Origin of the sequence: Flavobacterium tegetincola DSM 22377, assembly GCF_000425485.1 — a bacterium.
In the GTDB taxonomy this organism is placed as follows: Bacteria; Bacteroidota; Bacteroidia; order Flavobacteriales; family Flavobacteriaceae; genus Flavobacterium; species Flavobacterium tegetincola.
The window spans coordinates 172,482-230,152 of the sequence record NZ_KE384384.1 but is presented as its reverse complement, the minus strand read 5'-3'; the positions used below and the strand labels follow the sequence as shown (position 1 = coordinate 230,152).

55 protein-coding genes and 1 tRNA gene (2 of these 56 cut by a window edge) are annotated in these 57,671 nt (G+C 35.0%); 24 read left to right on the top strand and 32 right to left on the bottom strand.

Annotation, left to right across the window (positions count from 1 at the left end):
• Positions 1-409: the final stretch of a bifunctional aconitate hydratase 2/2-methylisocitrate dehydratase gene (locus H602_RS0112570; RefSeq protein ID WP_026978314.1), read on the top strand. It extends 2,369 nt beyond the left edge of the window; the window shows 409 of its 2,778 coding nt (coding positions 2,370-2,778); the start codon falls outside the window, past its left edge; its stop codon occupies positions 407-409.
• Positions 410-530: 121 nt separating this feature from the next.
• Complete coding sequence (locus tag H602_RS0112565; protein WP_026978313.1) at positions 531-2,795, top strand: aconitate hydratase; 2,265 nt, start codon at positions 531-533, stop codon at positions 2,793-2,795.
• A gap of 633 nt (positions 2,796-3,428) precedes the next feature.
• On the opposite strand, the gene H602_RS0112550 is transcribed toward H602_RS0112565, so the two are convergent.
• The 3 genes from H602_RS0112550 to H602_RS0112540 all read right to left on the bottom strand — a co-directional run bounded on the left by H602_RS0112550 (position 3,429) and on the right by H602_RS0112540 (position 7,043).
• Positions 3,429-4,877 carry a glyceraldehyde-3-phosphate dehydrogenase gene (locus H602_RS0112550; RefSeq protein ID WP_026978312.1) on the bottom strand — a complete coding sequence of 483 codons (1,449 nt, stop codon included), beginning with the start codon at positions 4,875-4,877 and terminating at the stop codon, positions 3,429-3,431.
• Between the two features lie 216 nt (positions 4,878-5,093).
• A complete protein-coding gene (locus H602_RS0112545; protein ID WP_026978311.1) occupies positions 5,094-5,558 on the bottom strand; it encodes a MepB family protein in 465 nt (154 codons plus the stop codon).
• Positions 5,559-5,645: 87 nt separating this feature from the next.
• On the bottom strand, positions 5,646-7,043 hold the full coding sequence (locus tag H602_RS0112540) for a trypsin-like peptidase domain-containing protein (RefSeq protein ID WP_026978310.1): 1,398 nt from the start codon (positions 7,041-7,043) through the stop codon (positions 5,646-5,648).
• 133 nt (positions 7,044-7,176) lie between these two features.
• Here H602_RS0112540 and dapF point away from each other — a divergent pair, with 133 nt between their 5' ends.
• The 5 genes from dapF (at position 7,177) to H602_RS0112515 (ending at position 11,223) form a co-directional block, all read left to right on the top strand.
• The gene (gene dapF, locus H602_RS0112535; RefSeq protein ID WP_026978309.1) at positions 7,177-7,956 is read left to right on the top strand and encodes a diaminopimelate epimerase; all 780 of its coding nucleotides are present in this window, start codon (positions 7,177-7,179) and stop codon (positions 7,954-7,956) included.
• A 10-nt stretch (positions 7,957-7,966) separates the two neighbouring features.
• Positions 7,967-8,500, top strand: coding sequence for a GNAT family N-acetyltransferase (locus tag H602_RS0112530; protein ID WP_026978308.1), 534 nt, complete (start codon positions 7,967-7,969; stop codon positions 8,498-8,500).
• 10 nt (positions 8,501-8,510) lie between these two features.
• Positions 8,511-9,557 (top strand): endolytic transglycosylase MltG, encoded by a 1,047-nt coding sequence (mltG, locus tag H602_RS0112525; protein ID WP_026978307.1) that lies wholly within the window; start codon positions 8,511-8,513, stop codon positions 9,555-9,557.
• A 2-nt stretch (positions 9,558-9,559) separates the two neighbouring features.
• Entirely contained in the window at positions 9,560-10,477 is a 918-nt protein-coding gene (locus tag H602_RS0112520; protein ID WP_026978306.1) for a DUF2279 domain-containing protein, read from the top strand.
• Positions 10,478-10,575: 98 nt separating this feature from the next.
• Complete coding sequence (locus tag H602_RS0112515; protein WP_026978305.1) at positions 10,576-11,223, top strand: hypothetical protein; 648 nt, start codon at positions 10,576-10,578, stop codon at positions 11,221-11,223.
• Between the two features lie 54 nt (positions 11,224-11,277).
• Here the strand turns inward: H602_RS0112515 and H602_RS0112510 are convergent, their stop codons facing one another.
• From H602_RS0112510 to dnaA, 3 genes are read right to left on the bottom strand one after another with little or no spacing between them, the layout of a single operon-like run.
• On the bottom strand, positions 11,278-11,991 hold the full coding sequence (locus tag H602_RS0112510) for an SAM-dependent methyltransferase (RefSeq protein ID WP_026978304.1): 714 nt from the start codon (positions 11,989-11,991) through the stop codon (positions 11,278-11,280).
• Entirely contained in the window at positions 11,991-12,458 is a 468-nt protein-coding gene (locus H602_RS0112505) for a low molecular weight protein-tyrosine-phosphatase (RefSeq protein ID WP_026978303.1), read from the bottom strand. The genes H602_RS0112510 and H602_RS0112505 overlap by 1 nt, the downstream gene beginning before the upstream one ends.
• A 1-nt stretch (position 12,459) precedes the next feature.
• Positions 12,460-13,887: a chromosomal replication initiator protein DnaA gene (gene dnaA / locus H602_RS0112500; protein WP_026978302.1), complete on the bottom strand. Its 1,428-nt coding sequence runs from the start codon at positions 13,885-13,887 to the stop codon at positions 12,460-12,462.
• Between the two features lie 198 nt (positions 13,888-14,085).
• Here dnaA and H602_RS0112495 point away from each other — a divergent pair, with 198 nt between their 5' ends.
• Entirely contained in the window at positions 14,086-14,493 is a 408-nt protein-coding gene (locus tag H602_RS0112495; RefSeq protein WP_026978301.1) for an acyl-CoA thioesterase, read from the top strand.
• Between the two features lie 16 nt (positions 14,494-14,509).
• Here the strand turns inward: H602_RS0112495 and H602_RS0112490 are convergent, their stop codons facing one another.
• Together H602_RS0112490 and ribD are read right to left on the bottom strand one after the other, a co-directional pair.
• Entirely contained in the window at positions 14,510-15,121 is a 612-nt protein-coding gene (locus H602_RS0112490; RefSeq protein WP_026978300.1) for an IMPACT family protein, read from the bottom strand.
• 154 nt (positions 15,122-15,275) lie between these two features.
• Positions 15,276-16,340: a bifunctional diaminohydroxyphosphoribosylaminopyrimidine deaminase/5-amino-6-(5-phosphoribosylamino)uracil reductase RibD gene (ribD, locus tag H602_RS0112485; protein ID WP_026978299.1), complete on the bottom strand. Its 1,065-nt coding sequence runs from the start codon at positions 16,338-16,340 to the stop codon at positions 15,276-15,278.
• Positions 16,341-16,367: 27 nt separating this feature from the next.
• On the opposite strand from ribD, the gene H602_RS0112480 reads away from it, so the two are divergent.
• The 3 genes from H602_RS0112480 to hisS all read left to right on the top strand — a co-directional run bounded on the left by H602_RS0112480 (position 16,368) and on the right by hisS (position 19,446).
• Positions 16,368-16,853: a GNAT family N-acetyltransferase gene (locus H602_RS0112480; RefSeq protein WP_026978298.1), complete on the top strand. Its 486-nt coding sequence runs from the start codon at positions 16,368-16,370 to the stop codon at positions 16,851-16,853.
• Between the two features lie 108 nt (positions 16,854-16,961).
• Entirely contained in the window at positions 16,962-17,849 is an 888-nt protein-coding gene (gene prmC / locus H602_RS0112475) for a peptide chain release factor N(5)-glutamine methyltransferase (protein WP_026978297.1), read from the top strand.
• Positions 17,850-18,075: 226 nt separating this feature from the next.
• Positions 18,076-19,446, top strand: a complete 1,371-nt coding sequence (gene hisS / locus H602_RS0112470; RefSeq protein ID WP_026978296.1) for a histidine--tRNA ligase — start codon at positions 18,076-18,078, stop codon at positions 19,444-19,446.
• A gap of 35 nt (positions 19,447-19,481) precedes the next feature.
• On the opposite strand, the gene H602_RS18835 is transcribed toward hisS, so the two are convergent.
• From H602_RS18835 to H602_RS0112455, 3 genes are all read right to left on the bottom strand, one after another.
• Positions 19,482-20,735: a hypothetical protein gene (locus tag H602_RS18835; protein WP_051224486.1), complete on the bottom strand. Its 1,254-nt coding sequence runs from the start codon at positions 20,733-20,735 to the stop codon at positions 19,482-19,484.
• A 550-nt stretch (positions 20,736-21,285) separates the two neighbouring features.
• Complete coding sequence (gene azu / locus H602_RS0112460) at positions 21,286-21,792, bottom strand: azurin (protein ID WP_026978295.1); 507 nt, start codon at positions 21,790-21,792, stop codon at positions 21,286-21,288.
• Positions 21,793-22,122: 330 nt separating this feature from the next.
• Positions 22,123-23,361, bottom strand: a complete 1,239-nt coding sequence (locus H602_RS0112455; RefSeq protein ID WP_026978294.1) for a pyridoxal phosphate-dependent decarboxylase family protein — start codon at positions 23,359-23,361, stop codon at positions 22,123-22,125.
• Positions 23,362-23,819: 458 nt separating this feature from the next.
• On the opposite strand from H602_RS0112455, the gene H602_RS0112450 reads away from it, so the two are divergent.
• Entirely contained in the window at positions 23,820-25,262 is a 1,443-nt protein-coding gene (locus tag H602_RS0112450; RefSeq protein WP_026978293.1) for an FAD-dependent oxidoreductase, read from the top strand.
• Between the two features lie 87 nt (positions 25,263-25,349).
• On the opposite strand, the gene H602_RS0112445 is transcribed toward H602_RS0112450, so the two are convergent.
• Positions 25,350-25,423, bottom strand: a tRNA-Met gene (locus H602_RS0112445).
• 165 nt (positions 25,424-25,588) lie between these two features.
• Between H602_RS0112445 and H602_RS0112440 the strand changes: the two genes are divergently transcribed.
• Together H602_RS0112440 and H602_RS0112435 are read left to right on the top strand one after the other, a co-directional pair.
• On the top strand, positions 25,589-25,981 hold the full coding sequence (locus H602_RS0112440; RefSeq protein WP_026978292.1) for an START-like domain-containing protein: 393 nt from the start codon (positions 25,589-25,591) through the stop codon (positions 25,979-25,981).
• A 48-nt stretch (positions 25,982-26,029) separates the two neighbouring features.
• Positions 26,030-26,866: an aminotransferase class IV gene (locus tag H602_RS0112435; RefSeq protein ID WP_026978291.1), complete on the top strand. Its 837-nt coding sequence runs from the start codon at positions 26,030-26,032 to the stop codon at positions 26,864-26,866.
• On the opposite strand, the gene H602_RS0112430 is transcribed toward H602_RS0112435, so the two are convergent.
• The 5 genes from H602_RS0112430 to H602_RS0112410 form a co-directional block, all read right to left on the bottom strand.
• Positions 26,858-27,418, bottom strand: a complete 561-nt coding sequence (locus H602_RS0112430) for a YqgE/AlgH family protein (protein WP_026978290.1) — start codon at positions 27,416-27,418, stop codon at positions 26,858-26,860. The genes H602_RS0112435 and H602_RS0112430 overlap by 9 nt on opposite strands.
• A gap of 120 nt (positions 27,419-27,538) precedes the next feature.
• Entirely contained in the window at positions 27,539-27,811 is a 273-nt protein-coding gene (locus H602_RS0112425; protein ID WP_026978289.1) for an HU family DNA-binding protein, read from the bottom strand.
• Positions 27,812-27,987: 176 nt separating this feature from the next.
• The gene (gene fmt, locus H602_RS0112420) at positions 27,988-28,935 is read right to left on the bottom strand and encodes a methionyl-tRNA formyltransferase (protein ID WP_026978288.1); all 948 of its coding nucleotides are present in this window, start codon (positions 28,933-28,935) and stop codon (positions 27,988-27,990) included.
• A complete protein-coding gene (locus H602_RS0112415) occupies positions 28,935-30,830 on the bottom strand; it encodes a RecQ family ATP-dependent DNA helicase (protein WP_026978287.1) in 1,896 nt (631 codons plus the stop codon). Before H602_RS0112415 ends, fmt begins: the two co-directional genes overlap by 1 nt.
• A gap of 59 nt (positions 30,831-30,889) precedes the next feature.
• Positions 30,890-31,441, bottom strand: coding sequence for an AAA family ATPase (locus tag H602_RS0112410; RefSeq protein WP_026978286.1), 552 nt, complete (start codon positions 31,439-31,441; stop codon positions 30,890-30,892).
• A gap of 213 nt (positions 31,442-31,654) precedes the next feature.
• Here H602_RS0112410 and H602_RS0112405 point away from each other — a divergent pair, with 213 nt between their 5' ends.
• The 3 genes from H602_RS0112405 to murA are packed head-to-tail and all read left to right on the top strand — an operon-like array spanning position 31,655 to position 34,035.
• A complete protein-coding gene (locus H602_RS0112405; RefSeq protein ID WP_026978285.1) occupies positions 31,655-31,939 on the top strand; it encodes a DUF493 family protein in 285 nt (94 codons plus the stop codon).
• Complete coding sequence (locus H602_RS0112400; RefSeq protein WP_026978284.1) at positions 31,939-32,664, top strand: DUF4290 domain-containing protein; 726 nt, start codon at positions 31,939-31,941, stop codon at positions 32,662-32,664. The genes H602_RS0112405 and H602_RS0112400 overlap by 1 nt, the downstream gene beginning before the upstream one ends.
• Positions 32,665-32,718: 54 nt before the next feature.
• A complete protein-coding gene (gene murA, locus H602_RS0112395; protein WP_026978283.1) occupies positions 32,719-34,035 on the top strand; it encodes a UDP-N-acetylglucosamine 1-carboxyvinyltransferase in 1,317 nt (438 codons plus the stop codon).
• Between the two features lie 75 nt (positions 34,036-34,110).
• Here the strand turns inward: murA and H602_RS0112390 are convergent, their stop codons facing one another.
• From H602_RS0112390 to H602_RS0112380, 3 genes are all read right to left on the bottom strand, one after another.
• Positions 34,111-36,591: a DUF5686 and carboxypeptidase regulatory-like domain-containing protein gene (locus H602_RS0112390; RefSeq protein WP_026978282.1), complete on the bottom strand. Its 2,481-nt coding sequence runs from the start codon at positions 36,589-36,591 to the stop codon at positions 34,111-34,113.
• Positions 36,592-36,655: 64 nt separating this feature from the next.
• Complete coding sequence (gene aroQ / locus H602_RS0112385; RefSeq protein WP_026978281.1) at positions 36,656-37,069, bottom strand: type II 3-dehydroquinate dehydratase; 414 nt, start codon at positions 37,067-37,069, stop codon at positions 36,656-36,658.
• A 77-nt stretch (positions 37,070-37,146) separates the two neighbouring features.
• The gene (locus H602_RS0112380; RefSeq protein WP_026978280.1) at positions 37,147-37,677 is read right to left on the bottom strand and encodes a porin family protein; all 531 of its coding nucleotides are present in this window, start codon (positions 37,675-37,677) and stop codon (positions 37,147-37,149) included.
• A gap of 203 nt (positions 37,678-37,880) precedes the next feature.
• On the opposite strand from H602_RS0112380, the gene H602_RS18830 reads away from it, so the two are divergent.
• Positions 37,881-38,420, top strand: a complete 540-nt coding sequence (locus H602_RS18830) for a porin family protein (RefSeq protein ID WP_051224483.1) — start codon at positions 37,881-37,883, stop codon at positions 38,418-38,420.
• Between the two features lie 76 nt (positions 38,421-38,496).
• Positions 38,497-39,399: a site-specific tyrosine recombinase XerD gene (gene xerD / locus H602_RS0112370; protein WP_026978279.1), complete on the top strand. Its 903-nt coding sequence runs from the start codon at positions 38,497-38,499 to the stop codon at positions 39,397-39,399.
• A 109-nt stretch (positions 39,400-39,508) separates the two neighbouring features.
• On the opposite strand, the gene rny is transcribed toward xerD, so the two are convergent.
• The 3 genes from rny to H602_RS0112355 all read right to left on the bottom strand — a co-directional run bounded on the left by rny (position 39,509) and on the right by H602_RS0112355 (position 41,875).
• Entirely contained in the window at positions 39,509-41,077 is a 1,569-nt protein-coding gene (gene rny / locus H602_RS0112365) for a ribonuclease Y (protein WP_026978278.1), read from the bottom strand.
• A 208-nt stretch (positions 41,078-41,285) separates the two neighbouring features.
• Entirely contained in the window at positions 41,286-41,579 is a 294-nt protein-coding gene (locus H602_RS0112360; protein ID WP_026978277.1) for a cell division protein ZapA, read from the bottom strand.
• A 5-nt stretch (positions 41,580-41,584) separates the two neighbouring features.
• A complete protein-coding gene (locus H602_RS0112355; protein WP_026978276.1) occupies positions 41,585-41,875 on the bottom strand; it encodes a hypothetical protein in 291 nt (96 codons plus the stop codon).
• Between the two features lie 187 nt (positions 41,876-42,062).
• On the opposite strand from H602_RS0112355, the gene H602_RS0112350 reads away from it, so the two are divergent.
• The 3 genes from H602_RS0112350 to H602_RS0112340 are packed head-to-tail and all read left to right on the top strand — an operon-like array spanning position 42,063 to position 47,010.
• Entirely contained in the window at positions 42,063-43,757 is a 1,695-nt protein-coding gene (locus H602_RS0112350; RefSeq protein ID WP_157505055.1) for a M23 family metallopeptidase, read from the top strand.
• A gap of 12 nt (positions 43,758-43,769) precedes the next feature.
• Complete coding sequence (locus tag H602_RS0112345) at positions 43,770-46,235, top strand: TonB-dependent receptor (protein WP_051224479.1); 2,466 nt, start codon at positions 43,770-43,772, stop codon at positions 46,233-46,235.
• Between the two features lie 49 nt (positions 46,236-46,284).
• Positions 46,285-47,010 carry a hypothetical protein gene (locus H602_RS0112340; RefSeq protein ID WP_026978273.1) on the top strand — a complete coding sequence of 242 codons (726 nt, stop codon included), beginning with the start codon at positions 46,285-46,287 and terminating at the stop codon, positions 47,008-47,010.
• Between the two features lie 168 nt (positions 47,011-47,178).
• On the opposite strand, the gene H602_RS0112335 is transcribed toward H602_RS0112340, so the two are convergent.
• From H602_RS0112335 to H602_RS0112305, 7 genes are all read right to left on the bottom strand, one after another.
• Positions 47,179-47,880, bottom strand: a complete 702-nt coding sequence (locus tag H602_RS0112335; protein ID WP_026978272.1) for a hypothetical protein — start codon at positions 47,878-47,880, stop codon at positions 47,179-47,181.
• Positions 47,881-48,060, bottom strand: a complete 180-nt coding sequence (locus H602_RS0112330; protein ID WP_026978271.1) for a hypothetical protein — start codon at positions 48,058-48,060, stop codon at positions 47,881-47,883.
• A 20-nt stretch (positions 48,061-48,080) separates the two neighbouring features.
• Positions 48,081-49,907, bottom strand: coding sequence for an ABC transporter ATP-binding protein (locus tag H602_RS0112325; protein ID WP_026978270.1), 1,827 nt, complete (start codon positions 49,905-49,907; stop codon positions 48,081-48,083).
• A complete protein-coding gene (locus tag H602_RS0112320; protein WP_026978269.1) occupies positions 49,907-51,634 on the bottom strand; it encodes a phospho-sugar mutase in 1,728 nt (575 codons plus the stop codon). Before H602_RS0112320 ends, H602_RS0112325 begins: the two co-directional genes overlap by 1 nt.
• Positions 51,635-51,637: 3 nt before the next feature.
• Positions 51,638-52,135 (bottom strand): ORF6N domain-containing protein, encoded by a 498-nt coding sequence (locus H602_RS0112315; protein ID WP_026978268.1) that lies wholly within the window; start codon positions 52,133-52,135, stop codon positions 51,638-51,640.
• 125 nt (positions 52,136-52,260) lie between these two features.
• The gene (locus tag H602_RS0112310; protein ID WP_026978267.1) at positions 52,261-53,211 is read right to left on the bottom strand and encodes a glycosyltransferase family 2 protein; all 951 of its coding nucleotides are present in this window, start codon (positions 53,209-53,211) and stop codon (positions 52,261-52,263) included.
• 3 nt (positions 53,212-53,214) lie between these two features.
• A complete protein-coding gene (locus H602_RS0112305) occupies positions 53,215-53,742 on the bottom strand; it encodes a DUF4199 family protein (RefSeq protein WP_026978266.1) in 528 nt (175 codons plus the stop codon).
• A 243-nt stretch (positions 53,743-53,985) separates the two neighbouring features.
• Between H602_RS0112305 and H602_RS0112300 the strand changes: the two genes are divergently transcribed.
• Both H602_RS0112300 and H602_RS0112295 read left to right on the top strand, forming a co-directional pair.
• On the top strand, positions 53,986-54,237 hold the full coding sequence (locus H602_RS0112300; protein WP_026978265.1) for a type B 50S ribosomal protein L31: 252 nt from the start codon (positions 53,986-53,988) through the stop codon (positions 54,235-54,237).
• 151 nt (positions 54,238-54,388) lie between these two features.
• Positions 54,389-55,567: a GlmU family protein gene (locus H602_RS0112295; protein WP_026978264.1), complete on the top strand. Its 1,179-nt coding sequence runs from the start codon at positions 54,389-54,391 to the stop codon at positions 55,565-55,567.
• A gap of 49 nt (positions 55,568-55,616) precedes the next feature.
• Here the strand turns inward: H602_RS0112295 and H602_RS0112290 are convergent, their stop codons facing one another.
• Together H602_RS0112290 and H602_RS0112285 are read right to left on the bottom strand one after the other, a co-directional pair.
• Complete coding sequence (locus H602_RS0112290) at positions 55,617-56,048, bottom strand: PepSY-like domain-containing protein (protein ID WP_026978263.1); 432 nt, start codon at positions 56,046-56,048, stop codon at positions 55,617-55,619.
• A gap of 76 nt (positions 56,049-56,124) precedes the next feature.
• On the bottom strand, positions 56,125-57,671 hold the 3' portion of the coding sequence (locus tag H602_RS0112285; protein WP_026978262.1) for an ABC transporter substrate-binding protein. 64 nt of this gene lie beyond the right edge of the window; 1,547 of the gene's 1,611 nt are visible here — the last part of the coding sequence; the start codon falls outside the window, past its right edge; the stop codon is at positions 56,125-56,127.

The following is a 57,671-nucleotide window of genomic DNA, read 5'->3' as shown; positions in this document are numbered from 1 at the left end:
ACCAACCTATAATATTGTTGACGAATTAAAAGCCGAAGGCGATTGGGAGGTTTTACGTAAATATTCTGGTTTTGAATTTAATGATGAAGCTCCAAAAGGTTTAGCACGTACATCGTATGAAAACATGTTGTATTTAGAGCGGCCGGGTTGTAATCTTTGCATGGGAAATCAAGAAAAAGCCGCAAAAGGAGATACGGTAATGGCGACATCAACTCGTTTATTCCAAGGACGTGTGGTAGAAGATACAGAAGGTAAAAAAGGAGAATCCTTACTTTCGTCAACACCGGTGGTAGTTTTGTCTACAATTCTTGGTAGAACGCCAACTATGGCAGAATATGTAAAAGCTGTAGAAGGAATTAATTTGACAAAATTTGCCCCTTCACACAAACTATTGGTACAGCAATCTTAAGATTAGGTTAAATCCAATTAAAAAGCTTGAGTCTCTGATTCAAGCTTTTTTTTGTACCAATTTTTTTTCGTAAATTGTGGTGTTAAAAAAATAGTAGAACAAAACAATAATACAGATACTTATGGCTTTTGATATTGAAATGATTAAAAAGGTGTACGAAAACATGCCGTCTCGTGTGGATAAAGCACGTGAACTTGTTGGGCATCCACTTACTTTGACAGAGAAAATTTTATACAATCACTTATGGGAAGGGAATCCGAACACGGTTTTTACTAGAGGTAAAGATTATGTAGATTTCGCACCAGACCGTGTAGCGTGTCAAGATGCAACGGCACAAATGGCTTTGTTGCAATTTATGCATGCTGGAAAAGCAAAAGTAGCAGTTCCAACAACCGTACACTGTGATCACTTGATTCAAGCGAAAGTAGATGCAAAAACGGATTTGGCTCGTGCCAAAACACAGAGTAATGAAGTGTTTGATTTTCTATCTTCAGTATCCAATAAATATGGAATTGGTTTTTGGAAGCCGGGAGCTGGAATTATTCACCAAGTTGTTTTGGAGAATTATGCCTTTCCAGGTGGAATGATGATTGGAACAGATTCACATACGGTAAATGCCGGTGGTTTAGGTATGGTTGCCATTGGAGTAGGTGGTGCCGATGCTGTTGACGTAATGTCAGGAATGGCGTGGGAATTAAAATTCCCTAAATTAATTGGAATAAAATTGACTGGTAAATTATCAGGATGGACGGCTCCAAAAGATGTAATTTTAAAAGTAGCCGGTATCTTAACTGTAAAAGGTGGAACAGGTGCTATAGTTGAATATTTTGGTGAAGGTGCAACAGCAATGTCGTGTACTGGTAAAGGAACTATTTGTAATATGGGTGCTGAAATTGGTGCTACAACATCTACATTTGGCTATGATGATTCTATGAGTCGGTACTTACGTTCTACAGACCGAGCGGATGTAGCCGATGAAGCCGATAAAATTGCTCCTTACTTAACCGGTGATGCGGAAGTATATGCTGATCCAGAGAAATACTTTGACCAAGTTATTGAAATCAATCTTTCAGAATTAGAGCCTTATTTGAACGGTCCTTTTACACCAGATTTGGCTACGCCAATTTCAAAGATGAAAGAGGAAGCAATAAAAAATAATTGGCCTCTAAATATTCAAGTAGGATTGATTGGTTCTTGTACCAACTCATCTTACGAAGATATTTCACGTGCTGCATCTTTAGCAAAACAAGTGGCTGAGAAAAACTTAAAAACAAAATCCAAATTCACGATAACACCAGGTTCTGAGATGGTACGTTATACTATTGAGCGTGATGGTTTTATTGATACTTTTGAAAAAATTGGCGCTACTGTGTTTGCAAATGCATGTGGGCCTTGTATCGGAATGTGGGACAGAGATGGATCTGAAAAAGAAGAACGAAACACAATCGTTCACTCATTTAATAGAAACTTTTCTAAACGTGCTGATGGGAATCCAAATACATTGGCTTTTGTAGGTTCGCCTGAGATCGTAACTGCATTAGCAATTGCGGGAGATTTAGGTTTCAATCCTCTAACCGATACATTGATCAATGAGAACGGAGAAGAAGTTCGTTTGGAAGAGCCAACAGGTTATGAATTGCCTCCAAACGGTTTTGACGTAGACGATCCTGGTTTTCAAGCTCCAGCAGAGGACGGGTCAGGTATTGTAGTTTCTGTAAGCGAAGATTCAGAACGCTTGCAATTACTAGAGCCTTTTCTACCGTGGGATGGTAAAAATATTACAGGTGCTAAATTGTTAATCAAAGCATTTGGAAAATGTACAACGGATCACATTTCTATGGCGGGACCATGGTTGCGTTTCCGTGGACATTTAGATAATATTTCAAACAATATGTTGATTGGCGCTATTAACGCTTACAATCAAAAAACAAATTCTGTTAAGAATCAGTTGACGGGTGTTTACGACGCGGTTCCTGCTGTTGCAAGAGCTTACAAAGCGGCTGGAATTCCTTCAATTGTTGTGGGTGACCATAATTATGGTGAAGGTTCTTCACGTGAACATGCTGCTATGGAACCTCGTTTCTTAGGTGTAATGGCGGTATTAGTGAAATCTTTTGCAAGAATCCACGAAACTAACTTGAAAAAACAAGGAATGTTAGGTTTGACTTTCGCAACGGAAAGTGACTACGATAAAATTCAAGAAAATGACACGATTAATTTCGTAGACTTAACCGAATTTGCTCCAGGGAAACCATTGACATTAGAGTTTGTTCACGAAGATGGTTCGAAAGACATCATCATAGCGAATCACACTTATAATGAAGGACAAATTGGGTGGTTTGTTGCAGGTTCTGCATTAAACTTGATTGCTGCTGGAAAAGCGTAAGTAAAGTAAATTCCTTTTTATATATAGAAACTCCCGATGATTCGGGAGTTTTTTTATGGGTGAAAGTGTACTATGGAATTTATTATTTGGATTTCTGTAAATATCTTCTCGGCTATTTGTCATTGCGTAGCAATCTATTATTACATTGAGCAACTATTAATAGACTCCTACGGAGTGACAAATTTACACGAAAATTTTAAAGACATTGCTTGATAGTTATCGTAGTCAATAATTTTTACCAACATCATCACTGCTATTTGTCATTGCGTAGCAATCTAATATTACATTGAGCAACTATTAATAGACTCCTACGGAGTGACAAATTTATACGAAAATTATAAAGACATTGCTTGATAGTTATCGTAGTCAATAATTTTTACCAACATCATCACTGCTATTTGTCATTGCGTAGGAATCTACTGTTTCATTAGTATTGTGGTAGTAGGCTCTTCTCTGGTCACGAATTGAACAAAGAGTTTTACGTTTATTTTCGTAAACAATCTGCATAAAAATCCACCAAAAAAAAATCCGTTTCAATTAAGAAACGGACTTTAATATAAGTTTTATAATGTTAAACTTAGGAAACAACTATTGTCCTCATAAATCATAAATCAAAATTCATAAATCAATCTACTAGTAGTAATTGTATCTTCTTACTTTAGCAATATATTTTGCCAAACGAATTACTTGGTGGCTGTAACCGTACTCGTTATCATACCAAATGTACAATACGATGTTCTTGCCATCTGCCGAAACGATGGTCGCGTTGCTGTCGTAAATCGCTGGAGCCGAAGTTCCAATGATGTCAGAAGAAACCAATTCGTTGTTTACAGAATATTTAATTTGCTCTACAAGTTCACCTTCCAAAGCATATTTTCTCATGATGGCATTGATGTCTTCAACCGAAGTTTCTTTCGTTACTTCTAAGTTTAGCACCACTAATGAACCGTTAGGAACAGGAACACGAATCGCGTTAGACGTTAATTTTCCTGCTAATGAAGGCAATGCTTTTGCAACTGCACTTCCGGCACCTGTTTCTGTAATAACCATATTTAAACCTGCAGCTCTACCACGACGGTATTTTTTGTGCATGTTATCCGTTAAATTCTGGTCGTTTGTATAGGCGTGAATCGTTTCTAAATGTCCTTTTACAACACCTAAAGTATCTTCAATTGCTTTCAAAATTGGCGTAATTGCATTTGTAGTACAAGATGCTGCAGAGAAAATATCAACTGTATCTGGATTGTATTCGTTTTGGTTTACACCGTGAACGATATTTGGAACTCCTTTTCCTGGAGCGGTCAATAACACTTTATGAGCACCTTTTGAAGTCAAGTGTCTTGCCAATGCTTTTTCGTCTGTAAAAGCACCTGTATTGTCAATGATTAAAGCATCTTCAATTCCGTAAGTCGTGTAATCAATATCTTCTGGAGCGTTTGCTGTAATGATGTGAACGGTAGTTCCATTGATGATTAACGCGTTGTTTTCCACATCTGCAACTACAGAACCTTGGAAATCTCCGTGAATTGAATCGTGACGTAATAACGAAGCTCTTTTCTCCAAAGTTGTAGCGTCATTTTTATCTCTTGTCACGATCGCTCTCAAACGCAACTGACTTCCTTTTCCTGTTTTAGACATTAATTCACGTGCCAAAAGACGTCCAATTCTACCAAAACCGTATAAAACTACGTTCTTAGGTTGGATTTCTTTGCTTTCTTTAGCATCTTTCAATTTAGCGATTACAAATGATTTTGCATCGTTATAATTGTCGTGTTCTACGTGAAATTCGTAAGCTAGTTTACCAATATCCAATTTAGAAGGTGGTAAATCTAACGAAGCAATCGCTCCAGCAATTTCAACAGAATCAAACACAGAAATTGGTTTGCCCACAAAAGCATTTGCATATTCGTGCAAATTAATGATGTCGCTTACATTTCGGTCAATCAACTGATTTCTGAAGAAAACCAATTCAATTGATTTGTCGTACCATAAATCGCTAATGATGTTGATGAATTTTACTCCAGCACGTCTTCGGTCAGCTTGAAAGGAAAGTTCCTTTTCGTAGGTCATGTTTTTGTCCATGTTTGTAATTGTAAAAAAGTTAGTGTTGTTTTTTAAAATTTGGTGCAAAAGTACTTAATTCAAACGTTTTCGTAAAGGATTTTAAGAACAATTTGCCAAAACAAATCAAAATTGCTACCAATGCTAGTGTTTGCTATCCGAAACTTCTTTTTTGTCTTCCTAAAAAACTGATTATGTAGTTTTTATGATGTCTTTTTAGATTTGACATTTGCCATTTCAGCTGAGAAGAACGCTTTTTTCTAATTCCTCTGAAAAGTGCAATAATTGCCACTTTTGAGATGTAATTGCTTGCTTGTTTTTGGGAATACTCCATGGAGGATATATTCTAAATGCTCTTTTTCCTTCTTTTAAATTCGAAGAAATAATGTTCTGTTTCAATAATGTATTTTTAGAAAAGATAAAATATCCAGAATCGGTTTCATTTGCCACAGCAATTACCAGATAAGATAATGGATCTTTTACCTCAAATGGAGCGATGATTCCGCTCGGCACTCTTTTCCAGAAAGTAACAAAGAGGCCTGCTTTTTTAGGTGTGATTTTCGCCTTTCGATAGTGAATGTATTGTCCGTTGATTTTGAATTGGCAAGCATCATATTCTTTACTTTCCAGTTCGATTTTAAAATCGGTACATTGAAAAGGAGTATTTTTGAACAGGTCATTTATTTCTTCCTGATGAATCATGGGATCTTTTCAGGCTAAAATACCTTTTTTTAAACAAAAAAAGAGCCAATCTTACAATTGACTCTCTCTTACTATTTATTTTACATGTTAGATAATGATACGGAAAAGTTGTCCGTTTACAGTCATGATTTCCAATTGAACGCCTACGTTTTCATCTTTGCCACTCAATAACTTATTGACTTGTTCCATATCCGTCACCGGAATATTGTTAATTCTCAAGATTACAGATCCTGTCAATTCTTTCTCAAATTGAGCCAAACGAGGATTTTCAATTTTGGAAATTTTCACACCTGAGTTTACTTTGAATTTTGATTTATCTGCCGAACTTAGATTTTCTAATTCCAATCCTTTAAAATTCGAAATTACAATATCATTTTTAGATAGCGTAACAGGAGTAACCATGCGTTTCTCATCACGGAGAAAAGTTACTTGTACTTTGTCATTTGGTCGTTTTGTATTGATATAACCATTTAGATCAGCAAAAGTATTGATCGTTTTATGGTCTAATTTTACTATAATATCGCCTTTTCTTAATCCCGCTTCGGCTGCGCCAGAATTCTTAACCACATCACCAACGTAAAATCCTTCTGAAATTTTTAGGCCCAGTTCTTTAGAAATACTAGCATTTAAATCAGAACCCTGAACGCCTAACATGCCGCGTTGAACCATTCCGTATTCCAAAATATCTTCAATAATTTTACGCGTAATGTTGGATGGAACGGCAAATGAATATCCTACATAAGATCCTGTTGTAGATGAAATCATGGTGTTAATTCCAATTAATTCTCCACGTGTATTTACCAAAGCACCACCGCTGTTTCCTGGGTTCACGGCTGCATCGGTTTGAATAAATGATTGCAATCCTGAAGTGTCTAAATTTCTGGCTTTCGCCGAAACAATTCCGGCCGTTACGGTCGAGTTTAAATTATAGGGATTTCCAACGGCTAAGACCCATTCACCGACCTTTACGTTGTCAGAATCGGCAAAGGTAGAATACGGAAGTTTTTCGTCAGCATCAATTTTAATTAATGAAATATCCATTTTTTCGTCCGTTCCAATTAATTTCGCTTTGTACGATTTTCCATTATTTAATGTGATTTCTAAATTTTGAGCGTCCTTAATCACATGATTATTAGTTACGATATATCCATCTTCAGAAATGATAACACCCGAACCTGTTCCAACCTGCTCCTGTTGTTGGCCGCCTCGGTATCCGTAATAATATTCTAAAATTGGATTACAGACCGTACGGTAAGACACATTTTTTACGTGAACTACAGAATGAACTGCTTTATCTGCCGCATCTACAAAGTCAATATTCTCAGCGCCAAGTCCCACGGTTTTTGAATAGTTGGGAGTGGCGACACTCACAATATTTTGCGATTTTGAAAATACGGTATTTTCATCAAAAATCAGCTTGTAAGCACCAAGTGTGGTTGCACCACTTAACAATGCTACTACGAAAAGACCACTTATTTTTTTCATAATCAATTAAATGTTTAGTTATTTAACTACAAAATTAAAGGTTACATTTCTAAACAAAAATTGGTTTAACGGTCGGTTAACAATGATTAACTTTTCATTAATATATGTAACTTTGTAAAACTAAATAGCACAAATGGAACTTCACTTTTTTAAATACCAGGGAACAGGAAATGATTTTGTAATGATCGACAACCGATTAGAAACTTTTCCTAAAAGTACAGAACTGATCAAAATGTTGTGCGACAGACGTTTTGGTATTGGTGGTGATGGACTTATTTTATTAGAAACGGATTCAGAAACCGATTTTAAGATGGTTTATTACAATTCTGACGGTAATGAAAGTTCAATGTGTGGAAATGGTGGTCGTTGTTTAGTGGCTTTCGCCAAAAAGCTGCAGGTTTTTGAAACAAAAACAACGTTTATAGCAGTGGATGGGTTGCATCATGCTACCGTTAATGAGGATGCATCGGTTTCATTACAAATGAAAAATGTGGATGAAATTAAAATAGAAGCAGGTTATGTCTTCATGAATACAGGTTCTCCGCATCATGTCCAAATTGTACCCGATGTGCAAAATGTCAACGTAAAAGATATGGGTGCTCAAATTCGCTACAGTGATTTATACGGGAAAGAAGGAGCTAATGTAAATTTTGTAGCGCAAATCGATCCAAACACGTTTGCCGTTCGAACGTACGAACGCGGTGTAGAAGATGAAACTTTATCGTGCGGAACGGGCGTTACTGCTGTTGCCATTGCAATGTTTGCCACTGGGAAAACGCATTGCAAGGAAGTGCATTTAAATGTGGAAGGCGGAACGCTACATGTCAGTTTTGAGCAAGAAAATGAAAATTTTACAAATATATTTCTTACAGGACCAGCAACGATGGTGTTTTCTGGAAGTATAGAACTATAATTATTACGATATGATTACATTAAAAGGACCTCATCTCTATTTAAGAGCCTTAGAACCAGAAGATTTGGAATTCGTTCATGGAATTGAGAATGATGAATCCATTTGGAATGTAAGCAACACGCAAACACCTTATAGCAAATTTTTAATTCGCCAATATTTGGAAAACGCGCACCAAGATATTTACGAAGCAAAACAGTTGCGATTGGCAATTTGCAAAAACAATTCAGATGTAGCCATCGGATTAATTGATTTATTTGACTTTGACCCAAGAAATAAAAGAGCGGGAATTGGCATCGTAATTCAAAATTTTACCGAAAGAGGTCATGGATATGGCGCTGAAAGTTTGCAACTTTTAATAGAATACAGTTTTAAGCAACTGAACTTGCATCAATTGTATGCAAATATTGGGACTGAAAATGAAACAAGTTTAAAGCTTTTTACTACTTTTGGTTTTCAAAAGTGCGGCGTCAAAAAAGATTGGAATTTAATTGATAATTCTTTTCAAGACGAAGCGCTATTTCAACTCATTAACCCCTTTATCTAAATTTAGACCCGTGAATTTCAAAAAAATCTTTACCTATATTTCTATAATAGTCGTAATCGTTGCTTCTGTTTATGGATACATGATTTATAAAAATATCTTTTCACCCAACACTAATTTTGACGAAAAAGAAGTATTTGTATACATTCCAACAGATGCGGATTATAACGAAGCACTACAGATTATTACACCTTATGTAAAGGATATCGAGCTTTTTAAAATGACTGCAACTAAAAAATCCTATCCGTCAAACGTAAAGCCAGGGCGGTTTTTGTTAAAAAGGGATATGAATAATAATGACTTGGTGAATACTTTACGCCAAAATCAAAATGTGCCATTAAATTTAGCGTTCAACAATCAAGAACGATTGGAAGATTTTGCAGGTAGAATAGGATCTCAAATTGAAGCAGATAGTACAAGTTTAATGCAAAGCTTTACGGATGAAACTTTTTTGAAGGAGCAAAATATGACTCGGGAAAATGTATTGTCATTGTTCATTCCAAATTCATATGAGTTTTTCTGGAATACTTCCGCAGATAAATTCCGGGAGCGTATGGCGAAGGAGTACCGTAAATTTTGGACTCCTGAACGCTTAGAAAAAGCAAAAGCGCAAAATTTAACGCCTTTAGAAGTTTCGGCTTTAGCATCCATTGTGCATAAGGAAACCGTTAAATCGGATGAACGGCCACGTGTTGCCGGTGTTTATTTAAATCGTCTAGAACGCGGAATAAAATTAGAAGCAGATCCGACGGTTATCTATGCAGTTAAGAAAAATGCAGATGATTTTACAATTGAAATCAAACGTGTTTTGTACAAAGATTTAGAGACTGACTCTCCTTATAATATGTACAAATATGGAGGATTGCCTCCGGGACCAATTGCAATGCCTGACGTGACTGCATTGGATGCGGTTTTAAATCCTGAAAAGCACAACTATATTTTCTTCTGTGCGAGTGTTACTAATTTTGGATATCATGAATTTGCAGTGACTGCTGCTCAACACGAAGCCAACCGACAAAAATATGTAGCATGGATCAATAAGCAAGGTGTAAAAAGATAAGTTTGAATTTGAGATCAGCTATTACTATAATTGCTCTATGCGCTGGAATTCATTCGATTTTTGCGCAAAGCAAAGTAGATGCTTTTTTGAAACCTGCTGATACATTAAATCTAAAAAGGCAGAATACTGTTGTTGTAATTGAAGCTGTTGCGGCTTCGGCAATATTAGTAGCACTAAATGAATTGTGGTATAAAACGTATCCTAAAAGCGATTTTCATTTTATAAACGACAATGCCCAGTGGTTGCAAATGGACAAAGCGGGACACGTTTTTTCTGCTTATCATGTTGGCCGTGCTGGTGCAGAACTGTTGGAATGGAGCGGAAGTAGCAAAAAGAACCAGCGCTTGTATGGCGCCACTTTTGGTTTTGTATTCTTTACTGCGGTGGAAGTCATGGACGGATTTTCTGCCGAATGGGGTGCTTCTTATGGCGATGTTTTGGCTAATGCCTCGGGTACTGCATTATTCATCGGTCAAGATTTATTGTGGAATGATCAACGCATTGTACCTAAATTTTCTTTTCATCAAACCGTTTATCCAAGTGCACGTCCTGAAGTTTTAGGAAAAAGTTTAACGGAACAAATTCTCAAAGATTATAATGGTCAAACCTATTGGTTGTCTGCAAATGTAAACTCATTTCTCCCCAATTCAAAGGTACCAAAATGGCTGAATTTAGCAGTTGGTTACGGTGCTGAAGGAATGAGTACTGGTGAAGATCGTTTAGTGAACGCAATATTTTTTCCAGAATCAGAGCGTGTGCGTCAATTTTACTTCAGTTTAGATGTTGATTTGACTCGAATTAAAACCAAAAATCATGCGTTGAAAACAATTTTCTCTCTATTTAATACAATTAAAATTCCTGCTCCAACGCTCGAAGTCCTTGCTAACGGTAGGTTTAAATGGCATGCTGTTTATTTTTAGAGTTTATTAACATGCTGAAAATCAGATTTATATTTTTTGTTGTATATTTGCGGGCTGAAATTTCTCAAAGTGACAGGGTTTGAGAAGAAATTCAAGTTATGATAAAAAAATGGATATACTATACTAGTATTGGACTTATTACTGCTTTTATTACTTTAAGTTTTAAAGCAACTACACACAGAAATCGAAACGTTGTGACGCCGGACGAAGCGTCTTTTTACAGTCTTCCTTCCCTTGAAGAAATTGACAACGAAACCGAAGAATTTTTAAATTTTAATTTTCCGTACACTGGAAAAACATTTACCGGATTTAAAGAAGCGCTTGCTTGGAAAGAATCGCAAGGAAAGTACACATTGATTAATTCTCTTGGATACATGGGGAAATATCAATTTGGACGTGCGGCTTTAAGTGCAATCGGTATCCAAGACCGTTCAGAATTTTTAAAAAACCCTCGAATGCAAGAAAAAGCTTTTAAAGTTTTGCTTGCTATAAACAAATGGGAATTGCGCAAAGAGATTGAAGCCTACGATGGTAAGGTTATTAATGGCGTAGCAATTACGGAATCTGGACTTTTGGCTGCGGCTCATTTGGGTGGTGCAGGTTCGGTTAAAAAGTTTCTTAAAAGCAAAGGAACACGTGCAATTAAAGATGGCTACGGTACTTCATTGCAAAGCTACATGAAAAAATTTGGTGGATACGATACCTCGTCTATTGTTGCAAACAACAAGGCTAAGGTTAAAAACTAATTTAAATATGGATCAATAAAAAAGCGACTTCAAGAAGTCGCTTTTTTTGTGGGTTTACATTTTATGGATAATGAAAATACAAGGCCGATTATGTAAATCCACTTTTATCTTTTTCCATTCATTAACGCGCATGGTTTTAATGTACTCTGTGGGCAAAGTGATATCAGCAGCGACACAAATATGGGTAGAAGGTTGAAGAATTTGTAATAAATCTTCCAACATTTTATTATTACGGTAAGGTGTTTCAATAAATAATTGCGACTGGTTTTTATCGCCTGATAATTTTTCAAGACTTTTTAACGTGGCTTTCTTTTCGTCTTTGTCAATGGGTAAGTAACCGTTGAATGCAAAGCTCTGTCCATTCATTCCCGACGCCATTACGGCAAGCAAAATGGAAGAAGGACCAACAAGCGGAATCACTTGAATGCCGTTTTCATGTGCTAATTTTACAATTGCAGCACCAGGATCAGCTACTCCAGGACATCCTGCATCTGACATGAGTCCGATATTTTGACCTTCCAAACAAGGTTTAATCATTGCAAAATGCTCTGATTTTTCTGTACGTTTATTTAATGCACTCAACTTTAAAGTCGATTGCACTTTTTCAGGGCAAATACTTTTGATGAATTTCCGAGCATCTTTTTCATTTTCCACAACAAAGGTATCCATCATTTCAATGGCTCTTTGTACGGTTTGTGGTAATACGTCCATCGGATTGGTATCGCCTAATGTGTTGGGAATTAAATAAAGTTTTCCTTTTGATTGCATTATTTAGGATTGTTTTTAAGCTTTTTAGCAATGACTTCACAAGCTTCGTCTAGCATATTGTATACAATTTCAAAACCGTTTTCCAAACCAAAATAAGGATCTGGAACATCTACGTTCTCATTTTCAAAAAGTTCGTTCAAGATAAGTGTTACTTTTTCTTTGGCTTTTAAATTGGGAGCTAAAGCTAAAATATTCTGTAAGTTGGAACCGTCCATTGCAAAGATATAATCATAATCGTCAAAATCTTGCGCGGTAAACTGCCTTGCTTTTTGTTTAGAAATATCAATTCCGTTCAACTGTGCCACTTGAATGGAACGTGAATCTGGTTTTTTGCCAATGTGGTAATTTCCAGTTCCAGCAGAATCTACTGTAAAATGATCCGATGAAAGTTTTGAAGCTAAAATTCCTTCAGCTAAAGGTGATCGGCAAATATTGCCCAAGCAAACCATCAAAATCTTCGTTTTCATTTTAGAGCGAAAGTTTCTTATGAATGTCTTCTACGTACTTTTTAAATTGTTTGTCTGTTGAAACCAAATTATCTACAGTTTTGCACGCGTGTAAAACGGTAGCGTGATCACGATCGCCAATTTGGGAACCAATATTAGCAAGTGAAGCTTTTGTAAATTTCTTTGCAAAAAACATAGCCAACTGACGCGCTTGAACCACGTGTCTTTTTCTAGTTTTGGATTGCAATGTGTCCAGGTCCAACTGAAAATAATCAGAAACTACTTTCTGAATGTAGTCAATAGAAATTTCTCTTTTTACGTTTTTGACAAATTTTTCAACAACTTGTTTCGCTAAATCAAGGGTTACTTCTTTCTTGTTGAAAGAAGATTGTGCAATTAAAGAAATAATGGCACCTTCCAATTCACGAACGTTTGATTTAATATTTCTGGCAACGTACTCAATGATTTCTTCTGGGATTTCAACACCGTCACGGTACAGAATATTTTTTACAATAGAAACCCTAGTTTCGTAATCAGGTTGATGTAATTCTGCCGAAAGTCCCCATTTAAAACGAGATAACAAGCGTTGCTCAATATCTTGCATGTCAACAGGTGCTTTGTCTGAAGTCAAAATTACTTGCTTTCCGTTTTGGTGCAAATAATTAAAAATGTGGAAAAACACATCTTGTGTTCCTGTTTTACCAGAAAGAAATTGCACGTCGTCAATGATTAAAACGTCAATCAGTTGATAGAAATGTATAAAGTCGTTACGGTTGTTTTTCTTAACCGAATCAATATATTGTTGTGTAAAAATTTCAGCTGAAATATATAAAACCGTTTTTTCAGGATATTTATCTTTGATTTCAACACCAATTGCATGAGCCAAATGGGTTTTTCCTAATCCAACACCACCAAAAATAAGTAGCGGATTAAACGAAGTTCCACCCGGTTTATTGGCAACAGCCATACCTGCAGAACGCGCCAATCGATTTGAATCACCTTCTAAAAAGTTGTCAAAACTGTAATTAGCATTTAATTGCGATTCGATTTTCAAATTACGAATGCCCGGAATTACAAAAGGATTTTTTAATTCTGGATCTAAATTTTTAAATGGCGAATCTACTTCTTGCGTTTTCATCGGTCCTCGATGTGCACTTGGCAATTGTTCCGTAAACGGTTGTTTATTGCCATAAGTATTCTCCATTTTAATTTTATAGAGTAACTTTGCGTTTTTCCCGAGTTCTTTGGTAAGCGCCACTTTTAACAATTTCACATAATGTTCTTCAAGCCATTCGTAGAAAAATTTACTTGGAACTTGGATGTACAAAGCGTTGTCTGTTAACTCTACTGACTTAATCGGTTCAAACCAAGTTTTGTAAGCTTGATCTTGGATATTGTCTTTGATAAAAAGAAGACAGTTTTCCCATACTGATTGAGCAGTTTTGTTCATAATTCGGCTTTAAAATATGTTATTTATTAGTGGTTGATTTTGATAAAAAAGAGAGGCTCTTTTGTACTTCTTTCGGGACAACAAATATGTGAACAATTTTCTGTAAAAAAAAATTTTTACCGATTGAATTTGTAGAAATAATGTTGTAAGACACCGCAAATAACGTTTAATTATTAATTAGAAATATACTAGAATATTATGAAAATACATGAATTTACTGTAAGAGTTCGATACGCTGAAACCGACCAAATGGGTGTGGTTTATCATGGAAATTATGCGCAATATTTTGAGATGGGACGCGTGGAATGGTTGAGAAATATGGGGGTTTCGTATAAATGGATGGAGGAAAATGGAGTGATGCTTCCCGTAGTTTCGCTGACCATGAATTACAAAAAACCTGCGCGATATGATGATTTAATCACAGTAAAGACGATCTTTAAAAGTCAGACGTCGGTAAAGATTGAATTCGACTACGAGATTTACAATGAGAATCAGGAGTTATTAACAATTGCCCATTCTGTACTAGTATTTGTAGACATGAAAACAGGCCGTCCAATTACGCCTCCAAACTATGTTTTGGATAAAATTTCCGATTTGAATAAGTAATCCTTCAGAATATAGATTATTCCTTAATTTTGATCTCAATTGGATACAGAGAATTAAAAATGTCGAAAATTGTTTCGGCATTTTTTTTTCGTGTTTTGATTTCAATTTCACAAGTCAATTCCAGCTTTTGCGTCACAATGTCCAAGTTCTTCTCTTTGATGACCCGCATAACTTTATTCATGTTTTCATACGTGAAAGAAACAATAAAATGCACGTCAATCGTTTTTTCGATGATTTCGGATTGTTCCAAACTCATTTGCGCCACGGTTTTGTAAGCCGAAATCAATCCACCGACGCCTAATTTGATTCCGCCATAATATCGGATCACTACAATTAATACATTAGTCACGTCAAAAGATTGAATCTGGCCGTAAATTGGCATTCCAGCGGAATTATTGGGTTCGCCGTCATCATTGGCTCTGTAGGAAACTTTTTCAACGCCCAATTGATAGGCATAACAGAAATGTCCTGCTCCATTATTGTTTTTGCGTAAATCTTCAATGATGCTTTTTACATCGTCTTCATTTTCGATGGGAAAAGCGTAGCCGAAAAACTTACTACTTTTTTCCTTAAGTAAGTAAGGCTCGGATGGCTCGGCAATTGTTTTATAAGTATCGTTTAGTTCCAAATTGTTTTAGATTTTTACTTTAATCAATAAATTCATCTTATCTCCTTGGTTGTTTTGAAAATTTTAAACCTCCATTCGTACAGATTGCTGCTTGTCTTGCACACCTTTGGAGTTAAAATTAATGAAAACTGCTTTGGAGTTGAAGAGGGTGTTTTTAATCATTGTTATTGAAAATTAAAAGTTCATCCTTTAGAATGTTTTTCTTTTCGACTAATGTTCCTGACAATTTTGGAGCATCAATACCTTTACTAAAAAAGGTTGCTCCTTTAAAAATTCGTGCTTCATCCCAAAGAGAAGCGTCAATAAATGTCTGCAAAGTTTGTGCGCCACCTTCAATAATTACCGACTGGATGTTATGTTGAAATAGAGATTGACAAATTTCTTCTGCCAAATTGCCGTCGAAATTAATTAGTTCTGAATTGCAATTTTCGTTCTTGAAAACTCTAGCACTTTCAGAAATAACAATCGTTTTTGTTACTGAATTAAAAACGGCCAATTCTTCAGGTAAACGATTTTTGCGGTCTAAAATTATTTTTACCGGATCATTTCCTTTCCAATCTCTTGCATTTAAACTCGGATTGTCATCCAAAACGGTTTGCGTTCCCACTACAATTGCTTGTTCTTCCGTACGCCATTTGTGCACCAATTGACGGGAATAGTGATTTGTAATCCAAACCGGTTTTTGTTCATTGTCATTCAGAGCTTTGCGAAGAATCTCATTAGGAGCAAGAAAACCATCAGTAGTTTCTGCCCATTTCAAAATTATGAAAGGTCGTTTTTTTTGATGAAATGTAAAAAAACGTTTGTTTAATTCAAGACATTCTTCTTCTAAAACGCCAATCGTTACATTGTGTCCCGCTAAAATTAGTTTTTGAATGCCTTTCCCGGCTACCTTTTCATTCGGGTCAACAGTTCCAATAACGACATTCGGAATTTTGTGCTCTATTATTAAATCGGAACAAGGTGGTGTCTTTCCAAAATGACTGCAAGGTTCCAAACTTACGTAAATCGTAGCTTTAGATAATAGCAATTTATTTTTAACTGAATTAATCGCATGGACTTCAGCATGAGGTTCTCCTGCTTTTTTGTGCCAGCCTTCGCCAATAATTTTATTTTCGTAAACAATTACGCTTCCTACAAGCGGATTTGGATAGGTCGATCCCAAGCCATTTTTGGCCAATTCGATGCAGCGTTTTAGGTATTTTTCATGTATCTTCACGTCACAAATTTACTATTTTGTTTTGTAATGACAGCAATTTGCATCCGACCCATTGAAGTTCAAGATAATCCGTTTGTGGAAGCACTAATAAAAAGTGTTTTTGACGAATTGGATTTACCTAAAACAGGAACCGCGTACGAAGACGTTTCCCTAAAAACCATGTTTGAAAATTATAATGTTGAAAATGCAGCGTATTTTGTTCTCGAAAAAGAAGGTAAAATTATAGGTGGAGCAGGAGTTGCAGCGTTAGAAAATCCATCAAATGGCGTTTGCGAATTGCAAAAAATGTATTTTCTTCCAGAAGCGCGTGGCAAAGGTTTTGGAACACAATTAATGGGAATCTGTTTAGAAAAAGCGAAAACAGTTGGATTTAAAAGTTGTTATTTGGAAACTTTACCCGAAATGAAAGATGCTCAAAAACTGTATGTCAAGTCCGGTTTTGACTATTTAGACCAACCTTTGGGATCAACGGGCCATACGTCTTGTCCGATTTGGATGTTGAAAAAATTATAAAATCATTTCCTTTGCCCTAGATTTAAATGATTCAAAAGATTTTTTTATACTCATGAAGTTTCATAATCAGGGTAAATCTTTTAAATCAGAGGCTAAAAAATTAAAAAAATGAACGCAAAACAATACCGAACAAAATTCATCGAAGCCCTCGAACCTATTCATGGATTTGATGAAGCTGAAAGTTTTTTTTATCTTATTTTAGAAGACAAACACCAAATGAAACGTATTGATTTGGCACTTAATACTGATTTTGAGTTTTCAAGTGAAGCAATAAATGTTTGGGAAGAATTGGTTACGCAATTAAAAAAGGAAATTCCTATTCAATATTTATTAGGGAGTACTGAATTCTATGGACTGCCTTTTATGGTAAATGAAAATGTTTTGATTCCTAGACCAGAAACGGAGGAATTGGTAGATTGGATTGTTAGTGAGGAGAAAAGTATTGCAAGATTAAGTGATAAAAAGTTGGAAGGATTGAGCGACTTTAAGATTCTAGATATTGGAACAGGAAGTGGTTGCATTGCGATTGCATTGGCTAAAAATATTACGAACGCTCAAGTTTATGCAATTGATGTTTCTCACGAAGCGTTGAACGTTGCGAAATCAAATGCAAAGCATAATCAAGTTTCTGTGACTTTTTTAGAAAAGGACATTTTGCAAACTGAAAATCTATTGGAGCAATTTGATATTATTGTTTCTAATCCGCCGTATGTTCGGAATTTAGAAAAACATGAAATTAAGAATAATGTTTTGGAACACGAACCGCATTTAGCTTTGTTTGTAGATGATTTTAATGCGTTGATTTTTTATAGAAAAATTGCGCAGTTGGCAACTAATAATCTGAAAAGTGGAGGACAATTATTTTTTGAAATCAATCAATATTTAGGAAAAGAAATGATTGCATTGTTAACTGAATTAGGTTTTCAAGAGATTGAATTGCGTAAAGATATTTACGGAAACGACCGAATGACACGTGCGATTTGGAAGAAAAAGTAATAAACCAGATTTTCGCAAAAGCAGTATTAAAACATATCTCGCAAAGACGCCAAGACGCAAAGAGAAACGTTTAGCTTTGCGTCTTCGCGTCTTTGCGAGATTGTAAAATTAACGCAAGTTTCAGACTAAAAAAAGTTTTAAAATTAAGATATTTGCACAGAATTATCATTTTTGGGTTCCATACGAGGAACTTATAACTCATAATTCATAACTCATAATTAAAAAAATGGCATCAAAACCAAGTATACCTAAAGGAACCAGAGATTTCTCGCCAGCAGAAGTAGCGAAAAGACAGTACATCATGCAAATCATCAGAAGTAATTTTGAAAAATTTGGTTTTCAACCGATAGAAACGCCTTCGTTTGAAAATTCGGATACCTTGATGGGGAAATATGGGGAGGAAGGCGACCGTTTGATCTTTAAAATTTTAAACTCCGGCGATTATTTGGCGAAAGCCGATGCAACTTTACTTGAAAATAAAGACAGTTTAAAATTAACTTCTACGATTTCTGAAAAGGCATTGCGTTATGACTTAACGGTTCCGTTTGCGAGATACGTGGTGCAGCACCAAAATGAAATTGAATTTCCATTTAAACGTTATCAAATCCAGCCCGTTTGGAGAGCAGATCGACCTCAAAAGGGACGTTTTAGAGAGTTTTTTCAATGTGATGCAGATGTTGTAGGATCCACGTCGCTTTGGCAAGAAGTAGAATTGGTGCAATTATATGACAGTGTTTTCAGCCAACTTGGGTTGAATGGCGTGACTATAAAAATCAATAACCGTAAGATTCTGTCAGGAATTGCAGAAGTTATTGGTGCTTCGGATAAATTGATTGATTTTACTGTGGCATTGGATAAATTGGATAAAATTGGCGAAGACGGCGTCAAGAAAGAAATGTTAGAAAAAGGTATTTCTGCTGAAGCAATTGAAAAAGTGCAACCGTTATTTTCTTTTACAGGAACAATTACTGATAAGATTGAGCAATTAAGAGGTTTGCTTCAAAGTTCTGTGGAAGGAATGAAAGGCGTGGAAGAATTAAAATTTATCTGCGAGAATGTTACCGAATTGGGATTGCAAAATTCGATCTTGGATCTAGACGTGACTTTAGCTAGAGGATTGAATTATTACACGGGAGCGATATTTGAAGTGGCACCACCTAAAGAAGTTTCGATGGGATCCATTGGCGGTGGCGGTCGTTACGACGATTTAACGGGAATTTTTGGATTGAAAAACATGAGTGGTGTTGGAATTTCTTTTGGTTTAGATCGTATTTATTTGGTTGTGGAAGAATTGAATTTATTTCCAGAAACCGTTACTGTTACCACAAAAGCGTTGTTCATCAATTATGGAATGGAAGAAGCAAAATATGCGATGAAAGCTATTTATGAGTTGAGAAAACAAGGAATAAAAGTAGAAATGTATCCGGATGCTGCCAAAGTGAATAAGCAATTTGGACATGCAGATAAACGCACTATTCCTTTTGTCGTAATTGCGGGAAGTGATGAAATGAGTCAAGGAAATTATGCTTTGAAAAATTTAAGTACAGGTGAACAGCAACTTTTAAGTTTAGAGGAATTGAAAAAAGCGTTGGTTTAAAATCCTAACATATATTATATAGAAAAGTCTGGTGTTTAGTGCATCAGACTTTTTTTATGGAATCTATTTAACTTGACTATATTATTATTATTCTGTAGTAAACTAAACAGAAAAAGCACCAATCCAAATCCTATAAAAAGGGTTGCAATTAAAATCGCGAGGTAGTAACTTTGATGGTATCCATTTCCGATATATAAATTTAACCCTTCGGTAAATAGCAAATATTCCATTACTGTAAAACCAAGTAAAAATAAAAGAATTCCAATAGCTCCGATTTTATTTTTGATTCCATAGAATGTAGTTTGCGTAATCAACCCAAACAAGAAGCTGTTTACAATTCCAATCATAGCAAGGTGAATGAATCCAACAGTGAAATTTCTAACACCATGAGAAGCAGTTGCTAATGCTGGAATTATAGTGCTGGATTGAATAATTATTTTCAATAGTAAGCAAGAAAAAGCAAAGCCAAAAAGTGATTTTGTAATTGATCTTTGTGTAGAAAAAAAAGTTGTTAAGTGCGGTTTCAATAATTGGATAAAGTAAAACAAGCTTATAATTTGGAATAATAAACCCACCGCATTGAAGGTTCTAAAAAAAGGACCATTAAAAAACCAACTTAAAGGTAGTCCAAAAGTCAGTACAGTTGCAATAATGCCGAAATAATAAAATTTATCGAATATTTTTTGCGAAAGGGTAATTCCCATATGTTGCATTTGATTGATAAACAAAGCAAGCACAGCAAAAATAAACCAACCATTGAACTGAAAGTGCAGGAAAAACTGGATTGCAGTATTGTAAAACGGAGAATCTTTGGCTCCACTTGAAGCTATTGGGCCTAAAAACCAAACGCCAATTGTAGAAATAACCATAAAAACCAAAGCCGTTTTTAATAACTGGGTTTCAATAAGCGAGGTGGATTCATGGTCTTTGAAAATTTGGTACACAAAATAGTAACTACAAAGTATATGTAATGTTGAAAAAATAATGGAAAGCAATGCATAACCTGTGAAGGGAAAAGTAACGGCCATTCCGATAACAGAAATTTGCGTAAGCCAAAATAAATGGTTGTATTTGGGAAGACTTTGTTTGTTTTTTGGAAGAAATTGCGCAACAATGAAAGTGTAAACTGCAAGGTAGCACCAACCCAACATTACAGTATGCGAATGAGCATGCAAAAGATACGTGTAGTTAAAATCTGTGGGAAACACATAAGCAGAACGCAATCCAATTGCCATCAAAATTGCAACACAGAAATTGATTAAAGTGGTAATTATCCAAGATTTCTTCATCAAATTTACGTTTAGAAAGTGCTGTTTATTCCTATTAGATATAGAGAAAATAAAGATTGTGCTGAATTTCAGATTGTTTGTTAATCTCTAATTATTTGTTGAGATGCCGCTGTTTTGCGTGCTTTCGAGTTTGATAACTTTTTGATATACAACGCAATTTGCAATATTTAAGTGTATTTGCACCTCTTTTTTAAACGTTTCTTACAATGCAGAACAGCTTTGTTGGAATGAGGAGTGTTTGCAATTGAAAAATGATTGTTAGTGCAAAAGGCAGTTTTTCTAGAGTGAATGTTTTCTAAATAATTTTATATTTCCTTACTTCCACCGTATTTTATACTGTTGCACATTGAGGAACGGATCAATTGCAGCTTTTTAAGTTTGTTTTAGTCTTTTTTGTACAAATAAAGAGAAAAAAGAAAAATTAAATTCTTGTATCTACCACAATTTGAAGGCATAATTAACCCTTTACAGAAAAAAACAACATTTTTAATTTGTTGTTTTTCTCTGTAAAATATTTAAAGATTTAGGGCTAAAAAGTTTTAGAATTAAATTATTCTACGATCAACTTACCTTTCATCAAGGCTAAATGTCCAGGGAATGAACAAATGTAATCGTAAGTACCCGGTTCAGTGATAGAGAATGTAATAGTGTCACTTTCTCCACCACCAATTAATTTTGTGTGCGCTATAACAGATGCAGCTTCAGAAGCGGGAATATAATCTGTATCTTTTGCATCGGCCGCTTTGGCTCCGTAAGCATTGATATCCGTTCCCATTTTGAAAACTACAAAGTTGTGGCCCATCACGGTTTTTTCCATCTTGCCCGTATGTTTAAGGGTCACTGTAATTTCTCCGGCTTTTGCGCGAAGTTCGTTTGTGGAATACTGCATTGCATCATTACTCTCAATTGTAATGTCGTTAGAAATGGTTTCATCAACAGCAACAGTTTCTTCGGTCGTTGTGGTTTCTTCTGTCTTTTCTGTTGTTTTTCCACCGCAAGATTGAAGTGCGAACATTGTTGCTAATGCTAAAAATGAAACTTTAAAAATTCTTTTCATAATAAAAATGTTTTTGTTTAGGGTTAAAATTAATTTACTTTAAATATTCTTGATTGAACTGAAAAGTAGTAGAAATGCTTTTTTATTTCTCATCTAATTTTATTCTGTAAAGATATAAAAGATATTATGTCTGAAATATGATTTAAATCATAGTAGACATTAATGTTCGTATTATTAAAGAATATCACTTTTCAGATTTAGTTATAAAATTACTCAACATTTGCTGAAATAAACGCAAACAGGTGTTAATTTATTTGCATCATAAATACGTATATTTTAAATGAAAGCACTGATTTTTCCAAATTTACTATTTGAATTGTAATATTATTTTCAAACATGGACATCGTGCTTAATCGCGTCTAACAATAATGTTAGGTGTTCAATTTCTACGTGTTCCATCATAATTACTTTATACCATTGATTTGTAGCATCGTGTTTTTGAGGAACCAAGTCAAACCGTGCGGCAATTTCTTCAGATAGATAATCTGCTTTGATTGTTACTATGTTCATAAATGGATTTCGGAAATATTCAATTCCCAAAGCCGTTAATTCTTTACAAAACCAACTAGTTCTCATTTGTAAAATGCTGATTTTCTCAAACCATCCATTTTCGCCATAAGTAAATAAAATCATCCAAACGGCTACAGCATTGGCTCCAGAGCGACTTCCACAAAGTGTTAAATCCATTCCTTCTACATATTCTGCTTCCTTGGTCAGTACATTCTCAATCAAACCTTTTCGGCAAATAAAAATTCCAGTTCCGTAAGGTGCTTGAAGCATTTTATGTGCGTCAATAGTAATGGAACTAACATGTTGATTTTCAAAATTCAAAACACTGTCAGGATTACTAAACGGATAGAAGAAACCGCCATAAGCGCCGTCAATGTGCAATTTGAAGTTCAAATTATTTTCTTGAAGCACGTCGGTCATCAAATTAACGTCGTCTACAGCACCAAACATGGTTGTTCCCATATTGGCCACCACGATGAAGTATTTTTTACCATTTTTCTTGGCATTTAAAAGATGGTTTTGAAATGATGCTTTCGAAATTGTTCGATCGGCAAAGTTGACCGGAATTTTCATCCAATCAATCATCAGTAAATTGGATGCTTTGGCAATGGAATAATGCGTGTCTTCGGAGGCAACCAGTACAATTTCATCTAGTTTTGCATGCAAATTATTGACAAAATGATTTCGAAAAATCCAGAACGCTTGAATGTTGGCTTCTGTTCCTCCAGGAGATATATAACCGTCAAAACTGTCTGGAGTAGCTTTAAAAATATCAACAGCAATTACATTTAAAACTTCGCGTTCAAGATTTTGCGTTCCGGCAAACGCTTTTTCAGAAGTACCAAAAGTATGGCAACCAATATTATTGGGATTAGCAACGTATGCTTGTAAAGTTGGAGCATCTTTTAAAAAAGGCGCATCGTCATAAAAGACGCGGCTGTCTAATTTTGAAGCAGGATAACCTAAGGAAGTATCTTTTGAAAAATTGACATTTTGAAGCAATGCTTCTTCGATTCTCTTTGATCGATCTTGCTGTGATAATTTTTTCCAGTAACGCATATATGTGATTTTTACACAAATTAACGTTCATCATGGTCAAAAAAACATGATAATTGTTAGTTGTAGTCGGTCTGTACAAAATTGGAACAAATTGTTGTAATTATTTGCATGGCTTCAATCGATATAACTCGTTAATCATTCATCTGATTTGAGTTTTTTCTTCCGTATTTCTTCAATATTTTTTGAATTTAGCTGATTAGTAATTAATTCAAATTTTCATTTAAAATCGTTAGGTTTTCTTTTCTGAATTTACGTATAATTATTAAAAATGTTTAGTTCAATTTTTCAATTTTCAGTTACTTTACTACTGAATTTACTAATACGGATTAAGTTTTTGCTCAAATTTCGTAATGTGTTTGCTTTGAACGTATATTTCGTCTACATTTTCTCATTACGTTTTGATTAAAGTGAATTAAACTTTACTTTTAGGCTTTTAAAATTTTGATTTTTTTATAATTGTGGAAGATAAAAAGGGATGCTGGACGATTTGTCTTGAATGTAAAGGCCGAGGTAGAAAAAGTCGTAAACTCACTAAAAAAGTGCGACTCCGGTATGAAAATGCGTTAGTTCAATTTGAAAAATCAAGTGGACGAGCAGCAGTTCCCGTCAAGCCAAAAGCACATATTGAAAATTGCTGCAATTGCAATGCTTCGGGATTAATTCCGTCGGCAGCATTTGCTAAACCCGACACCGAAAATTTTCCACACATTGCTATTATAGGAGGAGGAATAGGAGGAGTAGCACTTGCGGTAGCTTGTTTGCATCGTGGAATCCCGTTTACTTTGTACGAACGCGATCTTAATTTTGAGGCTCGTTCTCAAGGCTACGGATTGACTTTGCAACAAGCAAGTAAAGCCATTGGAGGATTGGGAATACAAACTTTAAAAGAAGGCGTAGTGTCTACGCGGCATTTGGTCCATAGAACTGATGGAAAAATCATTGGCGAATGGGGCGTACGGAAGTGGGTTAAAAATTTTGATGAAACCACAAGTAAGCGTTCCAATGTGCATATTGCTCGTCAAGCTTTACGACTCGAACTACTAGCACAATTGGGTGGAAATGATAAAATTGAATGGGGCCACCAACTGATTGATTTTAATGAAAATGCGAAAAATGGAGTCGATCTGACTTTTCAGGTAAATGGAAAAATTCAAAATACCACTGCAGATCTTGTAGTTGGGGCAGATGGTATTCGAAGTTCCGTTCGCGCTATTTTATTAAAAACCGTTAATGCTCCATTGCGTTATTTAGATTGCATTGTGGTTTTGGGAATTTGTCCACTAGATGCAATTCAAGGCGTTGAGAGTGATTTATTGGATTCGGCTACCGTTTTTCAAACCGCTAACGGAAACGAGCGCATTTATATAATGCCTTACGACGCCGATTCTATAATGTGGCAATTGAGTTTTCCAATGTCAGAAATAGAGGCTAAAAAGTTGAGTGCAAAAGGTTCTCAAGCTTTGAAAGAAGAAGCATGCCGAAGAACGCAATGGCATGAACCAATTCCGCAAATCATGGCTGCAACCCTAGCAGAACAAGTTTCGGGCTACCCCGTTTACGATCGTGAACTATTAGAGCCGGAAATTTTACAAAACTCAGGAAAAGCAACTTTGATTGGAGATGCAGCGCATCCCATGAGTCCATTTAAAGGTCAGGGAGCCAATCAAGCACTTTTAGACGCTTTGGCTTTAGCTCGTGCAATATATGTTGGTTGTAGACCCTTATCCAATTGGAGAAATAAAGGAATTCGAGAAAGTGTTTTGAATAGTTTTGAATCTCAAATGTTAGTTCGCAGCGCAAGTAAGGTAAATGATTCAGCGGCGGCTGCGAAATTCTTGCATTCGGAAATTGTTCTTGAAGAAGGAGATACGCCAAGGGGACATATTTTGAGAGGGAAATAACTGATGTGATTATACAGTTTGATAAACTGCCACTTATTTTCTCATATAAAAAAAACGGACTAGTTTTACCTAATCCGTTTAAAGTAGTAGCGAGGACGGGAGTTGAACCCGTGACCTCAGGGTTATGAATCCTGCGCTCTAACCGACTGAGCTACCTCGCCAAAATATTCGGTTGTGCATCCTTCAATGCGGGTGCAAATATAAAACTTAATTACAATATGGCAAGTAAAAATGAATAAAAAATTTTATTTTTAAAAATACTTTTTTATTGCGTTTATATTGTATATATTTCCAAAAAATTGTTTAAGACTTACTTCTTTTAAGCTATGGAACCAAAAATTAAATACGAACTCGAATTTCCAATAAATTCTTCGCCCGCACTTTTATACCAATATATTTCTACGCCATCAGGTTTGTCAGAATGGTTTGCCGATAATGTAAATTCAAGAGGTGAGTTTTTTACCTTCATTTGGAATGATTCAGAGGAAAAGGCACGCATGACTTCTAAGAAAAGTGGCGAAAAAATTAAATTTCGTTGGATTGACGAAGATGATAACGATACAGATTACTTTTTCGAATTACGAATTTTAGAAGATGAAATTACCAAAGATGTCTCTCTAGTAGTTGTTGATTATGCACTAGAAGATGAAGTGGAAGAAGCTTCTTTACTTTGGGAAAATCAAATTTCCGATTTAAAACACGTGATTGGTTCGGTATAATTTATTATAAAAGGTATATTTGCCCTGAATTTAATTCAGGGTTTTTTTATGGTAAATTTTAATGGAACATTGGTGGAAACTACAGCAGATTCTTTAGCTGAAAATCGTGGTTTCTTGTTTGGTGATGGTGTTTTTGAAACGTTTAAAATTGTAAATAATAGCGTTCTTTTTCTAGAAGATCATTATTTTCGTTTGATGTCGTCTATGCGAATTTTGCGCATGGAGATTCCAATGCGTTTTACTATGGAATTCTTGGAGGAACAAATCCTGGAGTTGGTGCAAGCCAATAATTTGCAGACTTCGGCACGAGTTAGAATGACGGTTTATAGAAATAGCGGTGGGTTTTATTTGCCAACAACTAATGAAATCAGTTACCTCATTCAGTGCTCAGAATTAAAAGGGCAAGCTTATGAGCTAAATACCGCTGTTTACGAGGTGGATTTGTTTAAAGATTTCTACATCACAAAACAATTGTTATCTACAATTAAATCTACCAACAAAGCGGTTCAAATTACGGGAAGCATCTTTGCCAAAGAAAATGATTTGCAAAATTGCTTTTTACTTAATGATTCTAAAAACGTGATTGAATCATTAAATGGTAATGTTTTCATGTTTAAAGATGGCAAGCTAACTACGCCACCTGTAAGCGAAGGTTGTTTAAATGGTATTATGCGTAAGCAAGTCATCGCTGTTGCAAAAGCAATGGATGTTGAGGTTCTTGAAGAAGCTGTTTCGCCGTTTGATTTGCAAAAAGCGGATGAATTATTTGTGACCAACGTCATTGTTGGTGTGCAACCTGTTACAAAATACCGCAAGAAAGACTTTACAAATGACTTTGCTGCTAAAATAATTCAGCACTTAAATGAAAAGTTTGTGCTAGTTTAAACTGGGGTCTTCTGGAGCATTAGACCAAATAAGGTATTCTCCGCCAAGTTCAAGAATTTTTTCTTTCCAAAAATGAGTGCTCGATTTTCCGATAATTGTGTTTTTGTAACTATTTGGCGAAATAATCCAAGCGTTGGTAATCATTTCCTTTTCCAACTGCTTTGCTTCCCAACCGGAATATCCAAGGAAGAAGCGGATGTTGTTTTTATGGATTTTACCTTGATTGATCAAGTCCCGCGTCGAATCAAAATCCCCGCCCCAATAAATTCCATTTGAAATTTCAATACTGTTGGGAATAAGCTCTGGTACGTTATGGATAAAATACAAATTGTCTTGTTCCACAGGTCCGCCATTATAAATCTTAAAATTAGCTTGAATTTCTGGAACTAAATCGTGGATGTTGTATTTGAGCGGTTTGTTTATTATAAAACCTACCGAACCACTTTCTGAATGATCTGCTAATAAAACTACAGATCTGTTAAACGAAGTGTCCCCTAAATTAGCCGGCTCCGCTATAAGTAAATGGCCTTTTTTTAGTTTGTCTGATATCATTTATCTGAAATTTTAATAAATTTAGTGATAAAAAAAATTAAAATACAAATTAAAGAACACTTTTTTGCATAAAAAAAGTCTTCACAAAAGGAAGACTTTAATTTATCGAGATATAAATGATTAGTTTACACTACCTTCTAAATCTGCACCCGCTTTAAATTTCACTACATTTTTTGCAGCAATTTTAATAGTGTCTCCTGTTTGTGGATTTCTTCCATCTCTTGCAGCTCTATTAGAAACTGACCAAGATCCAAAACCTACTAAAGAAACGCGTCCACCACCTTTTAAAGTAGTTCCAACGTTACCTAAAAATGATTCTAGTGCTAGTTTAGCTGCTGCTTTAGTGATTCCCGAATCCGCTGCCATAGCATCGATTAATTCTGATTTGTTCATAGTAATAGTTATTAATTGTTGGTTAAATATTTATGTCTTGTAACAAATTTAGTAGGAATTCGTTAGTACACAACATATTTCAAGTTTTTTTCTCATGATTGTTAATAACTTTTTGAATTTGTGAACAAACTTACTTGTTTTTTTGAGTTTCTCTGCAATTTCACTGTTTACAATACTTAACGAGCCATTGCATCTGCCGAAAATGTAGTCCCGTTTAAAATGTCTCGACTGCTCATCTTTTTCTTTCCAGGCAATTGAAGCGATAAAAGTTGGATATATCCTCCTTCAACAGCCACTTTCATCGTATTTTTGTCGGCTAAAAAGCTTCCAGTCTTAAAATCATGTGCATCTTCAATCCATTTTGATTCGTATACTTTGATGTTTAATTCCTTTTCATTATCATGCAAAATGAACCAAGCACTTGGATACGGTGAAAGTCCACGAATTAAGTTAGAAATCGACTTTCCGCTCTGGTTCCAATCAATCTTACAATTGTCTTTGTTCAGCTTGTTTGCCGTTTTCATGTCGTGCGATTCTTTTTGGACTGTAAGATTTACTTTTTGATTTTCAATTAAATCCAAGGTCTCAATCACAGTATCAGCTCCTAAATGCATCAATCGATCGTGCAAACTTCCTGCATTTTCTTCCGCTTCGATATTTAGTTCTCGACTTAAAATCATCGCACCTGTATCAATTTTATCGTCAATAAAGAATGTCGTAACTCCTGTTTTTTCATCTCCATTTATTATTGCCCAATTAATTGGTGCCGCTCCTCGATAATCGGGTAGAAGTGAAGCATGTAAGTTAAATGTGCCTAATTTTGGCATTGCCCAAACTACTTGAGGCAACATTCTAAATGCCACAACCACTTGTAAGTTTGCGTTTAAAGCGTGCAATTCCGCAATGAAATCTTCATCTTTTAAATTTGTAGGTTGCAATAAATTCAAATTATTAGCAAGCGCATATTCTTTTACCGCAGAATATTTGATCTTCTGGCCTCGTCCGGCCGGCTTATCCGCTGCGGTAATTACACCTACCACTTCATATTCATTTTTTAAAATGCTATCCAGAATTCCCACTGCAAAATCGGGAGTTCCCATAAATACGATTCGTAATTTTTCCATCAGTTTTTTAATCGATATTGGTTGTTGGGCAGAATTTCCACCACATTATATTCTAGTAATTCTTGTAACGCAAAGATAACTTGATTTGAAGGTTGTTGCGTAATTTTTTCAAGACTTCTTGAATCAAGTGGATTTTGTTCTAATGCCGAGATAATTTGTTTTGTAACAGAAATCTCTTTCGCGGGCTGCTTCTTTAACGCAATGCAGTACGAACAAATGCCGCAATTTTCCTTTTTTTCTTCGCCAAAATAGGCTAAAATTAGTTTTGATTTGCAAACGTCTTTTGTGGAAACATAGTTTAAAACCGATTCCAGTTGTTTGGTTTTTAAATCATTTTGGATAACTAAAAATTTGGACACCCGATTTATGGTTCGTTCGTCTTCGCGAACTTCGTTAAAAATAATCGTACTATCGTTTCCAACTGCGCGATATGAGATGATTTCTTTTTTCTGTAATTGTTCTAGAATTCCTGATATCTGTACTTGCGTAGTTTGCGCTTTTTTGCCAATCAACGAAAGATTTAAAGTAGCAGGAACCTCATAAATTCCCGGATATGTTCGTAAAATAGTGACAATGGTTTCTTCCTGATGCGGATTTAAACTCATGTACCGCAGCACTTCTTTTGAAGGAATCAGAAATTGAACGGTAATTTTTTCAGAAAATTCTTGCGAATGAGTTACAATTCCTTGCCGGTCTAAAAACTGAATGGAATTATAGGTCTTTAAAACAGGCAATTCGTATTGTGCACAAAATTCGTTCAAATTGAAGATAAAACTTTCATTAATTCCTTCACCATAGCCAATCTTGAAATACGAATTCAGTTTTTTATAGACCTTCGTCAAAAATGCTTTGTCCGGCAAAACTGCTAAAAATTGTCCTTCAGCGTGGCGGTAATCGGAAGGACTGTTGAGTAAAACGGCAAAAGCTTTCTGTCCATTTCTGCCGCATCGTCCTGCTTCTTGGTAATAACTTTCCATAGAATCAGGCAGCTGAATATGAATTACTGTTTTTACATTTCCTTTGTCAATTCCCATCCCAAAAGCGTTGGTAGCTACAATTACTTGTGTTTTTTCAGAAGTCCAAAGCGTCATGTTCTTGTTCTTTTCGGAACTTGATAATCCGCCGTGGTAATAGGTTGCCGAAATTCCAGATTGCTGCAGTTGCCTTGAAATTTCAATACAAGATTTTCTGTTTCTAACGTATACAATGGATGGTTGTGGGTTTTTTTGTAATATCTGAACCATACGATACAACTTGTCTTCCACATCAAAAACCATATACGCAATATTATCACGGTCAAATGATTTCTCAAAAATGGCTGCGTCTTCAATTTTTAAAATACGTAAGATATCGAGCTTTACTCTAGGTGTTGCTGAGGCAGTAAGTGCTAATATAGGTGTTTTAGGAAAGTGTTCTTTAAGATTTGTGATTTTTAAATAAGCCGGTCTAAAGTCATTTCCCCATTGCGAAATACAATGGGCTTCGTCAACGGCAATTAAGTGTATTGGCAAATTTTTGAGTCGATCCAAAATCCAATCCGATTGCAAACGCTCTGGTGATAAATACAAAAGTTTGTAATTTCCATACTGACAATTATCGAGTAAATTACTGACTTCATCGCTAGAAATACCGCCCGTTATACCAATGGCTTTGATGCCTTTTTGTTGTAAATTTTCAATTTGATCTTTGATAAGAGAAACCAAAGGAGAAATAACCAAGGTCAATCCTTCTTGTGCAAGCGCAGGAATTTGATAGCAAATGGATTTTCCGCCACCAGTTGGTAATTGGGCAAAAGTATCTTTCTGTGCTAAAACACTTTCTATAATCTCAGACTGTAATCCTCTAAAATTATCGTGATTCCAGTATTTTTTTAGCAGTTGAAGAGCTTCTGTCATTGCGTTTTCGTTCCAATTATAGATTTAACGAAAGTAAGGATTTTAGCCTGATTTCTATGTTAATTGGTAACAGATTGGCTGACTTGCTCCAAAATGAAGTTAATTCTGTGATCCAGAGAACCTTTTGGTACTTCAATCAAATCATAACCGTAATGCTGATAGGTTTCAGCGAGGTGATTGTAGATTAATTTGGCTTGTTCGTAGTTTTCATAACGTTCGTCGTCGCTGACGTAAATTTCTTCCCAAGGAGGTAAAATAAAGATTTTACTGTACTTGTGCTCTTTGCAACACGCATCAAAATGTGCAGGATAACTATCGCCAATATAATGCATGTACGCCAAGACATCTGGAATTCCGCGATCAATAAATACGATATTTTCGGACTCTTGATGGGCATCTTGAAACTGCTTCTTTCTTCCCTCTAGAAGTAACTCGCTAAAAAGCAATGGGTTTTCTAGAAACAATTGTTCTATTCCTTGCCTTTTTGCTTCCGCCGTCACTTCGCGCGAAATTTCGGGATAACAACAATGTCCCTTTGCAATTAAGCCTTCGATGATTGTAGTTTTTCCAGTTCCCGGACCGCCAATAATGACAATTATCTCTTTATGCATTTTTTTGAAATAAGGGGCAAATTTACTTAAACTAATTCGGATAACGAAAAGTATTTACTGATGAAAGTTGTTTTTTATTGAAAATCACATGCACTACAACGTTTACATAGAAAGATTACGCTAAAACTTAACTTATGTGTGGCAGTGTTTTTAAAAAAAGGTTTACATTCTCTTACTTTTACATTATATTTGTTGTCTATTTTCAAAATTACGATGGATAAAAAAACAGAAGAATTTTACGTACGATTAAAGGAAGAATTGACTAATACATCAATTTGGCCTTCCGAATATCTTTTTAAATTTATTGTTCCTTCCGACTTAAAAAAGATTCTTGAAATTGAAACTGCTTTTAATGATATGGGTGCGGTAATTAAAACCACGCAGTCTAAAACAGGTAAATACACTAGTGTTTCTGTGGACGTGCAAATGAAAAATCCAGACGCCGTAATTGCAAAGTATGTTGAAATGTCAGAAATTGAAGGTATAATTTCATTATAATGATAAAGGAAAAAAAATACAGTAAGGAATCGGCTCATGATGTGGTGTTTAATTTGGAATACAATTCTGAACGTCCGCATTTAATGATTCCAGAATACGGCAGACATTTGCAAAAGCTAATCAATCAAGCTGTGGCAGTAGAAGATCGTGTGGAACGAAATAAAATGGCAAAATACATCATTCAGGTCATGGGAAATTTAAATCCCCACTTGCGCGATGTACTTGACTTTCAGCATAAATTGTGGGATCAACTGTTTGTAATGTCCGATTTTAAACTCGACGTAGATTCGCCCTATCCCATACTTTCTCGCGAAGTTTTGCAAATGAAGCCGGACAAATTAGAGTATCCACAAGCTTTTCCAAAGTATCGTTTTTATGGTAATAACATCAAGTATATGATTGATGTGGCCAATAAATGGGAGGATGGCGACTTGAAAAGTGCTTTAATAAAAGTGATTGCCAATCACATGAAGAAGTCGTATTTGAGTTGGAACAAAGACACTGTAAAAGACGACGTGATTTTTGAACATTTGTACGAATTATCGGATGGTAAGATTAATTTGATCGACAGTTCGGAAGAATTGATCAGTACGAATGATTTGATGCGAACGAATCAGCGAATTTCTAACAAGATTTCGACTACTTCAGTAATCAAACCAAAAATCATGAAAAAGGGAAAGCCAACAAATCCCGTTCACAAAAATCAAAGTAGGAAACCACAATAATAATAGAAAAATAGCATTTGATTTTTAGCTATTTTATAGAAAATAATTTTATCAATGGGAGTTTTTAAAATAGAAGGCGGTATCCGTCTAAAAGGAGATGTTATTCCGCAAGGTGCTAAAAATGAGGCGCTGCAAATTTTGTGTGCGGTATTATTAACTCCAGAAAAAGTGACAATTAATAATCTTCCAGATATTATTGATGTCAATAAACTGATTACTTTATTAAAGAATTTGGGTGTAAAAGTCCAGCGAAATGATAAAGGTTCATTTACTTTCCAAGCAGATGAAGTGGACGTTGACTATTTGGAAACCGAAGCTTTTAAGAAAGAAGGCGGTTCATTACGAGGTTCTATTATGATTGTAGGACCACTTTTAGCACGCTTTGGAAAAGGATACATCCCAAAACCAGGCGGTGACAAAATTGGTAGAAGACGATTAGATACCCATTTTGAAGGATTTATAAATTTAGGTGCAAAATTTAGATATAATCGCGAGGATCATTTTTACGGTGTGGAACAAACTGCCGAAGGTTTAGTTGGAGCAGACATGCTATTGGACGAAGCATCAGTAACGGGTACAGCAAATATTGTTATGACGGCAGTTTTGGCCAAAGGAATTACAACTATTTATAATGCTGCATGCGAACCGTATTTGCAACAACTTTGCAAAATGTTGAATTCCATGGGAGCCAAAATTACAGGTGTAGGTTCCAATTTATTGACTATTGAAGGAGTTACAAGTTTAGGTGGATGTACCCACAGAATTTTGCCGGATATGATTGAAATTGGCTCTTGGATTGGCCTTGCAGCGATGACAAGAAGCGAAATTACGATCAAGAATGTAAGTTGGGAAAACTTAGGTTTAATTCCAGCAACCTTCCGAAAATTAGGAATTACGTTAGAAAAACGTGGAGACGATATTTATATTCCTGAGCATGCTGATGGTTATCAAATCAAAACGGATATTGACGGTTCGATCTTAACAGTTGCCGATGCACCTTGGCCTGGATTTACACCCGATTTATTAAGTATTGTTTTGGTTGTTGCTACTCAAGCAAAAGGCGATTTATTGATTCATCAAAAAATGTTTGAATCTAGATTGTTTTTCGTGGATAAATTAATTGACATGGGTGCCAAAATCATGTTGTGTGATCCGCATCGTGCTGTTGTAATGGGACACAATTTCCAATCGCAGTTAAAGGCGACTACAATGTCTTCACCTGATATTCGTGCAGGAATCTCTTTATTGATTGCCGCACTTTCAGCTAAAGGAACAAGTACGATCCAAAATATTGAACAAATTGACCGTGGATACGAGCGTATTGACGAACGTTTAAGAGCTTTAGGAGCTAATATTATTAGAGAAGAATAATAGTATTTTATACTAATAAAAAGCCGAAGTTCATTTTAATGACTTCGGCTTTTTTGATGCAATTAATGTTCGTATCTACTCCAAAACATTCAAGAATTTTAGTCCAAAAAGAACACCGTCTCCTAAATATCCATTTTGATAAGAACGTACATAATCTACTCTAAAGATCTTAAATTTTCCAAAACCTAATCGGTCTAATCCAACTGTAAATTCCTGATACGGTTTTTTATCGGCTGTAGCCAAATTATGAAAACCAACAATTAGCGTAGTGTTTAGTTTATTCAGTACTGGAATTTTATTCATTATATAACCGTCAAAATTATGTTCGGCATGAATTTCTAAATAAGAATCGTTCGTACTGTTAGTGTAATACGGCATTAAATTAAAAACATTGAGGTAACTCGACCCTGAACCGATATGCGTTTGATTGCCATTAAAATGTTGATAATCGATAAATGAAATTTCATCGGCGTTAAAGAATTTTCCTCCTTTAATATTGGTGGCAAAGTTTCCTTTATTGCCTAAAGTTTTGTTGTAAAAAATGCGACCTGAAATTTGTTCAAATTCGTAATTTTTAGCAGTTGCGGCAAAGGCTTTTTCGAAATTTAAATTAATTGTCGGATATTTTGAATTACGAATATTTAACTTACGATCCGGTCTTGAAATGTATTTTTGACCAAAATTAATTCGAGCGCCAATTGTTGCTTTTAACAGATGATGCGTGTCAAAAGTTGGAGTTAGATAGTCGTTTGGCAGTAGGGGATTATTCGAGGTGAAAGCATCGTTATTTTTGATGAGGACATAATCTGTATTGTTAAATAAGTTCTTTCGCTGTTCGTACCCAATACTTCCTGACATGTAAAGTCCGTTAATTACATTTTGACCATATGCAATTTGTGCAAACTCTTTATTGTACAATTTCATATAGTTGTTTTTGAAAAACAAAGTACTTACAGAATTCACCAGTTTTGAAATTGGTTCACTTTCACTGAACTGGCTGACGGTACTTCCTCCAGAAACACTTACAGTAGCATAATCTTGCGTATTGAATCTGTGAATGAAATTTCCCACAACCCGAAGGCGATCTTCGGCAAAACCATAATTAAAGGTAGATTTAAGTCGCGTGTAAGTTCCTATATCTTCATTGAATTTTGTAAAGGAAAAACCGCTGTTTAAGTTCCATCCTTGAACAGTATTGTAACTGAAAGAAGTTAGATCTGTAAGTCCATCATAGGCTAAAGTCCAGTTTTTCTTAGAATTCTTGTAACTGTAGCCCGTTAAAACGTCAAAAATTTTAAAACGATTGTGCTTTGCATCTATAGAATCTAAATATTTGTCAGACTTATGTAAAACCTGCAAACTGTCTTTCTTAATATAGTCTTTTGATTCTTCCATGGTCAAAGGAACGGGACGAACCGTATTCCAAAAAGTAGAATCCTTTTTGTTGGCATTGTCTTCAAAACTTAAAATTTCATTGGTAAATGTCTTTTTGCTAAATTCATCTGGAAATTCATAATTTGTAAAAACGTGTGTAAATTTTGCTAAAAAAGTAATTCCAAAAGCGCCTGCACTAAATGCCAAGGACTGGCTATTTTTGGACCAAATGTGATTTTTATTGTTGTAACTAAAATTCTGTTTCAAGCTCATCGTATTCATGAATTCTTGCTTGGCACGGTAGCCTTTTATTTCCACATCAACGCCGTAAATGGCCCAACTGTCTTCCACAATATAAATGTAACCTTCAAAAACAGGCTCGGCATCTCTTCTTGGAACAAGTTTGATTTTATTAATCATTTGGTTGTTTTCATCTTGAAAAGTGCCTTCCAATATAAATTTATAATAATTAAAGGCATTGTCAGCAATAGGCGAAATCATTTTTGCACCAATAGGAATTGTGTTTTTATAGAAATCAAAGGCACTTCCGCGTGCAGAATTATAGCTGTATCCATTATCATTTCCACTAATTTTAGAAGCGATAATTTTCTCCTTGAAATTATCAGGTTTCTCATACATGATTTTAGAAATTGTTTCTGAAAGGTAAATGATCCCAGAACCTGTGGAATCTAGTGAACCATCCATATCGCCAATTTCTTGCCCAAGAAACTTCTTTGGAGCATCTTTTAATTTAAATATACCACGGGAATAGAAATCAGCTTTGAAACGCGCCATTAAATCTGAGTTGTCTTTTCGAGCCGCAATTGCTTTACGAATGACTTTATTGGCCGGATTGTCTTTTACATTAATAACTACTTCTGCGAGGTTGATATTTTCTTCTGCTAAAATTACATTCAAAAGAAATGGAAATTGGTTGGGATTTATGGATTTCTTCAACGTTTTGTAACCCAAATATTGAAATACTACGGTATACGTCCCCGGTTTTGTTACATTCAAATCATAACTTCCATTATCGTTGGAAGAAGTTCCGTTATACGTATTTTCAATAAAAACTGAAACAAACGGAATTGGCTTTCCCTGGTCGTCTGTGATGGTTCCTTTAACTTGAGCAGAAATTACTATTGCAAAAAGCAGCAGCATTACAGTGGTAATTTTTTTCATAAATGGAGTTGTCTTCGGTTAATAGGATAGACGATTTTTCTGTATAAATGGTTGCATGAGCTTTTTATAAAAAAGATTGTAATCCTAAATCGTAGCTTTTTAATCCAAAACCAACAATAATTCCTTTGGCATTTGGAGCGATAAATGACTGGTGCCGAAATTCTTCTCGTGCAAAAGTATTTGAAATGTGAACTTCTACCACAGGAGTGGTAATTGACTTTACGGCATCGCCAATGGCTACAGAAGTATGGGTGTAGGCTCCTGCATTAAGGACGATTCCGTCAAAGGAGAAACCAACTTCATGTAATTTATCAATTAGTTCGCCTTCAATATTACTTTGATAATAATGTAATTGTAGCGTAGTGAACTTATTTTTTAAGGATTCAAAATACTGTTCAAAAGAAGTACTGCCGTAAATTTCAGGTTCTCTTTTGCCTAATAGGTTTAAGTTAGGTCCATTGATGATGAGAATATTCATGTGGTATGATTTTGAGTAAAAATACAAAAAAAAGTCGCTCCTATGGAACGACTTTCAATACAGTATTTTAGATTGTTTTAGAAACGCAAACCTGCTGATAATTGGATTACTTTATTAGTAACCGAAGCATCTTTTGAAGCATCAGTTAAACCCACAACGTATCGTGCTTGTACAAATATGAACGAGGTAAGGTTGTAGCTTAATCCACCAACTGCTGCAAAATCAAACGTTTTGGTACGAAATGAATCCGGAACACTTTCATTAACTAAAAATGAAAATTGAGGTCCAGCTTCTACACTAAGTTTATCGGTAATGACATAGAATTTAGCCAATACAGGAAGGGAAAGGTAACTCAATTCGTAGTTTTCATTTTGAAAATCAGTTCCTTGTGTGGAATATAATAATTCTGGCTGAACCGAAAAATTTTGAATTAAATTAACCTCTGCTAATGCGCCAAAGTGAAAACTAGTTAACATATCGCCGTCTACTACGTCTCCGTCTAACTTTGAAAAGTTAAGACCGGCTTTAAGACCAAATTTGATGTCTTGTGCTTGTACTGACGTTACTCCTAAAAAGAGTATTGAAACAGCTAAAAATAAATTTTTCATATCGTTTTATTTGATGAAATGTTCTGTCTTATAACAGTAGATCAAAGGTACGAATATTACAGTAATATAGAATTAGTTTTCTGCTAAACTGTTGCAATACGATTTGTAATTGTTGATAACATTGTTAATAAGTGCGATTTTTTGGAAGGTTAAAAAATGCAAAAAGGTCTATATTTGATTTAACAATATAAATTATAACAAACATGAAAAAAATTATTTTAACAGTAGCAGCAATTTGTGCTTTTGGCTTTGCACAAGCGCAAGAAGTGAAGTTTGGTGTAAAAGCGGGTTATGTCAATGCAAACTTTGGTAGTGATGCTGATGACGGTGACGCAAGGTCTAGCTTTTATTTTGGTGGTTTAGCAGATATAGCAATTTCTGAAAAATTTCATTTCCAACCAGAGGTTTTGTACACTATGGAAGGTAATGACGAAGATGAGTTTGATTTAAGCTACATTAGAGTTCCATTGATGGGTAAATTATATATTACTGAAGAATTCAATATCCAAGCTGGACCGCAAGTAGGATTTGTAGCTGGTGGTGGAGTAGCTAAAGATTATTTAAAATCAGTTGACTTTGGATTGGGTTTTGGAGCTGCTTATGAATTGCCATCAGGCTTATTTTTTGACGCAAGATATAATTTGGGTCTTTCTGACTTAAATGACTTTCCTGCAGAATTAGGTCTTGGAGATCAAAAAATAACTCAAAATTCATTTAATATTGGTATTGGATACAAATTGTAATACTGATTACTAAATCGATAAAAGCCACGCAATTTGCGTGGTTTTTTTATTGGTATAATTTTGCTTTCTTTACATCATGAATTGGAATACTTACATCAAAAATTATATTTCGTATTTAAAAATCGAGCGTAATTTATCTCAAAATACGATCAATAGTTACTGTTTTGATATTGAACGGCTCTTGATCTTTCTAGAAAAGGAGAAGATCGAAGTTTCGCCAATTAAGATTAAAGAAGAAATTGTGCAGCAATTTATTTATGAAATTGCGAAGGAAGTGAATCCACGTTCACAAGCACGGATTATTTCAGGGTTGAAAAGCTTTTTTTCGTACTTGATTTTTGAAGATTTGCGATTTGATAATCCTTTAGAATTGATTGAATCGCCACGTTTAGGTCGGAAATTGCCCGATACTTTAGCCATTGAAGAAATTGATGCTTTGATTGATGCCGTGGACTTGTCCTCCAATGAAGGCGAACGAAACCGCGCGATTCTTGAAACATTATACGGTTGTGGTCTTAGGGTTTCTGAATTGATCGATCTTAAGATATCAGATTTATTTTTTGAAGAAGGTTTCATAAAAGTCACAGGGAAAGGAAATAAACAACGCTTTGTTCCCATTGCTGAAGTCACTGAAAAGTATATTTCCATTTACAAAGACCAAGTCAGAGTGCATCAGAAAATCCAAAAAGAAGACAGTGATACGTTATTCTTAAATAGAAGAGGAAAAAAGCTCACTCGAGCGATGATTTTTACAATTATCAAAAGATTAGCTGTCGAAATAAATTTACAAAAAACAATTAGTCCACATACTTTCCGACATTCATTTGCAACCCATTTATTAGAAAACGGAGCCGATTTACGTTCCATTCAAATGATGTTGGGACACGAATCCATTACTACAACTGAAATTTATGTGCATTTAGATCGAACACATCTCACTCAAGTGGTTAACGATTTTCATCCTCGAAAAGGTTTTTAATAAAAAAAGACTTGTTGAAATTTCCAACAAGTCTTTTGTGTATTTATAAAGTCAACCTACATTTTACGTTTTAGAACTCAAAACCTAGAACTTAGAACCTACAACTTTTCTATTTCGCAATATTCACCGCTCTAGTTTCTCTAATAACCGTTACTTTTACTTGACCAGGATACGTCATCTCTGTTTGAATTTTTTGTGAAATATCAAAAGATAAAGTCGATGCATTGTCGTCACTTACCTTTTCACTTTCCACAATAACACGAAGTTCACGACCTGCTTGAATAGCATACGCATTTTTCACACCTTGGAATCCAAAAGCAATTTCTTCTAAATCTTTCAAACGTTGGATGTAAGAATCCAATACTTGGCGTCTTGCACCTGGACGTGCTCCAGAAATGGCATCACAAACCTGAACGATTGGCGACAATAGGGATTTCATTTCAATTTCGTCGTGGTGAGCTCCAATTGCGTTGCAAACTTCTTCTTTTTCGCCATATTTTTCAGCCCATTGCATTCCTAATAAAGCGTGAGGTAAATCACTTTCTGTATCAGGCACTTTTCCAATATCGTGAAGTAAACCAGCTCTTTTGGCTAATTTTACATTCAAGCCTAATTCTGCAGCCATAATTCCACAAAGTTTTGAAACTTCTCTGGAGTGTTGCAATAAGTTTTGTCCGTAAGACGAACGGTATTTCATTCGACCTACCACCTTAATTAATTCAGGATGCAAACCGTGAATTCCTAAATCGATAACGGTTCGTTTTCCAACTTCAATAATTTCGTCGTCAATTTGTTTTCTTGTTTTTTCAACTACTTCTTCAATTCGCGCTGGGTGAATTCGACCGTCAGTTACCAACTTGTGTAAAGACAAACGGGCAATTTCTCTACGTACGGGGTCAAAACAAGAAAGAATAATGGCTTCCGGAGTATCGTCTACAATGATTTCAACACCAGTTGCCGCTTCAATTGCACGAATATTTCGTCCTTCACGACCAATAATTCTACCTTTAACGTCATCACTTTCAATGTTGAACACAGAAACGCAATTTTCAACTGCTTCTTCCGTTCCAACACGTTGAATGGTATTGATGATAATTTTCTTAGCTTCTTGTTGTGCAGTAAGCTTAGCCTCTTCCATAGTGTCTTGTAAGTAAGACATGGCATTACTTTTTGCTTCTGCTTTTAAGCCGTCAATAAGTTGGTTTTTAGCTTCCTCAGCAGATAGACCAGAAATTACTTCCAATTGCTCCAATTGACTTTTGTGCATGCGTTCAACTTCATGCTGTTTACGGTCTAAAACTTCTATTTTAGCATCGTATTCTTTGGTTTTTGATTCAAATTCATCACTCGACTTTTTAGCTCTCGTTAATTCTCCAGAAACTTGAGATTCCTTATCGCGAATTCTTTTTTCAACTTCAGCAACTTTCTTGTCGCGGCCTAAAATAACTTGTTCGTGTTCTGCTTTTAATTCAATAAACTTTTCCTTTGCTTGAAGGATTTTATCTTTTTTGATGTTTTCAGCTTCCTGATTTGCGTCTTTTAAAATTGAAGCAGATTGGTGTTTGGCATTTTTTATTAGGCTTGAAGAGCTACTTTTTTCTAGTTTTTTTGCTATTGCAAAACCTATTGCAGCGCCTACAATTGCTGCTAAAATTATGATTAACGTTGTCGTGTCCATTGTTTGTTTTTGTTTGTATATAAAAAAAGCCTACATTAGGGAAATGTATAAACTCGAAAGGACAAGTTTTGAGCTAACTCACTGTTCAAGCTTCCTTACTTAAAAGGCTTGCTCTAGTAGCGAAGATTTGCTCATTCTAATTTGTTAGTGTTGAGTTTACCAAATAAAAACTAATGTAGGCAGTATTTTAGTCTATGTTAAGAACGTATTATTTTTTAAGATAGTGATCTAATAAATCATTTAAATTTTTCAATCTTTCGGTTGTCTTGGTATTGTCTTCAACTTTGTCAAGTTGCTTTTGCTCCACTTGCGATGCAAATTGCAACGCACACATGGCTAAAACATCTTGTTTATCTCTGACGGCATAATTTTCTTCAAATTGCTTAATCATAACATCAATTTTTTTAGAAGCACTTCTCAATCCTTCCTCCTGAGACATGTCTACGTTCAAAGGGTAAACTCTATCTGCAATTGATATTTTAATTTTAAGCTTTTCGTCCATATTATTTAATCTGATAACTGCTTGATGCAGTAGTCAATTTCCCGAATTAATGAATTTATTTTAAGCTTTGTATCTTTTTTGTTTTCTTCACTGCCAAGTAATGAATTTGCTAGCTTTAATGCGTCATACTGCGTCTTTAATGCAGTCATTTCACTAGTTTTCTGATTGATAATTCGCGCTGCTTTTTGCAATTCAAGTTTTAAATCTTGGGATTCTCTTTCTAAACTTTCTAATTTAATAAAAAGCTTATGAACCTTATCTTCAAGAGTATCAACTATTTCTGCTATCTCACTCATCGAATCACTATTCTTTACTTATATTCACAAAGTTAATATTCCTATCTTATTACACAATACTTTTGTTGTTTTTTTACAATTAATCGTATTTTCTGCGTTAATAATGTGGCGAATAGACCGTTATATATTTGCGTAAATAAGATAATTCCGTCGTATAAATTTTTTATATTAGCAAAAAATGTCAGCTATGCTTATCCGCCTCTTACTTTTATGTGTTTTCTTTCCGGTCTGTGCTCAAAATGAGTATCCTAAGGACTATTTTAAATCGCCGTTGGATATTCGATTAAATCTTTCAGGTTCCTTTGGCGAACTGAGAAGCAATCATTTTCACACCGGATTGGATTTTAAGACCGCTCAAAAGGAAGGTCTAAATGTATATGCAGCTGCAGACGGTTATATTTCTAGGATAAAAATTTCTACTTACGGATATGGTAAAGCAATTTATGTAACGCATCCCAATGGTTACACAACTGTTTATGGTCATTTGCAAAAGGCGAATGGAAAAATCCAAGATTATATTAAAAACGCACATTATAAAGAGAAATCATTTGAAATTGAACTTTTTCTTAAACCAGACGAATTGGTAATAAAGCAAGGTGATATAATTGCATTTTCTGGAAATACAGGTGGTTCAGGTGGACCGCATTTGCATTTTGAAATTAGAGACACAAAATCTGAAAAGGCAATCAATCCTTTACTGTTTGGTTTTGACGCATTGGTAAAAGATACTAAAGAGCCGGTGGTAAGTACTTTGATGGCGTATCCTGTTGGAAACAATGCCGTGGTAAATACTTCGCAAGAACCTTTGGCAATTAACTATACCAAACAAGCGGATGGCACTTATTTAGCAGATAAAATTTTAGTGAATGGTGCTGTAGGTTTTGGAATCAATGCGTATGATATGTTTGATTTCAACTACAATAAAAATGGAACGTACCAGGTTCAGTCTTTTTTAAACGGAAAGCAGTCGTTTAATTATGAGTTCAACACTTTTGCTTTTGATGAAAGTCGCTACATCAATGCACTGTTAGATTATCCTAGATTTAAGAAAACAGGAGTACGCATTCAGCGGCTTTTTATGATCAATCCGTACCCTTTAAGTATTGTTAAAGCCGATAAAAATAATGGCATTATTACGGTCAAGCCAAATATGAGTACTACGTACCGTATTGAGGTGCGTGATTTTAATAATAATAAGGTGGTCATTAATGTGCCAATTCAATATTCTCCTTTAGTCGCAGTGACGCCAAATAAGATACAGCAAACTCCTTATTTTCTGAAAGCCAACAACGACAATATGTATAAGAAAGATAACATGTCGGTTTTTGTGGAAGAAGGTACTTTTTATGAGGATTTTTATTTGAATTTTGACGTAAAAGAAGATACGTTAACTTTTCACGATGGATCTGTGGCTGCACACAAAAATTTTAAAGTTACCATTGATAACAATTCTTTATCGGAAGAACAGAAGAAAAAGACGTTCATAGCTTCATTAGACGGTAGAAGTAAGCGGTACAATTCGACAAAAGTTAAAGACAGCACCTTTACAACTTATACTAAAAATATGGGTAAATTTTTCTTGACACAAGATACCACAGCGCCTAAAATTAGAGCGGTCAATATCGCCGAAGGTAAATATTTAAATACCCAAAGCTCGATAGTTTTTACTATAAGCGATGATCTTTCAGGAATTAATTCCTACAATGGATACATTAACGGTAATTGGATTTTATTTGATTACGATTATAAGAAAGCGCAGATTACTTATGACTTTGACAACCAATTTATGAAAAATGGCAGAAACGAATTTAAATTGGAAGTAACCGATAATGTAGGGAATTCTACTATCTTTGAAACGCACTTTTTTAGAAATGCCAATTAAACACGTTGACCTTTGAAAACAAAAAACATTCTTCTCTTCATACTTATTTGTTTTTCCGCAGTGCAAGTTTTCGCACAAAGCGCTCGAATAAAAGGAGTTATTTTAGATGAAAATAATAAGCCCGTTCGGGATGTAACGATTTCCACAGCAAATAGAAATGCAATTTCGGATGAAACTGGATTTTACGCCTTAGACATTCCCGCTAATAAGAGTGTAGTTATCGTTTTTTCTCATATTAGTTTTAAAAATGTGAATTTGATTCGAACGTTTTCTGTCAATGAAGATTATGAATTCAATCCCGTTTTGAACAATCGAGCCGAACAAATGGCGGAAGTAACTGTGGTAAAAAACAAACGCGACCGTATTGAAGGAATAGCCAATATTGATCCCGCAACCATCCGAAAAATTCCGGGCGCGAATGCCGGTGTTGAAAATGTCTTAAAAACTTTTGCTGGTGTAAATGGTAATAATGAATTAAGTACTCAATATTCGGTTCGTGGTGGAAATTACGATGAGAATTTAGTATATGTAAATGAAATTGAAGTCTACAGGCCTTTTTTAATTCGATCGGGACAACAGGAAGGATTAAGTTTTACCAACACGGATTTAGTGGAGAATGTAGACTTTTCTGCAGGAGGATTTCAAGCTAAATTTGGTGATAAACTTTCATCTGTATTGGATATTACGTACCGAATTCCAAAGAAATTTGGGGTTTCGGCAGAAGCGAGTTTCCTTGGCGGAAGCGTTGCTGTTGAAGGTGTTTCTAAAAATCAAAAGTGGACGGGTATTGCAGGACTTCGTTACAGAGACAATAGTCTTTTGGTCAATAGTACTGAAACAGAATCAAATTTCAAACCTACTTTTGCCGATGTCCAAACGTATTTAACGTTTACTCCAAATACAAAATGGCATTTTAGTTTTCTAGGAAATATTTCACAAAACAAATACCATTACGAGCCGTTAACCCGTCAAACAAATTTTGGAACCATTGACAATCCCATTGCGTTAAGTATTTTTTACGAGGGACAAGAAAAGGACGAATATTCTACTTATTTTGGTGCTTTTAAATCTGTTTATGAGGTGAATGAAAATTTCACATTAAAATTTATTGCTTCTGCCTATCATACTATAGAACAAGAATACTTTGATATTTTAGCACAATATTCTTTGGGAGAAGTGGATGGAAATATTGGATCGGAAAATGTAGGTGCCGTAACTTTTTCAGAAGGTGTTGGTTCGCAGTTCAGTCATGCTCGGAACAATCTCGATGCGTTAATTTTCAATGGCGAAGTAAAAGGAATCAATAAAATTCAAAATAACACCATTGAATGGGGATTTAAATACACCCGTGAAGACATTCGGGATCGAATAGTGGAGTGGGAAGTAATTGATTCAGCTGGATTTTCTATCAATCCTCCTAAATTTGATTTACCAAATTATGAACCGGAACAACCTTATACAGGTCCTTTAGTTCCATTTACAAATGTTAGGGCTACAAATTACGTTAACATAAATCGTTTTTCAGGCTATGTGCAATGGAGTAATAAAGGAACAATTGGAACCGCAGATATTTGGTACAATGCTGGTGTTCGTGGTCATCAATGGACCGTTTCAGGTGATAATTTAAGTTCAAATTCACAGTTTGTCTTTAGTCCAAGAGCTTCAATTGCCATCAAGCCAAAATGGCAAAAAGATATGGTTTTTCGGGTTTCGGGAGGATTGTACCACCAACCGCCTTTTTACAGAGAATTGCGCAATCAAGAAGGTGCAGTACTTACAGACGTAAAAGCACAAAAAGCGCTGCATTTAGTACTAAGCAATGATTTTAGTTTTAAAATGTGGAACAGACCCTTCAAGCTGGTTTCGGAATTGTATTACAAATCACTTTCTGACGTAAATCCATACACTTTGGAAAATGTTAGAATACGTTACGCAGCTAATAACAATGCGAAGGCATTTGCACAAGGTCTTGATGTTCGTTTGAATGGTGAATTTGTTCCTGGTACCGAATCCTGGTTGAGTTTTGGCTATATGAAAACTGAAGAAAACATTGATAACAAAGGCTATATTGCCAGACCAACCGACCAACGATTGAAATTTGGCGCATTATTTCAGGATTACATGCCCAATATTCCTAGTGTAAAGGTGTATTTAAATATTGTTTACAATACAGGTCTTCCTGGAGGTTCGCCTTCTTATGCAGATGCATATGAATATCAAAGTCTTTTGCGGGATTACCGTCGTGCAGATGCAGGATTCTCGTATGTATTGACAGAAAATAACAGCAATAGACCACAAGGACATTGGCTCAAAAATTTTGAAGATCTTTCTATAGGTTTTGAAATTTTCAACTTGTTTAACAATCAAAATGCCATTACCAATACGTGGGTACGGGATGTTTATACTAAAAACCAGTATGGAGTTCCCAATTATTTAACTACACGCGTCTTCAATTTAAAATTGACTGCCAAACTTTAATACTATTTTTAGAAATAGAATTGTTATATTTGAATGAATTAATACTACTATGAAAAAGAGTACACCTATATTTATTGCACTTGCGTCAATCCTATTATTGAGCTGTAAAGAAAATAAAGAGACACCCAAAGTCACGTATGAAAATACTACAAAAACCGAAATAAAAACGGTTCCAATAGATTCATCACAAATAGCCATTGCAGATTTACCCATTCAAATGGAAGGGACGTCTTATTTAATTCATCCCATTGGCGATTTTAGAGTGTACGAGGGACGTTCAAAATCTACGTATGGAACTTCCAATACGGACAAGGTTAGTTTTTCGGTTTCCAATTACAACCGGTTTGAATTGACTGGATTTTTACAGAATTTGAAATTTCAACACATCGACTCTACTGAAATTCGATTCTTGACGGATAAAAAAGTAATGATTAGTAATGTAAGTTACTTGAATACGATTTTTGAAAAGTCCAAAAGACAATTGCTCGTATATTCAATTATAGACATGGATACCAACCGCGACAAAAACTTGGATGCGAATGATATAAAATCTTTATACATCAGTGCGATTGATGGTACCAATTTTACAAAATTAAGTGCTACAATGCAAGAATTGATTGACTGGAATTTAGTAGAATCTAAGAACAGATTGTACTTTAGAACGATTGAAGATACCAATCAAAATGGACAGTTCGATAAAAACGATCGAATTAATTATCACTTTGTGGATTTGTTAAGCACTGATTTTAAAACGGAAAGCTACAATCCAATCTAAATGAAGTAGTTGATTAAGGCAGTGATAACGGCAAGTATAATAGAAACAACTTTGATAATTACGGCAACCATGGTAGTTTGTTTTTAAAGTTCCATACAAACTTACAAAAAATTAGTACTAATAGTGTATTAATTTTAAGTTAATTGCTGCAAAATATTGATTTTCAAGCTAAATGAGTATATCACTTTCTAAATCTGATTTTTCTGTTTGAAAATCAAATCCAAGCCTTGAGACCAAATCCATAACTAATTTTTTGTACCAATTTTCAGATTTGGGATGGATGTAAATTTTCTCAATTAATTCTTCAATATCAATGTCGATTTTTAATCCATTGTCGATTTCTAAATCAAATTTAGTGACATCAGAAATTACCCGAACTTCGCGCTCGTACTGAAAACTTTTTCGTTTGAATAGAAAAGGAAAAAAAGTATTGTCAAACGGAATGTATTCTTTCTTGTAGTCGATGTAATTCACTTCTCCAATGTATTGTTCAAATTCAGTATCATTGTTTAATGCTTTCTGTAATTTTCCTAAAGTCGATTGTATCGCTAAACCTTCATTTTTCTGCGTAAAAATCTGCCACATGGCAAACGACTCGTATTCATTGATGTGCCAACTGCTGATGACTACATTATTACGGTGTGTTTTGTAATAATCTAAGAAATTGGGATTGTCTTTGGCTAATTTTTTAATCTCCTCATACGTTGGTTCACTAAAAGTACCTTCGTATTGGTCTTCAAATTTATCCGACCTGGACATAAATAGTTTCTTATAAAGTAATAGATCAACAAATTTAGACAAATCCAAGTACTTCCAAATAATTGTATTTGGATCTGAATTGAGTTTAATATTTTCGTCTGAAATGTACATTTAGAATCTTTTTGGGAATTTCATAGAATATTGACCTGCGTAAAAACCTACAAGAATCCACACTACAATGTAAGTGCCTAAATAGTTGTGTACAACTTCATGTCCAAAAATATAGCCACTGGCAATAGTTATAGCTACAAAACTGAAGATAAAAAGCATTCCAAAATATTCTCTTTTCATAAGTGTAGCGTTATAAGTCTTTATTCAAAAGATTGCATGTTTACCAATCGTGTATACGTTCCATTTAAAGCAATAAGTTCATCGTGAGAACCTTGTTCGGCAATTTGACCGTTCTGCATCACAACGATTTTATCTGCTTTTTGAATGGTTGAAAGTCGATGGGCAATTACAATCGATGTTCGGTTTTGCATCATGTTTTCCAAAGCAATTTGCACAAATTTCTCGCTTTCGGTATCCAATGCAGAAGTCGCCTCATCCAAAATCATGATAGGTGGGTTTTTTAAAACCGCTCTAGCAATAGACAATCGTTGTTTTTGACCTCCTGAAAGTTTATTTCCGCTGTCGCCAATATTGGTGTAAATACCTTTTGGTAGTTTATCTACAAATTCAAAAGCATTCGCAATTTTCAATGCGTCAATAATTTCTTCATCTGTAGCATCCAATTTTCCTAAAGCGATATTCGCCTTAATCGTGTCGTTAAAAAGAATACTGTCTTGCGTTACCAATCCCATCAAGCCACGAAGTGATGTCAGTTCTAAGTCTTTAATATTACTTTCGTCAATTGAAATGCTTCCATCGTGAACGTCGTAAAAACGAGTCAGTAAATTAGCAATCGTACTTTTTCCACTTCCTGATTGTCCAACCAAAGCTACGGTTTGTCCCTTTTTTATGTCCAATGAAAAGTTCTTTAAAACTATTTCATCTTCGTATTTGAAATTGATGTTTTTGATGGAAACTTTATCGTGAAATTCATTTTTACCAACGGCATCCAGCTTATTTTGAATTGGATTTTCTTGATCTAAAATCTCCAAAATTCGTTCAGCTGCAGCATTTCCCTTTTTTACTGCATACGACGCTTTTGAAATGGATTTTGCTGGAGTTAAAATGTTATAGGCTAAACCCATGTAAGTAATGAAAGCAGCGCCATTCAAGGTTTCTTCAACCAAAACCATGTTTCCGCCGTACCATAATAAAATGGCAATGACAAAAATTCCCATAAATTCACTTACAGGAGAAGCTAGATTTTGACGGTGTCCAATCGAATTTGAAAGATGAAAAAATTTAGCTGTAGAATTTTGGAAAACACCATTAAAATAGTTTTCAGAATTATAGCTTTTAACCACTTTCAATCCGCCAAGTGTTTCTTCAATTGTGGAAAGAAAAATACCTTGTTCCTCTTGTGCTTTAGTCGATTTTTTCTTCAATTGCTTTCCAATTAATGAAATTATAAATCCGGAAATCGGAATGAAAATAAAGACAAAAATGGTCAGTTTGATACTGATCATAAACATCGCTGTAATGGTAAAGATAATAGTAAGTGGTTCTTTTACAATGATTTCTAAAACGGATAGCATGGAATTTTGAACTTCATTTACATCGTTAGAAATTCGTGCAATCGTATCTCCTTTTCTTTTTTCAGAGAAAAATGCAATGGGCAATTCAAGCGTTTTTTTATACAAGGCATTCCGCATGTCTTTCACAATTCCGTTGCGCAAAAAAGTGATAAAATACATTGCGAGATAATCGAATAAGTTTTTGAGTAAGAAAATAGAAATAATTCCAGCAACCAAAACACCTAACGTGAAACTGATTCCGTAATCGGTAGTAAAGCGGGTCAAATGAAAACTCAAATAATTTTCAGCAAAACTCTTTATTTCATTAATTCCTGTGTAAACGGGTTCAACAAAATTTTGCTTGTTTTTTCCAAACAAAACATCCAGCATTGGCATTAAAGCAATGAAGGATAATGTGCTGAAAAGTGCGTACAATACATTAAAAAATATGTTTAGATAAGCATACTTCTTGTACGGTTTTACAAAGGGAATAATTTGTTTAATACTGCTCATTAATTGATTTTTAGGTCGTCCAAAATAGACTTTATTTTTTGGTCTAGGAATTCAGATGTACTTTTAAAATCATCTTTTGAATCTAGGTGTGTGTTTACACTAACATAAAATTTTATTTTCGGCTCTGTTCCACTTGGTCGTGCAGCAATTTTTGAACCGTCTTCTGTGTAATAAATTAAAACATCCGATTTAGGCACCGAAAGTGGCTCTATTTCATTGTTTAATAAGTTTAAAGCAGTTGATTTTTTGTAATCTTCTACCATAATTACGCGTTCGCCACCCAATTCTTTCAATGGATTTTCGCGTAAATCCACCATCATTTGATTGATTTCGGCAACGCCTTCAATTCCTTTTTTGGTTAATGAAACTAAAGATTCTTTATAGAACCCAAAGTCAATATAGAGATTAATTAATTCCTCGTAAACGCTACTTCCGTTGGCTTTTGCTTGAGCGGCAATTTCGCAAATCAATAAAGTTGCAGCAACAGCATCTTTATCACGAACAGCATCACCAACCATAAATCCGAAACTTTCTTCACCACCACCGATGAATTCTAGTTCTGGAAAATCCTTAATCATCTTTGCAATCCATTTGAAACCCGTCAAACCTACTTTACATTCTACATCGTAACCGTCTGCCAAAGAAAGCATCATCGGAGTGGAAACAATGGTAGAACCTACAAACTGTTTTCCATTGATTTTACCTTCTTTTTTCCATTGTTCCAATAGAAAGGCTGTCATCATTACCATCGTCTGGTTTCCGTTGAGCAGAATCATTTTTCCATCCGTATTGCGAACCGCAACTCCTAATCGATCACAGTCCGGATCCGTCCCAATTACAATATCGGAATTTAGTTTTTCGGCTAGAGCCAAAGCCATTGTCAATGCTTCTGGTTCTTCAGGATTTGGAGATTTTACGGTTGGAAAGTCACCATTTGGAACCGATTGCTCAGGAACTAAATGGACATTTTTATATCCGGCTTGCGCCAAAGTATCGGGAATAATTTTAATGGAAGTTCCATGAAGTGATGTAAAAACAATGTTTAAATTGTCTTTTGCTTCTGCAGAAGTATTGAAACTAGCGTTTTGAATTGATGATTTTATAAAAGCCTCGTCAATTTTTTTATCAACGTATTCAATCAAATTTTCATTTGCTTTGAACTGAATGGCATCATAACGCAAATTTTCAATTTCAGCAATGATTGCTTTATCTTGAGGAGGAACTATTTGTCCACCATCTTCCCAATATACCTTGTAACCGTTGTATTCAGGAGGATTGTGTGAGGCAGTCAATACAATTCCCGCTTGACAATTTAAATGTTTCAGGGCAAAACTCAACTCGGGAGTAGGTCGCATATCTGAAAATAAGTAGACCTTAATTCCATTTGCCGAAAAAACATCAGCAACTACTTTTGCTAAAGTGTTGCTATTGTGGCGGCAATCGAACGCAATTGCGACTTTTAATTCCTTATTAGGGAACACCTGCTTCATGTAATTGGCAATTCCTTGTGTATTTTTTCCTAATGTGTACTTATTAATACGGTTGGTTCCAACACCCATAATGCCTCGCATGCCGCCAGTTCCGAATTCTAAATTTTTATAGAAACTTTCTTCCAACTCTTTTGGAGATGAAGTCATCATTTCTTTTATTTTTTCTTGTGTTTCTTGGTCAAAAGTGGGTGTCAACCATTCATTTACTTGACTTAATATATTTTCAGGAATGTACATAATTTATATTTTTTTGTATCCTATTTTAATTCGTTCGGTTTGTTCAATGCTTTTTTTATCGGTATCCATCAGATAATTTAACGCATTGTATATTTCTGGGAAACGTTTTTCAACGTCGGTAACTCTTTTTGAAATCTCTTCCAATGATAAAATCGAGTTTCGAAGCGTTACAAATGTGCGTATTATAGCAATATTAACTTCGATGGCTTTCGCTGATTTTAATACAGAAGACAACATCGCAACGCCCTGTTCTGTAAATGCAAATGGCATGTATCGAGTTCCTCCATAACTTGAGGTCGCAAATTGCGTCCTCAAGTTGTCAAATTCTTCTTTAGTCAATTCAAACATAAAATCTTCAGGAAATCGTTCTATATTTCTTCGAACAGCTTCTTTTAGACGTTTAGTTTCAATTTCATAGAGTAAAGCTAAATCAAAATCAAACATCACTTTTTGATTTCGCAGCATAAAAATTTTGTTATCAATCGTTGCTAAATTTGGCATGGCGTATATATTTTCAAATGACTAATAATCTATTTATTCAAACTTGAGGTTACAATATATGACCTCAAGATCTCAAATTATATTTTTAATGATATTAAAAAATCTGATGGCAATTAATGAGTGTTCTAAATCACCTTCGAAATCTTATAACGCTCTTCATTGTTCTTTGTTCGTAAAATAATTTCTCCCAAAAATCCAGCTAAAAATAATTGTGTTCCAATCATCATGGATGTTAATGCAATATAAAACAAAGGATTATCAGTTACCAATATAGTTGGATATCCTGAGTTTAATTTTACTAATTTAATGATTATTATGAAAATAGTGGCTAAAAAACCAATAACAAACATAATGGAACCCAAAAGACCAAACAAGTGCATCGGACGTTTTCCAAAACGCGATAAGAACCAAATGGTGATTAGGTCTAAAAAACCATTTACAAACCGATCCATTCCAAATTTAGTAACGCCGTATTTTCGTGCTTGGTGTAAAACTACTTTCTCGCCAATTTTTCCAAAACCCGCATTTTTTGCCAAAACAGGTATGTAGCGGTGCATTTCACCTGAAACTTCAATGTTTTTGACCACAATATTTTTGTATGCTTTTAATCCGCAATTAAAGTCGTTCAACTCTACACCAGAAGTTCTTCTCGCGGCCCAATTGAATAACTTGGAAGGTAAGTTCTTTGAAACTACTGAATCGTAGCGTTTCTTTTTCCAACCTGAAACCAAATCAAAATTTTGATTCACAATCATGTCGTACAATTCTGGAATTTCTTCGGGACTGTCTTGTAAATCGGCGTCCATTGTAATAATTACATCACCTTGTGCTTTTGCAAAACCGGCATGCAGCGCTTGCGATTTCCCAAAATTCTTCAGAAAACGAATGCCTTTGACATTTAGATTCTCCACAGATAAACGCTCGATAATAGACCAAGAGGTATCGGTACTTCCATCGTCAATAAACAGAATTTCATAACTGTAATTTTGCGCAGTCATGACTTTCACAATCCAATTATGAAGTTCTAGTAAAGATTCTTCTTCGTTGAGAAGCGGTATAACAATAGATAGATTCATAAATTATAAGGTTCGCTTGTTTCTAAATATTAAAGCTACTAAAAATCCAATTAAACAATCACGCAGTAAATATTTAATAAATCCCGTAAAAACAACGCTTGCTGCAAATGGATCGTACGTTTTATAGAACTCTAACGTATCGTCAATATTTTGTTGCGGCATTAAATTTTGTTTCAATAGACTTACGTCAAAATCACGCATGCCTTCCAGAATTAACACTTTGGTTTCTGGCGAAAGAATAAATAAATACAACAGCAATAAGTACAACGCACTCATTAAATTCCCTACCAAAATAGTATAGAAATAAGTGGAGAATGATTCTTTAAAAGTAATATAACCGCCTAACTTTGCTTTTGTTTGCAAAATGGAAATTATTCCAAATGCAATAAGTAGAAAAACGGTGGAAAAACCAAGCCAAACGCTTGTGAGTAATTCTAAATGAAAAAAATTAATGTAAGTAGAAAGGAGAATCAAAAGGCAACCTAATAGGAAGCCATTTCGAAATCCAATTTTTTTAATAGGGTCTGTCATTAGTAGTATCTTCGAAATAAGCCACAAATATAACAAATCCACTTTTACTATCTTTAAAAATCATTTTCTAAATGAATTAAAAAAAGCGCATTAAAGATTTGTATATTGAAAAATAATTGTATTTTTGCACTCTGAAATTAAAAACAGAATAATTAAAAAGTCATAAGGAGTTTATACCTTTTTCAATGAAATGAAAAAGCTTCAGAACAAATTATTTCAACAAACGAATAAAAAACATTTACCATGAAAAAAGGAATTCACCCAGAAAATTACAGATTAGTTGCTTTTAAAGACATGTCTAACGACGATATCTTCATCACTAAATCTACAGCAGACACTAAAGAAACAATCGAGCACGAAGGTGTTGAATATCCAGTTGTGAAAATGGAGATCTCTAGAACTTCTCACCCTTTTTACACAGGTAAATCTAAACTTATTGATACTGCAGGACGTATTGATAAATTTAAAACAAAATACGCAAAACACACTAAATAATCTAGTTGGTGTTTCAAATTATCAAAAGCCTTCCGTTTGGGAGGCTTTTTTTATGCGCAAAAATCATTTTTACTTTGTAACTTTGAGCTGATTTTAAAAGCAGCGAGGAAATCTTTAAACTTTTGAACTATTAAACTTTTAAACACATCAAATGAATTATATACTTTTTGACGGACCTGTTCGTAACGCATTGCTTCCGTTCACATTTACGCGACCAGTTGCTGATATTCGAATCGGGATTTTAACCATTCGTGAAAAATGGGAAAACTATTTAGGTTCGACTACTACGACGGTTACAGAAGAATATTTACAAGATAAATTTCCGATGGTGGAAATGGAAGAAAATGTTATGATTAATGCTTCATTTTTGCCAAACGCTGTTTTGTCGGAAATGGTTTCTAATTTAGAAATCAAGCAAGCAATATTTAAAGACGACGAAGTAATTGCCTTTTTCACGCAAGAATCGCAAGAAGAAGTGGATTTTAATACCTACGAAATAATAGAATTCAACGACGATGTTTTGACCGTAGAAAATACGTGGGATATTTTTCAAAAAAATGATGCAGCAATCCGTGAAGATTTTGAATTATTAACAGAAGATCGAAGATCACAACCCATTCCTAAGAGTGTAAATGTTATTGCACCCGAAAATATTTTTATTGAAGAAGGAGCAAAATTGGAATTTGTGACTTTAAATGCTTCTTCTGGTCCAATTTATATCGGTAAAGATTCTGAAATCATGGAAGGTTCTGTAATTCGTGGACCTTTTGCTTTGTGCGAAGGTGCTCAAGTGAAATTGGCTACTAAAGTGTATGGTGCGACAACCGTTGGACCACATTCTAGAATTGGAGGTGAAGTCAATAATTCGGTGCTTTTTGCATATTCTAATAAAGGACACGACGGCTTTTTAGGAAACTCTGTTTTGGGTGAATGGTGTAATATTGGTGCCGATTCTAATAATTCTAATTTGAAAAACAATTATGAAGAAGTAAAATTGTGGAGCTATGAAACCGAAGGTTTTGCTAAATCGGGATTGCAATTCTGCGGATTAATGATGGGAGACCACAGTAAATGCGGAATTAATACGATGTTTAATACGGGAACTGTGGTTGGTGTAAGTGCCAATATTTTCGGAAGTGGCTTTCCTAGAAATTTCGTTCCAAGCTTTTCATGGGGTGGTGCTTCGGGATTTTCAACCTACATTACCAAAAAAGCTTTTGAAACGGCACGAATTGTAATGTCAAGACGAAACCTTGAATTTGATGAGAAAGAACAACAAATATTAGAACACGTTTTTGAAGAATCAAAGAAGTGGCGAAAAGATTCGTAAACATAAAAAAAGCCTTAGTTCATCACTAAGGCTTTATTTTTGCTTTTAATTACTGCATAATTCGAAGAAAATTTCCTTCAGAATCAAACTGTAATGTGTCTTTATCATTAATTTCTACAAAATTAAAACGAGTTCCTTTTTTAATTTCAGTGATTTTAGCTCCAGGATAATTTTGCTGAATATAGTTTCCTACGTTTGATTGCAACATTGTAGTAGGAAGTGACGCAGTGTTAGATTCCACTTCTCTCCATCGTCCTCTATTGTTGAATTCAATTTCTGCACCATTTGCAAGTGTTACATCATACTTAAAAGTAGTTCCTTCTTTCGCTCTTTTTACTTCCGTAACATCAATCCCTTTAAAATTTGATTCTAAAAAAGTTCTTGCTTCTTTGGGTAAAGAGGACGATTTACTCGTTTGTTGTGCAGTAGCAAAGAATGAACTTGCAACTAAAAATATAGTAAATATGTTTTTTGTATTCATGGTTTGAATGCTGTTTAATTTAGGCAGAGCAATTTACTAAAAAATTACTTCCATTGGGCAGCTTTCGCTAAAAAAATTAATTTTTCGTTTTCTTTACTCGTTTTAAATCTAGCATATTCAATCCGTTGATGCCTAAATTTTGAACTTCCTTCCGGCTAAAACGTGCAACTTTATCATAAAAAAGTGGAATAACAGGAGCTTCTTCTATGATCAATTTATCCATTTCACGGTACAAATCATAGCGTTGTTCTACATTCGTTTCTTTGAAAGCATTTTCATAAAGTCGGTCAAATTTTTCATTTTTGAAATGTGAATAATTTGGTCCATTTGGAGCGAAGTTTTTGCTGTAAAATAAGGATAAATAATTTTCAGCATCCGGATAATCGGCAATCCAGCTGGCTCTAAAAAAAGAAACTTTCCCAGTTGAAATCGCTTGACGTAACGTTGAAGGTGGATTGATGTCTACCGAAACATCCAAACCTATTTTCTGCCATTCGCGTTGTAAAAATTCGGCAATATCAATATACGAAGCATTAGTGCTTAAGAATATTTTTGGGGATGAATCGCCTGTTTCTAGTTTGTATTTTGCAATCAAATCCGTTGCTTTTTCGGGATTGTAATCATAGCCTTCAAAAGGTTGAAAACTGGGCAAGCCGTCCGGAATCATTCCGCTTGTGGCTGGTGTTCCCATTCCATTTCGTAAATATAAAATCAATTTTTTTCGGTCAAATCCATAGTTCATCGCTTGACGTATGCTTTTGTTTTTTACGGCTTCGCTGTTTCCGTCAAGGCGAAATCCTAAATATTCGGTATTTAAATAAGGTCCGGTAATTAGGTTAATTTCGTTTTTATATTTTTCTTGCAAAGTACCGCGTTGTGTCAGAATTTCGTCTTTATACGAAGGATCTAAACCTGAAATAAAATCTAACTTCCCTTGAATAAATTGCAGAAATCCACTTTGTTTGTCAGGTAAAAAAGTAATAGCAACGGCTTCTAAATAAGGTAACTTTTCTCCATTGGTATCTTTTTCAAAATACAATGGATTTTTTCGTAAGACCAATTTCACGTTTTCTTCCCAGAGTTTAAATTGAAAAGGTCCAGTGCCAATTGGATGCGAACGAAAATCAATTTCCGTATTCTCAACTACTTCTTTTGGAACTACCGACGCGTATTTCATCGAAAGTAAACCTAAAAATCCTGGGAAAGATTTGTGCAAGTTGATTTCAAAAATACTGTCGTTGATTGTTTTGAACGAAGCCACATTCTGCATAATCCAACGTCCAGGCGAAGCGACTTTTTCGTCTAAAATCCGATTAAAGGAATATTCAAAATCGTTTGCCTTTACAGTTCGAGTACTGTCTTTTCCAAACGAACTGTTTTTATGGAAATATACATCGTTTCGCAAAGTGAATCGATAAGTCGTTCCTTCGTCAGAAATAACCCAAGATTTGGCAATATCCGGTTGCACATTTAATTTGTCATCCAACTGAACTAAGCCGTTAAATAAGTGATTACAAGCCCAAATATTGGTCTGCACTTTTGAAAATGCGGGGTCCAAAGAGGTAATGTTAGCGTCTTCATTGTATCTGAAAACCAAATGATCTCGATTCGATTCGGCTTCTT

What these genes read in the sequence shown, in the direction of transcription:
- H602_RS0112565 (WP_026978313.1), top strand. Translation starts at nt 531, where the DNA reads ATGGCTTTTGATATTGAAATGATTAAAAAGGTGTACGAAAACATGCCG.
- H602_RS0112550 (WP_026978312.1), bottom strand. Translation starts at nt 4,877, where the DNA reads ATGGACAAAAACATGACCTACGAAAAGGAACTTTCCTTTCAAGCTGAC.
- H602_RS0112545 (WP_026978311.1), bottom strand. Translation starts at nt 5,558, where the DNA reads ATGATTCATCAGGAAGAAATAAATGACCTGTTCAAAAATACTCCTTTT.
- H602_RS0112540 (WP_026978310.1), bottom strand. Translation starts at nt 7,043, where the DNA reads ATGAAAAAAATAAGTGGTCTTTTCGTAGTAGCATTGTTAAGTGGTGCA.
- dapF (WP_026978309.1), top strand. Translation starts at nt 7,177, where the DNA reads ATGGAACTTCACTTTTTTAAATACCAGGGAACAGGAAATGATTTTGTA.
- H602_RS0112530 (WP_026978308.1), top strand. Translation starts at nt 7,967, where the DNA reads ATGATTACATTAAAAGGACCTCATCTCTATTTAAGAGCCTTAGAACCA.
- H602_RS0112515 (WP_026978305.1), top strand. Translation starts at nt 10,576, where the DNA reads ATGATAAAAAAATGGATATACTATACTAGTATTGGACTTATTACTGCT.
- H602_RS0112510 (WP_026978304.1), bottom strand. Translation starts at nt 11,991, where the DNA reads ATGCAATCAAAAGGAAAACTTTATTTAATTCCCAACACATTAGGCGAT.
- H602_RS0112505 (WP_026978303.1), bottom strand. Translation starts at nt 12,458, where the DNA reads ATGAAAACGAAGATTTTGATGGTTTGCTTGGGCAATATTTGCCGATCA.
- dnaA (WP_026978302.1), bottom strand. Translation starts at nt 13,887, where the DNA reads ATGAACAAAACTGCTCAATCAGTATGGGAAAACTGTCTTCTTTTTATC.
- H602_RS0112495 (WP_026978301.1), top strand. Translation starts at nt 14,086, where the DNA reads ATGAAAATACATGAATTTACTGTAAGAGTTCGATACGCTGAAACCGAC.
- H602_RS0112480 (WP_026978298.1), top strand. Translation starts at nt 16,368, where the DNA reads ATGACAGCAATTTGCATCCGACCCATTGAAGTTCAAGATAATCCGTTT.
- prmC (WP_026978297.1), top strand. Translation starts at nt 16,962, where the DNA reads ATGAACGCAAAACAATACCGAACAAAATTCATCGAAGCCCTCGAACCT.
- hisS (WP_026978296.1), top strand. Translation starts at nt 18,076, where the DNA reads ATGGCATCAAAACCAAGTATACCTAAAGGAACCAGAGATTTCTCGCCA.
- H602_RS18835 (WP_051224486.1), bottom strand. Translation starts at nt 20,735, where the DNA reads ATGAAGAAATCTTGGATAATTACCACTTTAATCAATTTCTGTGTTGCA.
- azu (WP_026978295.1), bottom strand. Translation starts at nt 21,792, where the DNA reads ATGAAAAGAATTTTTAAAGTTTCATTTTTAGCATTAGCAACAATGTTC.
- H602_RS0112455 (WP_026978294.1), bottom strand. Translation starts at nt 23,361, where the DNA reads ATGCGTTACTGGAAAAAATTATCACAGCAAGATCGATCAAAGAGAATC.
- H602_RS0112440 (WP_026978292.1), top strand. Translation starts at nt 25,589, where the DNA reads ATGGAACCAAAAATTAAATACGAACTCGAATTTCCAATAAATTCTTCG.
- H602_RS0112435 (WP_026978291.1), top strand. Translation starts at nt 26,030, where the DNA reads ATGGTAAATTTTAATGGAACATTGGTGGAAACTACAGCAGATTCTTTA.
- H602_RS0112430 (WP_026978290.1), bottom strand. Translation starts at nt 27,418, where the DNA reads ATGATATCAGACAAACTAAAAAAAGGCCATTTACTTATAGCGGAGCCG.
- H602_RS0112425 (WP_026978289.1), bottom strand. Translation starts at nt 27,811, where the DNA reads ATGAACAAATCAGAATTAATCGATGCTATGGCAGCGGATTCGGGAATC.
- fmt (WP_026978288.1), bottom strand. Translation starts at nt 28,935, where the DNA reads ATGGAAAAATTACGAATCGTATTTATGGGAACTCCCGATTTTGCAGTG.
- H602_RS0112415 (WP_026978287.1), bottom strand. Translation starts at nt 30,830, where the DNA reads ATGACAGAAGCTCTTCAACTGCTAAAAAAATACTGGAATCACGATAAT.
- H602_RS0112410 (WP_026978286.1), bottom strand. Translation starts at nt 31,441, where the DNA reads ATGCATAAAGAGATAATTGTCATTATTGGCGGTCCGGGAACTGGAAAA.
- H602_RS0112405 (WP_026978285.1), top strand. Translation starts at nt 31,655, where the DNA reads ATGGATAAAAAAACAGAAGAATTTTACGTACGATTAAAGGAAGAATTG.
- H602_RS0112400 (WP_026978284.1), top strand. Translation starts at nt 31,939, where the DNA reads ATGATAAAGGAAAAAAAATACAGTAAGGAATCGGCTCATGATGTGGTG.
- murA (WP_026978283.1), top strand. Translation starts at nt 32,719, where the DNA reads ATGGGAGTTTTTAAAATAGAAGGCGGTATCCGTCTAAAAGGAGATGTT.
- H602_RS0112390 (WP_026978282.1), bottom strand. Translation starts at nt 36,591, where the DNA reads ATGAAAAAAATTACCACTGTAATGCTGCTGCTTTTTGCAATAGTAATT.
- aroQ (WP_026978281.1), bottom strand. Translation starts at nt 37,069, where the DNA reads ATGAATATTCTCATCATCAATGGACCTAACTTAAACCTATTAGGCAAA.
- H602_RS0112380 (WP_026978280.1), bottom strand. Translation starts at nt 37,677, where the DNA reads ATGAAAAATTTATTTTTAGCTGTTTCAATACTCTTTTTAGGAGTAACG.
- H602_RS18830 (WP_051224483.1), top strand. Translation starts at nt 37,881, where the DNA reads ATGAAAAAAATTATTTTAACAGTAGCAGCAATTTGTGCTTTTGGCTTT.
- xerD (WP_026978279.1), top strand. Translation starts at nt 38,497, where the DNA reads ATGAATTGGAATACTTACATCAAAAATTATATTTCGTATTTAAAAATC.
- rny (WP_026978278.1), bottom strand. Translation starts at nt 41,077, where the DNA reads ATGGACACGACAACGTTAATCATAATTTTAGCAGCAATTGTAGGCGCT.
- H602_RS0112360 (WP_026978277.1), bottom strand. Translation starts at nt 41,579, where the DNA reads ATGGACGAAAAGCTTAAAATTAAAATATCAATTGCAGATAGAGTTTAC.
- H602_RS0112355 (WP_026978276.1), bottom strand. Translation starts at nt 41,875, where the DNA reads ATGAGTGAGATAGCAGAAATAGTTGATACTCTTGAAGATAAGGTTCAT.
- H602_RS0112350 (WP_157505055.1), top strand. Translation starts at nt 42,063, where the DNA reads ATGCTTATCCGCCTCTTACTTTTATGTGTTTTCTTTCCGGTCTGTGCT.
- H602_RS0112340 (WP_026978273.1), top strand. Translation starts at nt 46,285, where the DNA reads ATGAAAAAGAGTACACCTATATTTATTGCACTTGCGTCAATCCTATTA.
- H602_RS0112335 (WP_026978272.1), bottom strand. Translation starts at nt 47,880, where the DNA reads ATGTACATTTCAGACGAAAATATTAAACTCAATTCAGATCCAAATACA.
- H602_RS0112330 (WP_026978271.1), bottom strand. Translation starts at nt 48,060, where the DNA reads ATGAAAAGAGAATATTTTGGAATGCTTTTTATCTTCAGTTTTGTAGCT.
- H602_RS0112325 (WP_026978270.1), bottom strand. Translation starts at nt 49,907, where the DNA reads ATGAGCAGTATTAAACAAATTATTCCCTTTGTAAAACCGTACAAGAAG.
- H602_RS0112320 (WP_026978269.1), bottom strand. Translation starts at nt 51,634, where the DNA reads ATGTACATTCCTGAAAATATATTAAGTCAAGTAAATGAATGGTTGACA.
- H602_RS0112315 (WP_026978268.1), bottom strand. Translation starts at nt 52,135, where the DNA reads ATGCCAAATTTAGCAACGATTGATAACAAAATTTTTATGCTGCGAAAT.
- H602_RS0112310 (WP_026978267.1), bottom strand. Translation starts at nt 53,211, where the DNA reads ATGAATCTATCTATTGTTATACCGCTTCTCAACGAAGAAGAATCTTTA.
- H602_RS0112305 (WP_026978266.1), bottom strand. Translation starts at nt 53,742, where the DNA reads ATGACAGACCCTATTAAAAAAATTGGATTTCGAAATGGCTTCCTATTA.
- H602_RS0112300 (WP_026978265.1), top strand. Translation starts at nt 53,986, where the DNA reads ATGAAAAAAGGAATTCACCCAGAAAATTACAGATTAGTTGCTTTTAAA.
- H602_RS0112295 (WP_026978264.1), top strand. Translation starts at nt 54,389, where the DNA reads ATGAATTATATACTTTTTGACGGACCTGTTCGTAACGCATTGCTTCCG.
- H602_RS0112290 (WP_026978263.1), bottom strand. Translation starts at nt 56,048, where the DNA reads ATGAATACAAAAAACATATTTACTATATTTTTAGTTGCAAGTTCATTC.